The sequence below is a fragment of the Bacteroides sp. AM54-2NS genome (assembly GCF_003602935.1).
Lineage (GTDB): Bacteria > Bacteroidota > Bacteroidia > Bacteroidales > Bacteroidaceae > Bacteroides > Bacteroides xylanisolvens.
This window is the reverse complement of record NZ_QTMZ01000032.1, coordinates 1-57,671: the sequence shown is the minus strand read 5'-3', so window position 1 is coordinate 57,671 and position 57,671 is coordinate 1. Positions and strand designations below refer to the sequence as shown.

Annotated in this window: 26 protein-coding genes and 9 pseudogenes (1 of these 35 running past the window's edge); 16 read left to right on the top strand and 19 right to left on the bottom strand. The window is 45.0% G+C overall.

Annotation, left to right across the window (positions count from 1 at the left end; translation table 11 throughout):
- A pseudogene (locus DXA05_RS18070) lies at positions 1-1,421 on the top strand (two-component regulator propeller domain-containing protein) (it extends 2,589 nt beyond the left edge of the window).
- 440 nt (positions 1,422-1,861) lie between these two features.
- Here DXA05_RS18070 and DXA05_RS18065 read toward each other — a convergent pair.
- From DXA05_RS18065 to DXA05_RS18020, 10 genes and pseudogenes are all read right to left on the bottom strand, one after another.
- Positions 1,862-2,763: pseudogene (locus tag DXA05_RS18065) on the bottom strand (DUF1735 domain-containing protein).
- A 29-nt stretch (positions 2,764-2,792) separates the two neighbouring features.
- Positions 2,793-4,588: pseudogene (locus DXA05_RS18060) on the bottom strand (RagB/SusD family nutrient uptake outer membrane protein).
- A 25-nt stretch (positions 4,589-4,613) separates the two neighbouring features.
- Positions 4,614-7,697, bottom strand: a complete 3,084-nt coding sequence (locus DXA05_RS18055) for a SusC/RagA family TonB-linked outer membrane protein (RefSeq protein ID WP_128859453.1) — start codon at positions 7,695-7,697, stop codon at positions 4,614-4,616.
- A gap of 22 nt (positions 7,698-7,719) precedes the next feature.
- Positions 7,720-9,606 (bottom strand): RagB/SusD family nutrient uptake outer membrane protein, encoded by a 1,887-nt coding sequence (locus tag DXA05_RS18050; protein WP_032855758.1) that lies wholly within the window; start codon positions 9,604-9,606, stop codon positions 7,720-7,722.
- A gap of 20 nt (positions 9,607-9,626) precedes the next feature.
- Positions 9,627-12,814: pseudogene (locus DXA05_RS18045) on the bottom strand (TonB-dependent receptor).
- A 140-nt stretch (positions 12,815-12,954) separates the two neighbouring features.
- A complete protein-coding gene (locus tag DXA05_RS18040; RefSeq protein WP_128859452.1) occupies positions 12,955-13,938 on the bottom strand; it encodes a glycoside hydrolase family 43 protein in 984 nt (327 codons plus the stop codon).
- A gap of 35 nt (positions 13,939-13,973) precedes the next feature.
- A pseudogene (locus tag DXA05_RS28440) lies at positions 13,974-15,604 on the bottom strand (DUF1735 domain-containing protein).
- A 12-nt stretch (positions 15,605-15,616) separates the two neighbouring features.
- The gene (locus DXA05_RS18030) at positions 15,617-16,027 is read right to left on the bottom strand and encodes a hypothetical protein (protein ID WP_074556622.1); all 411 of its coding nucleotides are present in this window, start codon (positions 16,025-16,027) and stop codon (positions 15,617-15,619) included.
- Positions 16,028-16,048: 21 nt separating this feature from the next.
- Positions 16,049-17,706: pseudogene (locus DXA05_RS18025) on the bottom strand (hypothetical protein).
- A 113-nt stretch (positions 17,707-17,819) separates the two neighbouring features.
- The gene (locus DXA05_RS18020; protein ID WP_128859451.1) at positions 17,820-19,346 is read right to left on the bottom strand and encodes a sulfatase-like hydrolase/transferase; all 1,527 of its coding nucleotides are present in this window, start codon (positions 19,344-19,346) and stop codon (positions 17,820-17,822) included.
- Between the two features lie 218 nt (positions 19,347-19,564).
- Between DXA05_RS18020 and DXA05_RS18015 the strand changes: the two genes are divergently transcribed.
- Positions 19,565-20,527 (top strand): polysaccharide lyase, encoded by a 963-nt coding sequence (locus DXA05_RS18015; protein ID WP_225450084.1) that lies wholly within the window; start codon positions 19,565-19,567, stop codon positions 20,525-20,527.
- 64 nt (positions 20,528-20,591) lie between these two features.
- Here the strand turns inward: DXA05_RS18015 and DXA05_RS18010 are convergent, their stop codons facing one another.
- Genes DXA05_RS18010 through DXA05_RS17990 form a run of 5 tightly spaced genes read right to left on the bottom strand, consistent with a single transcriptional unit; the run spans position 20,592 to position 28,927 of the window.
- Positions 20,592-21,368, bottom strand: coding sequence for a hypothetical protein (locus DXA05_RS18010; protein WP_004322903.1), 777 nt, complete (start codon positions 21,366-21,368; stop codon positions 20,592-20,594).
- A 44-nt stretch (positions 21,369-21,412) separates the two neighbouring features.
- Positions 21,413-22,702, bottom strand: a complete 1,290-nt coding sequence (locus DXA05_RS18005) for an IPT/TIG domain-containing protein (RefSeq protein ID WP_004322902.1) — start codon at positions 22,700-22,702, stop codon at positions 21,413-21,415.
- A 20-nt stretch (positions 22,703-22,722) separates the two neighbouring features.
- Positions 22,723-24,165, bottom strand: coding sequence for an IPT/TIG domain-containing protein (locus DXA05_RS18000; RefSeq protein WP_225451417.1), 1,443 nt, complete (start codon positions 24,163-24,165; stop codon positions 22,723-22,725).
- A 42-nt stretch (positions 24,166-24,207) separates the two neighbouring features.
- Positions 24,208-25,752, bottom strand: coding sequence for a RagB/SusD family nutrient uptake outer membrane protein (locus DXA05_RS17995; RefSeq protein ID WP_004322900.1), 1,545 nt, complete (start codon positions 25,750-25,752; stop codon positions 24,208-24,210).
- A gap of 13 nt (positions 25,753-25,765) precedes the next feature.
- Positions 25,766-28,927: a TonB-dependent receptor gene (locus DXA05_RS17990; RefSeq protein WP_270293264.1), complete on the bottom strand. Its 3,162-nt coding sequence runs from the start codon at positions 28,925-28,927 to the stop codon at positions 25,766-25,768.
- A 300-nt stretch (positions 28,928-29,227) separates the two neighbouring features.
- Between DXA05_RS17990 and DXA05_RS27855 the strand changes: the two genes are divergently transcribed.
- The 11 genes and pseudogenes from DXA05_RS27855 to DXA05_RS17940 all read left to right on the top strand — a co-directional run bounded on the left by DXA05_RS27855 (position 29,228) and on the right by DXA05_RS17940 (position 49,842).
- On the top strand, positions 29,228-29,920 hold the full coding sequence (locus tag DXA05_RS27855; RefSeq protein WP_284515605.1) for a two-component regulator propeller domain-containing protein: 693 nt from the start codon (positions 29,228-29,230) through the stop codon (positions 29,918-29,920).
- A complete protein-coding gene (locus DXA05_RS17985; protein ID WP_347812614.1) occupies positions 29,803-33,336 on the top strand; it encodes a response regulator in 3,534 nt (1,177 codons plus the stop codon). Before DXA05_RS27855 ends, DXA05_RS17985 begins: the two co-directional genes overlap by 118 nt.
- Before the next feature lie 172 nt (positions 33,337-33,508).
- A complete protein-coding gene (locus DXA05_RS17980) occupies positions 33,509-35,269 on the top strand; it encodes a pectate lyase (protein ID WP_128859450.1) in 1,761 nt (586 codons plus the stop codon).
- Positions 35,270-35,277: 8 nt separating this feature from the next.
- Positions 35,278-36,711 carry an alpha-L-fucosidase gene (locus tag DXA05_RS17975; protein WP_004322896.1) on the top strand — a complete coding sequence of 478 codons (1,434 nt, stop codon included), beginning with the start codon at positions 35,278-35,280 and terminating at the stop codon, positions 36,709-36,711.
- 31 nt (positions 36,712-36,742) lie between these two features.
- Positions 36,743-39,184, top strand: coding sequence for a glycoside hydrolase family 95 protein (locus DXA05_RS17970; protein ID WP_128859449.1), 2,442 nt, complete (start codon positions 36,743-36,745; stop codon positions 39,182-39,184).
- Between the two features lie 41 nt (positions 39,185-39,225).
- Complete coding sequence (locus tag DXA05_RS17965) at positions 39,226-41,121, top strand: alpha-L-fucosidase (protein ID WP_004322894.1); 1,896 nt, start codon at positions 39,226-39,228, stop codon at positions 41,119-41,121.
- Positions 41,122-41,199: 78 nt separating this feature from the next.
- Positions 41,200-42,477, top strand: a complete 1,278-nt coding sequence (locus tag DXA05_RS17960) for a glycoside hydrolase family 88 protein (protein WP_004322893.1) — start codon at positions 41,200-41,202, stop codon at positions 42,475-42,477.
- Between the two features lie 13 nt (positions 42,478-42,490).
- Positions 42,491-44,970 (top strand): annotated as a pseudogene (locus DXA05_RS17955) (glycoside hydrolase family 2 TIM barrel-domain containing protein).
- A gap of 89 nt (positions 44,971-45,059) precedes the next feature.
- The gene (locus DXA05_RS17950) at positions 45,060-46,466 is read left to right on the top strand and encodes an alpha/beta fold hydrolase (protein ID WP_004322891.1); all 1,407 of its coding nucleotides are present in this window, start codon (positions 45,060-45,062) and stop codon (positions 46,464-46,466) included.
- Positions 46,467-46,657: 191 nt separating this feature from the next.
- Entirely contained in the window at positions 46,658-47,809 is a 1,152-nt protein-coding gene (araJ, locus tag DXA05_RS17945; protein ID WP_004322889.1) for an MFS transporter AraJ, read from the top strand.
- A gap of 437 nt (positions 47,810-48,246) precedes the next feature.
- Positions 48,247-49,842, top strand: a complete 1,596-nt coding sequence (locus DXA05_RS17940) for a two-component regulator propeller domain-containing protein (protein WP_044654148.1) — start codon at positions 48,247-48,249, stop codon at positions 49,840-49,842.
- A 72-nt stretch (positions 49,843-49,914) separates the two neighbouring features.
- On the opposite strand, the gene istB is transcribed toward DXA05_RS17940, so the two are convergent.
- Genes istB through DXA05_RS27840 form a run of 4 tightly spaced genes read right to left on the bottom strand, consistent with a single transcriptional unit; the run spans position 49,915 to position 52,292 of the window.
- Complete coding sequence (istB, locus tag DXA05_RS17935; protein WP_004322674.1) at positions 49,915-50,685, bottom strand: IS21-like element helper ATPase IstB; 771 nt, start codon at positions 50,683-50,685, stop codon at positions 49,915-49,917.
- A gap of 12 nt (positions 50,686-50,697) precedes the next feature.
- Positions 50,698-51,303, bottom strand: coding sequence for a hypothetical protein (locus DXA05_RS27850; RefSeq protein WP_004322673.1), 606 nt, complete (start codon positions 51,301-51,303; stop codon positions 50,698-50,700).
- Positions 51,304-51,579: a hypothetical protein gene (locus tag DXA05_RS27845; RefSeq protein ID WP_284515604.1), complete on the bottom strand. Its 276-nt coding sequence runs from the start codon at positions 51,577-51,579 to the stop codon at positions 51,304-51,306.
- Between the two features lie 5 nt (positions 51,580-51,584).
- Positions 51,585-52,292, bottom strand: coding sequence for a helix-turn-helix domain-containing protein (locus DXA05_RS27840; RefSeq protein ID WP_284515603.1), 708 nt, complete (start codon positions 52,290-52,292; stop codon positions 51,585-51,587).
- Positions 52,293-52,802: 510 nt separating this feature from the next.
- Here DXA05_RS27840 and DXA05_RS17925 point away from each other — a divergent pair.
- The 3 genes and pseudogenes from DXA05_RS17925 to araJ (DXA05_RS17915) all read left to right on the top strand — a co-directional run bounded on the left by DXA05_RS17925 (position 52,803) and on the right by araJ (DXA05_RS17915) (position 57,078).
- Positions 52,803-54,208: pseudogene (locus DXA05_RS17925) on the top strand (alpha/beta fold hydrolase).
- Between the two features lie 147 nt (positions 54,209-54,355).
- Positions 54,356-55,663, top strand: a complete 1,308-nt coding sequence (locus tag DXA05_RS17920) for a Fic family protein (RefSeq protein WP_128859448.1) — start codon at positions 54,356-54,358, stop codon at positions 55,661-55,663.
- A gap of 247 nt (positions 55,664-55,910) precedes the next feature.
- Positions 55,911-57,078, top strand: a pseudogene (gene araJ / locus DXA05_RS17915) (MFS transporter AraJ).
- Positions 57,079-57,671 lie beyond the last annotated feature (593 nt).

Below are 57,671 nucleotides of genomic sequence, written 5' to 3'. Positions count from 1 at the left end.
AACCGGATGAATTATCTGATTAATGAACTATTGACGTTCAGTAAAATCGAGATGAAACAGATGCGTATCAGCGTCCGGAAGGGAGACATCATGCACTTTCTGGAAGAACTGTCGCACATCTTTGACATTGTAGCCGGAGAACGGGAAATTGACTTCATCGTCAATCTGGAAGACACCGAAGAGGAAGTCTGGTTCTCGCCTTCCAAGCTGGAACGGATTCTTTATAACTTGCTCTCAAACGCATTTAAATATACCCAGCCCGGCGGATACGTCAAGTTGAGTGCCAAACTAATAAAAGAAGAGAAAGGAACATTTGTGCAAATCTCCGTCAAAGACAATGGCAGGGGGATTCCTAAAGAAGCTCAAGAACAAATATTTGAAAGTTACTACCAAGTTGAGAAGCGCGACCATCGCGAAGGATTCGGACTGGGATTATCGCTTACGCGTTCGCTCATACACATGCACAAAGGGGAAATCCGGGTAGAAAGCGAAATCAACAAAGGTTCGGATTTTATCGTTACCCTGAATGTATCCGAGGATGCTTACAACCCCGATGAACGCTCGTCCGAGAACATCACGACCGAAGAAATACAGAAATATAACCAGCGAATCAAGGAAACCATCGAACTCATTCCCGAAAAGCTGACCAACAAAGAAAAAGATCCTGCCCGGGAATCTATTATGATTGTGGAGGACAACAAAGAAATGAATGATTACCTCGCCAGTATATTCAGCGAGAAATATGATATTATACGGGCGTATAATGGTGCAGAAGCCTGCAAGAAGATAGCCAAACAGCTGCCCAACCTCATTATATCGGATTTAATGATGCCGGTGATGGACGGCCTGGAATTCACGGAACGTGTCAAACAGGACGTAACGACCAGCATATCCCCGTTATCCTCCTGACTGCAAAGACTGATGAAAACGACCATACGGAAGGTTATCTGCGTGGAGCCGATGCATATATCACCAAACCCTTCAACGCCAAGAATCTGGAACTGCTGGTACAAAATATCCAAAAGAGCCGGAAACAGAGTATTGAACACTTCAAACAGGCAGAAGAACTGAACATCAAGCAAATAACCAACAACCCGCGGGATGAAATATTCATGAAAGAACTGATGGAACTGATTATGGCGAACCTCACCAAGGAAGACTTCGGAGTAACGGAAATCACAGCCCATCTCCGCATCAGCCGCAGCCTGTTGCACATGAAGCTGAAATCACTCACCGGATGCTCCATCACTCAATTCATACGGACGATCAAAATGAAAGAGGCTAAAACTCATTTACTGAATGGTATGAATGTCTCCGAAGCATCATTTGCCGTCGGTATATCAGATCCGAACTACTTTACAAAGTGTTTCAAGAAAGAATTTAATATCACTCCGACAGAGTTTCTCAAACAGTTGAAATAGAAAGCAAAAGTAACTGCTTCAGAAATTCAACCTACCCTTAGACAACGTGTCAACTATTAATAGAAAAGTTCTTTTGCTCCCTTTGCAAAGATCTCTTCCCTTCATAGTAAAGTTGTCTTTGCCCTATTTCAAACTATAAACGCAAGTTCCGTTTATATAATTGCAAGCTTTGTTTTTATAAACGCAACTTGCGTTTATAAAAACAAAGCTTGCAATTATAGTTTGGAATGAAGAAAAAGGAAGTTATCCAACCGGCAAAAAGAAGTTTGGTCTATATCAAAAGGAAGTTAGCTATTAATAGCCAACAGGGCAAGTAGGTATATATTGTAAATCAACTACGCCCAACAGAAAAAGATATCGCCGGTAATTAATCTGCAACATTCACTGATGTAGCTAATTACCGGCGAGCAATAGAAATCTATAATCGACTAATACCTATTCTACCATTCCTGGAAGCGTAAATCAGCTCCGGATTCTGACGACGAATCAGTTCCTCGTCAACCTGATAAGTGACGCCACCTTTCGTGTACTTATAAGAAAGCGTAAACTTTGGCTGCTTTCCTACAAATTCCAACGATTCGGCTGCAGGATCTAATGAGGCGGACGCATCTATGATAGCAACACTTCCTCCGGCTTCGATAGTAACGCTTCCGTCCGGATTGACTGTCAGATTTACCGACTCATTATTTTCCAATGTGTTTCCGAAACCCGGTCTGCGTAATTTGTTTCTACCTAACGAAACAAAGTCGCGGGTCATATTCTGACTCAAATCCTTGTTATTGTATTCAGTCACCTGCTGGGTGGATAAGTTAGTAACTTTCCCTTTCACAAAGTATGTCCCATGATACTGGCTGACGAACTTGACAACTACAATGCTGTAATCCTTCAACTGACCGTTCACGTCGGTACTTACTTCATCCTGATTATGATCGACCAGCCGGAAAGGGATGGCATAATGCTTATCCAAAGCGGCATCGTCATTATAGAAAGCATCGGAGAAAGTCACTTTCACATCTGCTATTGCCAGATTCGGATTGCTAATTGTCATCTTGTTCGGATTAGCCAACTGATAATAGTTTTCCGGCATCAGTGTCAAGCCCGTACCCTCCAGTAAAGACGGATCAATCTCGAACGTAGCCCAATCATCGGTATGCACCTCTCTTTTACCGCCAATAGCCACTCCTACCTTTATCGACATATCTGTATCGGCTACCAGTGTCCGCAAAGGTTTTTGCGAAGCAAAGTACACAGAACTCTCATCGTAGTCCTTTTCATAATCGTCATAACAAGCAGTCATCAGAACGCTTATCAGCCCTATCCATAATATATTTAGTCTTTTCATTGTAAATAAGTATTTATATCAACAGCACGTTATTCCCAACCCTGATTATTCATTAGATTCTTATTCTTTTCCAGCTCTGCATACGGTAATGGCATGAAATAGTTTTTCACTTCATATTTCCGTTGTTCCACTTTCTGTACTTTGAAGCTGAATGTGCCATCTTCATTGCGGGTAACGGCAACACCCTCCACCTCTTCGTTCAACGGTAATACCCAACGACGCATATCAAAATAACGATGATTCTCGAAAGTAAATTCCAAGCGACGTTCGTTCTGAATCAACTTTCTGAACGAGTCCTTACTTTGAGCCATTTCATCCAGATAAAGATCAAAATTGATACCCCCGGCTTGCGAACGGATTGTTTTCAATATTTCGTATGCAGAATACAGGCATCCTTCGGCTTTCACCGTCGGGTTGCCCCAAGCCTCATTGGCAGCTTCGGCAAAGTTAAGAAGAACTTCCGATTTCCGTAACAAAGGATTGTAATGAACCGAGTTTAACGTCTGAATCGGATTCAGCATAGCCGATTTCTTGGAAACGAATTTAGCCAGATAATAACCCGTACGTGTAGCATTCTCACTAAACGAAGGAGAATCTTTTCCACCCTCGGACATATCCAACGGCTGACCGGAATCGCCAAATGTAGCACTATGATAGTAGACATTCAGCGCAAAGCGATTATCCAGTACGGCATAAAGCTGCGTCAGATCGAAATCAGGATCAGACAGATCGACACCGGAACGAACATCGGTTGCCGGATAACCATTCTTCGCATAAAAAGCCTTTACCAGATTATGAGAAGGAGTGGCACGGGCACTTCCGTAGTAGAACGGCGGGAAATGAAGGCCTTCCAACAGGTTATTATTAAAATATCTGCGGAAAGCATAATCGGAACTTTCCGTCTGAACATCGGCAATGGAGGAAGCCGTAACAGGAACATAAGTTCCGAAACCTTCCATGCCAGAATCTTATTGATCTCTTTGGCTACCGCTTCCCATTTTGCTTGGTAAACCGTAGGGTTCAGTATTTCGAATTGTCCCATGCCGGTGATCTTCGTCACGTCATCATCCTGCATGGCAGGGCTTGCGCTATATAAAAGCGCACGACTTTTCAGAACAGCTGCCGCCGCTTTCGTGGCACGACCGATTTGTGTATTACCGAACTCCAAGTCATCTCCCTGATACACGTTCGGCAATAACTCGATGGCATTATTCAAATCGTTGACGATAAAATCGACTGTTGCCTGATAAGTAGGACGAAGAAATTCACCGTTCTGCGCGGCCTCATCCTGCGAAATAAAATGATCTGCCAACGGAATACCCAACGCTTTTCCATTCTTCGCCTTTCCGCCGTACATCTTCAATAGCTCAAAATGCCACCATGCACGCAGGAAATACGATTCACCTTCCAGACGCAGCTTGATTTGCTTGTCCACTTCCGGGTCGGTGCGGTTGTACTGCACTTGGTCGGTTAAGCCGTTTTCGAGGAAAGAGTTTACATAGTTCAGCATGTTGTACGCATTACTCCAGTTTCCGATTGGGTTGTTAAACGCTGTCATCCCACCCATATTTAATTTATAGACAGAAGAGCTGCGCAGATTAGTCACTGCATTATCGGTAGCACAATCCAGAAAGTTATCTTCAAAACAATCCGGACGGTTGGCTATGCCATTATAAGCTTTATATAGTACGCCTTGAGCAAGTTCCGGCACTCTCCAGGTATCAGAGTCTCCGATCTGCCATGTCACCTTTGTATCCAATGTGTCGTCACAAGCACAAAAGAGAAACAGACCTGCTAAAACGCAACTTCCTAATATATGTTTCATATTGCCATCTATTAATTGTTCAAAATTAAAATACAAAAGAGACTCCGCCTGTAAAAGTACGCGTCACCGGGTAGTTTGTCACACCGGCATTCAGCAATTCAGGATCCAAATCTTTCACGGAAGAAAGCACAAACAAATTTGCACCACGAGCGAAAACCTTCATCTTCTTCACGACCGAACTTGGGGAGAACTGATTGAACGTGTAGCTCAATTCAACATTCTTCATACGGAAGAAGCTTGTATTCTTCAACCAGAAAGAAGAATTGCGGAAATTGTTCTCACCGGCAGTGGTTGTCAGGCGCGGATAACTTCCGGTCGGATTGTTTGCCGGATGATAACGATCTAATGCCAGTTTAGAGTATTTACCTTCTCCATTGTTCCAATAATAAGCATTTGTTGCCCAAGTGTGAACGCCCAGTTCGGAATATCCCTGAAGATACAATCCCCAGCCTTTGTAACTTACATTGAAATCGATGCCCAATGTAGTACGTGGGAATGAGTTTCCGAGTTCCTTTACGTCACGACCGTCAATGATCTTATCGCCGTTCAGGTCTTTGTAGGCGATGTCGCCTTCCTGATAATCGGCAAACGTCTGGGGGGCATGTCCGTTGATGGCTACATCTTTGCCAAATAATCCTTCGGCAACCAGTCCCATCATAGCATCGGTAGAACGCCCCACTGTATAACGGTATTCTTCACCATGTTTCACTTGGTTCCATTTCAATACTTTATTCTTAGACCATACGAAATTAGCTCCTACCGAATAAGACCAGTCGTTGATACGGTCGCTCCAAGTGAACATTCCTTCTATACCATGATTCAAGACGGAGCCCATGTTATCCTGGTAGGTAAAGTTGCCAGTATAATCCCCGTAAGAGGCATCAACAGAACCAATGATATCCGTATGTTTCTCACGGAAATAGTTTATTTCGGTATATAAGCGGTTGTTCAGGAACAGGCCTTCCACACCGATGTTCCATTCTGCTGCCTTTTCCCATTTCAGGTTCGGATTGCCTGCACGGACAAAAGTGGAATAGTAAGCCGTAGCACCGTTGTTCGTTGTTCCGAACCGGAAGCTGCCGTCTTGCGACCAGGCACGTTCATACAATAAATGTTCCGTGCTTCTGTCATAGCCCAATATACCGGCACTGGTTTTCAGTTTCAGGAAGTTCACGTATTCATTGTCTTTCAGGAAATCTTCATTGCTTAGAATCCAGGCAAGGCCGCCTGCTGCCGAGAAGAAGTATTTATCTCCCGATTTGAAACGGTTGCTTCCCATCAATGCCATGTCGGCTTCCACAGCATAGCGGCGGTCATACATATAGTTCAAGCGCAATGCGTAGTTTGCATTGATGATGTCCTGGGTCACTCCCTGATTCGTTGTTTTTGAGTACATGTAAGTCAGCCGTGCCGATACATCATGTTTTTGGTTGAATGTATTCTCATAACCGGCAAAAGCATTCCAACCCAATGTCTGTTGCAAGGTAGTCGACTTCCGGCTTTGTGAAGTGGCTACATCTGTTTTCTTCATCTGGGTGTACATAATTTGTTCCTCACCGGCAAAGTCACGATATGTCTTGATGGCATACGTCGGATAGACTTTGCTCAAAGAGAGTTGCAGGTAATCATAGTTGTCGAAAGAAAGGAAAGCACCGGCTTTCAACCCTTTTGTCAGCATATCAAGATCGAATTTCAAACCGATATTGGTCTGGCTGCGTGTATAACGCTCATCCGTATATCCTCCGTACATTGTTTCCGCGTATGCATTCATCGGACGCAGCAGACTTGCGCCAAACAAAGGAATTCCGTCCGAGCTGGCTAGTCCGGTTTCTTCCGGTGACATAGTCAGCGGGTATTCATTCGGACGATGCGTAGACAGGGCCGTAAATACCTGACCACAGTCCAATTGCCCCCATTTACGCATTTCCATACGTCCGGCAACGTCTGCGGATATAGTCAGGAAATCCGTTACATTGAAGTCGAGGTTTCCGCGAAGAGTCAGACGGTGCAGTTGCGGAGTATAGGTAACGTCTTCAAATCCGCTACCTCCTACATATCCGGCAATCAGGGCATAACGCACTCTGTCGGTACCTCCCGTCATATCGAACGATACTTTCCGATAGTTGGCATTTTTGTTCAATAACTGATCGTACAAATCGACGTTCGGATACAATAGGTCATTGGCTCCTTTGGAGTTTTTATATCCTTCCAGTTGTTTCTGATTATAGTAAGGAGTCAATCCGTCATTTGCACGCGCTTCATTGTACAGATTAGCATACTGATAAGAATTCAGAAAATCAGGAGTACGCGTCATCTGTACCACACCTGCTTCGGCGGTTGCGTTATAAATGCGGCGGTTGGCCTTTCCTCTGCGGGTAGTCACCCAAAGTACGCCATTCGCAGCACGCGCCCCATAAAGAATCTTGGCAGTGGCATCTTTCAGCAACTCGATACGTTCGATTTCTTCAGGAATCAAATCCGCTGCCGGACGTTCCACACCATCGATGATAACAATAGCTGTATTCTCCGACATGCCATGCTGGCCACGGATAAATAAATCAGGAGTATTATTACCCAATCCGCTGACTGTGGAGCGAACTTGCAGACCTAACATTTTACCTTGCAGCATATTAGTCAGCGTCAAATCAGGGAAGGTTCCAAACTGTCCGTTCTCCAGTACGCTCGTTGCACCTACTTCATTCCCTTTATATGTCTTGCCACCATCGGCTCTATTCACCAGCGATTCTTCGGTCAGGAACAGAGGCTCTTTCTTCAGGACAATCTTTTCAGGAACGATATTGCTGCCTGTCAGCTTATACACTTTATCTTCATATCCCAAAGCCTCCACCATGACGGTTGCGTCATTCTCGACCTTCGTCTGAAAACGTCCCTTTGCATCTGTATATAGAACGACTGCGCCTTCTCCACAAATGATAGAAACATTCTTCAACGGGCTACCTTTCTCGTCGGTAACAATAGAAACTACTTCCACCAAAGGCTTCTTCGCCGACTTTCTCTTTGATTTATTTTGTGCGAAAGTCAGGCTAGAGCCAACGATAAGGACAAATATGAGCCCTATCAGTCTTATATATCTAATCTTGTTTCTCATATACTTTTCTTTATTTTAGGTATCACCATCCGGGGTTCTGTTGAAGATTATCCAAAGCCGCCACTTCATCCATCGGTAGCGGATACCAATAATTACGCTTGTTAAACGTCCGCACGGCTGTCCTCACCGGAACATACTCGTAAGTAAAGTCGGTCAACTTATAAGTGCAGGCTTTTTCCACTTTCAACTGGTCGGCCGTATAAGAATGATTGATCGGGGTTGCTTTGACACCCATGATCGGATATTCACCCTTAAACAGGTCTTCAGCAATCATCCAACGGCGGATATCATACCAGCGGTGTCCTTCGAACATCAATTCCACACCACGTTCCCGACGATAAGCTTCTCTAAAATCCACTCCATCCGGTAGTTCGCCGATTCCGGCTCTTACACGGATTTTATTCAAAGCCTGACGGGCCGACATCGTACAACCCGTAACGACTGCATCCGGATCACCTGTCGCTTCGTATGAAGCCTCTGCCATATCCAGATAAACTTGTGAAACACGAATGTACACAGCCACCAAACGATATAATTGGAAACCAGCTTCACCAAACAAAGGCACACTTGCTTCCGGCCAAATGAACTTCTTGCACATATATCCGGTCTGTTGAGAGCCTCTCGTAAACTGATTGGTAGAAATGAAGTTCTCGGAGTAACCACCCGAATAAGTAGTCAGATAATAGGGAACACCCTGTAAATTCTTCCCCCATTGCTCACCGGGCACGAGGATATTATTCGTGAAGCGAGGGTCTCTATCCGAATAAGGATTGGTAGTCTTTACCGCATCATAACCGGAACGCGGATCAGTAATCGGATAGTATTTACCGTCGGCTCCCTTACGTTCGTACATATCTACCGCATTTTGTGTCGGAGCATTATAAGGAGTACCTTCGGCACCGGTTTTATTATCGTATGGTTGTGTCAGCCATTGCGCTCTGACGAAAGCAGACCAGTTGCCATGATGCCAACGCAGGAACCATAAATATTCCGGCTGTGCGAATTGATTGGAATTAGGCATTAGCTGAATACTACGATATTCGTCATGATTCATCAGGCGATAATATTCGTGACTTTCAATAGCATTGATCGCCTTTTGCGCACTACGGGCAGCTTCAGCAGCCATCTCTTTTCCATATCCTTTGTTTTCAATAGAATTCAAGTCGTTCTGCATCAAAGGGCTGGCAGCATAAAGCTGTGTCATCGCTTTTAATGCCATGGCGCTTACTCTGTCAGGCCGTCCATGTTCCTCGTCAGGCCAGCTTATAGGTAAATATTCAATGGCTTTATCCAAGTCAGTCTGCATCCAAGCATTGGATTCCTGATAAGTTTTACGGGGAAAGTCAAAGTCGTCCGATGCTCCCCAAAGCTGGTCAAAGATGGGCATTCCGCCATATCGTTTGATAATCTCAAAATAGAAGTAGGCACGCAGGAAATGGGCCTGTCCCAACAGTTTTCTCCTTTGGTCGTCTGTGATGGATTTCACTTGATCTACTCCACTAATTACACGGTTCACGATACGAAGTCCGGTATAAGCACGAGAAATAGCACTTTTGAAATTCTTCCCATCACTTTTACTTCCTATTTCGAAACGTGTACCGGCATTCTCCAGCCAGTTACCTGCATTGACAAACTTCGACGGATCATTATCGCGAACGGATGCATATTCATCCGATAAATTACCTACCGTTACGTATGTATTCGAATAAGAGTTGATACCATGTGTAAAGATTAATATATCATCATTTTGAAAGATGCGGTCCATGAACCCTAACAAACTGCTATAATCTTTATAAACATCATCTTCGGAAAGTCCGTCATCGGGAGAGCGGTCCAGATAGTCCTCACAACTTCCTACAAACAACCCCAATAGAATGATCCATATCCAATTCAACTTATGTCTTCTCATATCAGCAAATTTAAAGTGTCTCATAATCCTAATCTAAAACCAATGTTATAACGTCTCACCACCGGATAAACATTCTGTCCCGAATGTTCGGGGTCACGGCGGGAATCACCTTTCGAGAACGTCAACAAATTGGTACCGTTGACATATACTTGCAGTTTTGTCAGACGTAAAGGCTGCAACCAACGCTTCGGAATCTGATAATTCACTTCCAGGTTCTTCAAGCGAAGATAAGCATGGTTGGTATATGTGTATGTACTAGCCACCGAATTATAACTTCTCTGAACATGAATACTGGGGCGAATCGGACCGCCTTGAATCGGAGCATCGGCTGTCCATGTATTCAACGTATTTGGTTGAGCCTTGATATTACCTTCCGGGAAATCCCATAAATAGGAAGGAATCGCTTCTTTATAAATGTCCATAGCACTGTACCACAACATATTGAATCCGATTCCTTTGTAAGAACCTCCCAATGTAAATCCGAGGGTAGTAGTCGGATAGTTCAGGTTTTTCATCGGAACCATATCCTTGGCATCAATCATGCCGTCACCATTATAATCGATGTAATACAAGTCTCCCGGAATCAATGTATTATGTGTACCATTGGCAATAGTGGACTGCGCCGAGTTATAAATATCATCCAATGACTGGAAGTTTCCTGTTGCCAGGTATTTATTCACATATCCGATTGACTTTCCGGCTTTTTTCAAATATTCGCTCTGATTCTTCGGGTCATCAATAAAGACAACACGGTTCTCACTGGTTGCAAAATTAAACTTCGCGTAATAATTAAACTTTCCAATACGGTCGTTCCAAGCAATATCCAGTTCAAGACCGTGATTTTTAGTCTTACCCAGATTCACCTGCGGAAAAGCAATACCACTATCGGCCCATGACGGAATCGTATTACGTGTCATCAAAATGTTATTACGCTTTTCATCGAACAAGTCCACAGTAAAGTTTAGTTTACCCCACAAACCTATTTCGATACCGATATTCTGCTTAATAGATTCTTCCCAGGTAGCATCGGGGTCGGCCAATTTTCCTTCTTTGTATAAAGGTCCCCAGTTACTGGTCTGATATTTACCAAACTGCGCATTGGCAGATAGTTGCTCAAACTTCTGAATATAGTTGAAACGGGTAGCACCTTTATCATTACCAACTACTCCATACGAATAGCGCACTTTCAGGTTGGTCAGTACACCTTTGGTCAATTTCTTTACCCATGGTTCTTCACTGATACGCCAACCAATAGAGGCAGAGGGGAAGAATCCGAAACGGCGTCCCGGAGCAAATTTTTCCGAACCAGTGTAGGCACCGTTAAATTCAGCAAGATAACGCTCTTTGAAGTTGTAAGTGACACGGCCTACCCAGTCTTCTTCGTAAGCCGGGAAGTTCATCACACCCGAATTAGCAGTATTGGTTGATTCGTTCATCTTACGGTTAAACACAAATAAGGCGCTTACATCGTGATCGCCAAACTGGCGACTATAATTCAATGCTAATTCGTAATAAAGTTTACGTCCGTAAGCCTTGAAACCGTCATAAACACCACCAACAGGCAAATCTCCGGGAGCATTTTCATCCGGATAGCGTTTCTCGGTATAATTATAAGTAATTGTTCCGTCAGCATTATAAATAGGATTCGTGTAATCATACACACGATTAATACGAATATGCGTACGCTGGGCAACCAAATCGTCTTTACCCAAAACCTTACCCGGCATCAACTGGGTGGTCCATGATGAAGAAGTAGTATAAGACAACGATGCTTTCAATGATAGCCCCTTTGTAATAAAGTCTAGTTTCTGATTCAAGATTACATCGTAGAAACCTTGATGCTGTTTGATATTACGACTACCTCCTTCGTTCATCAGACAGGCTATATTCTGATCGGAACTTAACCCGTCCCCCCATATTCCATTGCTATATTTAATCGGAAATTCATTACTTGGAGCCGTGAAAAACGTTTTAAAAAGCGCTCATCCGGAGAATCAACATTCTCATAATAAGACGGTTGGTTCTGATACCCCATCTTACCGGCCACATTGAACGACAGTTTGGTGGTACTTGTTATATTGAAGTCGAAATTACTACGCCAGTTATAACGACGGTAGGAGAAAGAAGGATCGAAATCCTCTTGTTTGGTGGTATTAAAAATATCTCCGTCATGCAAATAACCCAAAGAAACGAAATAACTCATTTTCTTCGTACCACCGCGTACATTAAGATTATAAGCCTGTTCATAACCTACATTCTTTACCAGTTCTTTCCACCAGTCCACTTCAGGAAAGACATCATTATACGGGCCGTAATTTCCGGTAGCATACGCATTCTCCCATGCGGCAATGGTAGATTCGGGAACCATTGCTCCCCAATTACCATCATTGGCCTGTGCTCTGTTATACTGTTTCATAGAGGTCACATAGTCAGACCATTCAGGAGCAGCAGAAGGTTGTTTAAAACCGAAGTTAGCTGTGAATGAGATTTCCGGTTTCTGTTCGAGTCCGCGTTTGGTTGTCAACAAGATAACGCCGTTCGCACCTTTCACACCGTAAACCGCAGTTGCCGAAGCGTCTTTCAGTACAGAAATAGATTCGATTTCGTTCACATCGACATCGTTGAAGTCACGTTCGATACCATCCACTAATACCAGTGGCTCCGCTTCTCCCCAGGTAGACTTACCACGAATCAATAAAGAAGCCTTATCGGCTCCCGGCTTTGAAGTGGAATTGATGGCAACCACACCCGGCATCTGACCTTGCAAGGCTTCGGAAACGGAGTTCACGCTACCTATCTTTAATAAATCATCTCCTTTTGCAGTAGCAATGGAACCGACACTGGATACCTTTTTCTGTACACCGTATCCAACCACTACCACTTCTTCCAGTGTCTCCGTATCTTCTCCTAAAGAGATTACTCCTAAAGTCGTTTTATTCTTTAAATCCAGTTCCAGAGTTTTATAACCCACATAAGAAATGACAAGTATGTCTCCTTTCGATGCCTTCACAGTAAAATTACCGTCAAAATCAGTAATCGTACCGCTTCCCGTACCTTTCACGCGAACACTGACTCCAATCATCGGTTCACCGGATACTGCATCCTTCACTTGTCCCTTCCAATAGATTTGTTGTGCCTGCACGTCCAGCGCACAAAGCAAAAAGCAACAAAGACAGAAGAAAGAAAAATAAAGTCTGTTCCTTTTCATAAACATTATTTTTAACTGTTAACAAATTCTTTATCTCATAGCACAAATTAAGCGGGAAAATCTTCAAATGAAAGGGAAGAATCTCCTTAAAACCCGTACAAATGTGCAAAATAGATTTCTCTACTACATTTCTGAACAAATCACTTCCACATTGGCTTTATGACATGCTCTTTGTCTACGGTGATGTTGTATACGCCGTCATTTCCTTTCTTCAGGATGAGCGGAACAATACGTGTTTTACGAGGGGACACGGTGGAATCTGAACGATGAACGTGGTAAACATAGTAATATTTTCCATCCAGACCTTTAAATACATCTCCATGTCCTGATCCGTTTTCTCCTACGAGACTGCGATGAATGATCGGACTGTTCGGATGCTTTTTCCACGGACCGAAAGGGGAAGAAGCAGTGGCATAACCTACCGAATAGTCGATATTCATAAAATGATTGGCAGAATAGAAGAGGTAATATACCCCGTCCCACTTCATAACAGTCGGTCCTTCCATCACCGGTGCAGACTTATAGTTCGGAGTCTTTTCCCAAGGCTCCGTACAGTCCATACATTGTTTCAATGTTTCCGGTTTGATACTTCCTTTCTTTATGTCAAACTCGGCTACCCAAAGGTAATTACCTTTATTAAAGCGGACATGATATAGGTAGTACTTCCCATCATCATCCTTAAATAGGAAAGAGTCTATATTCTTAGCGGAAGCGTCTATCGGCTTGACTTCCTTCTGCCGGAAAGGTCCGAATACCGATTTTGAGGAAGCAATTACTGTTTGCTCATTAGCGGTATAAGTGAAATAATAAGTTCTTTTATCCTTAAAGTATTGAGGTGCCCAGAAGCCTTTTTCACCGAAAGCTTGGTCTCCCTTTCTCAATATAAGTTGCAAATCTTTTCCATTAGGCACAGTCCAATGCTTCAAGTCGGTCGATTCGAGGATAGCAAAACCCTGCGGTTCCCGATTGCGTGTACCTGTGAGATAATACTTTCCGTTCTCCACAAAGATAGTGGGATCGGCAAAGAATATTTCTTTCCATGAATCCGCCCATGATTGGGTGATAGATACACATATCACCGCTAATATGAAAATTACTTTTTGGATAGTCTTACATTCTTTCATAAACATATTTCTTACGATTTATTTTATAAAACCATTTATTGAGCCAATTCCCAAACCAAACGAGGCTTCTCTCCTGAAAGATCCCAAATAGACTCATCCCATTGAAGAGCCTTTACTGCTGCCATAAGAGTAGGTATGGTAGAAAGTCCGTTATAACGGTCAGCACCATTAACAGTTGCCGAATAATTTGGAACTACCTCATCTACTATTGCAGGTGTATTAGCTGAAAAACGGCACTCCATATTCGGATTGGCATAACAATTATTTGCCTCATTTTTATCGAAACGTCCGCATACTCTTCCTGATTTAGGTGCACCATTCGAATATAAGGAAGAATTCCAAGCCACACAACGTGTCACTGTTACTCCTGTTCCTTTATTGGCAAGTCCCAAAATGCCTCCTACTTGATTTTGAGCAGCAATTTCACATTCAGAGTAACAATGTGAGATGAGCGCTGTTGGGCTCGGCTCTACAAGTCCTGCAATACCAGCTCCGGGATTCGGAGGTGTAACATTAGGATAGGACTTAGCCACTCCTGATGAATAACAATGAGTAACAGTACCCTGAAACATCCTGCTTACAATACCACCAACACATGACTTTGTGACAATATCTCCTACAAAATAACATTGAGTAATAGTAGCGCCTCCTTTTGCTTCTCCACAAATACCACCAGCAGACCATGTAGCATTAATACTCATTTCTGAAGAACATTGATAGATTTTACTTTCCGCTCCTTGAATTCTTCCGCATATACCACCAGCTTGTCCATTCTCCCAAGCAGTCGGTCCTGTTCCTGAAGTCAGATTTATCGTACCAGATACCCGTACATTTTCAACAACTCCTGCCGCTGAAGCATTTCCAACATGTCCGGCAAGAACTCCTGTCAACTTTTGATTGGCTGTAATCTGCGCATTTTCAAAGTTTATATTGGAACACTTACCAACCAACAATCCAAAGAATCCCTGATTAACAGAAGAGGAAGTATTTACTTTCAGATTACGAATCGTATGTCCGCCTCCATCCAATACAAGTTGTTTGGAAACCGAGGTCTCTATCGGTTGCCAGTCTACACCTTGCAAATCAATATCATTCTCTATCTTGCATAGATCGTCTTACCATCTTTGAGTTTCTCTCCGAGAGTTATCAAGTCGCTCGTTGTCGCCACGGTATAAGGGTTGTCGATTTCTCCCTGTTTCTGTTGCAGGAAGAAAGTCATTGTACTTTTCTCTTGATTGACTGCAAGATCGTCGGAAACCAGTTTCAAACCGAGAACGTATTTCTTTGATCCGTCAAGCGTACCTAAATCATGGAAGCGCAAATTTACCATACGCAGGACATCGTCCCCCTTAAAATTAAAATTATTTCCATCCAGATCATAATATTCCACAGGTAAGAGGTGATATTCTTCACCAAACTCTTTGGCATCGACAACAGCCAATTTCGCCTTTGCTTCTTTTTCGCAATGGCTTTTCTCCACCATAATGTTATATTGGTATTCCGGCTCATCCAGATATAAATCATATTTGCCTGTCTGATAAAGCGACAAGGTAATATTGGAATAGGTAACTTCAGCCTTTTCCGGCTGTGTCAGATCCATGACTTCACCACATGATATCAACGAAAACACCATTAATGACGCTACAATAGGAATGTATCTTTTCATAATATCTTTCTTTTAATTATTAAAAACAGGGATTACTATACCGACGTTATCTCCTGACAACCAAACTTTATCTCCGTCTATACGAACTACCTCCATCTCCATCCCTTCTTTGAGGAAAGAAACTCCTTGGAATGAGAATTCAGTCTTTATCTTTTGACCAACAGCCGTGGGCTTCCCGTCAAACTTCACATGAATGTATTTGCTTTGATCCGAATTTTGTAGGCGATAAGTCAACCGTTTAGGATTAATTGCAGCCTGAAGTTGTTCCTGCTCTGTAAAAGTACAAATTCCATCCAAACTATAAAACCCAACTTCGGTATATCCTGTTATATTCTTCTTATCAACCCCGTTTTCGGCATATTCCGTCTCCGCACAAGAGGTGAAAGCCAACAAACATACCAACACTACATATATTACTTTCATAAGCGAATAAATTTAAGATAATTACTTTCTAATAGTTGTCGACAATATTTCTACCGATCCATCCTTATAAGTCACTTCGGCGGTAAGTATTTGTCCGTTCAGGTTCTTATTCACTATATTGATTTCCTGTCCATCCAGCTTTACTTTATAAGATGAGACATCAGCCGGCAAATTTAATAGTTGTACTAACATATATTCATCCACTTGTTGATATTTCAACAAAGGAAACTTTCCTGTTACAGACTTGGTCTTAACATCATCCTTCCACAACACGGCATCATCCGATTTCAGCAATGCTACATGGTAGGCAGTTCCGGGAACAAGATTTTCAACCAATGTATAGTCATTCTCCGAATCAAGCGACCGACGTACTACCTCTGTTCCATTTTCATCTGTTACTGACAATATACCTGTTTTATCGGCTCCATTCCCCCAACGAATGAACAATTCCCGTTGCCCTCCGACAAGGCTGGAAACTGCCAATCCATCCCGGCAGCGATGAAATCGGGATACAGCAATGGATTGGGATTGTAGAATCCGTCTGCATCCAGTCCTAAATAACGGGAAAAATAAATTCCTCCAAGTTCCCACATTTCAGTCTTCGCATCGTAAACAGCTCTCGCTCCACCGGGAACCACACTAAAACGTCCGGTAATGGCATACGTATCATATTTCTTGAACACCTCATAAAAAGTTTTATACCAATTCTTCGGATACCAGGAATAACTCTCAAAAAGGCTCTTGAACTCGGTTGCACTGACCGGTGTACCGGCATTAGCTTTTTCAGCTATCAGATTAAGGTATTCGTAAATTTTCATCCCGGCCGTATAACCATGCTTGGTTCCCCATTCTCCCAGTGCGTCGGCTACATGAGGATTTAAAGCACGTACCATAGAGAATTCCGTGCAAATCAGTTTCTTTGTTACACCATATTTATCGCGGATAATACGGAAATCATCTTCCGCCTGGTTGATTTTCAATGCGTGAACGTGTAAGTCGAGCCCTACAACATTAGGATTGTTATTAACCACAGAGACTACCGCAGGTACCGTTTCGCTCTTCGGCAATTCGGATACACGGTTCAATGCTCCGGCATAAATATCAAATGTCCATCCATTAGCCTGTTTCCAGGCAGTCAGCCGATTGGCAAACTCATTCAGAAATGCCCGATAATCCTCACCGTCCGCATGACAGAGATCGGTATCCAATGCATTCTCCCATTCCGGTTCGTTACCCATGACAAGTATTTCAATATTCTTCGCCATATCATAGGTTTTCAGTAATACTTCAGTTGCCTGAAATATGTACTCCATCTCCTTAGTTCCTACTTTGGGAACCGTGTCGGTATATAATTCAAAAGGTATTTTCAGGCTCAATATAAATTTCACACGGTCGCCCAACGCTTTCTTGGCCTGAATAAATTTCAATGTAGGAATATGTGTCCTGATGGCATTTTCTTTCACACCAACAATCTTCCCGTTTTCATTCTGAAGAAACAGATTGGGGATATTGACAAATCCTCTCACCCAAGTCACTTTCGACTGTTTCAACATCTCTATTTCCGTAATCGGGTAATCTATATTTTCATTATAGTTCGCCCCCAAATCCTGCGCCTTTGTTCCCATCGAACATAAGAACAGCAATACAAACATTAAAAAAGCTTTCATTTTCATATACATACTTCAAGGTTAATTGTCCGACATCGAACAGAACAAAAGTAGAGAAATAAACTCCGGTAGAATAGAACGATTGTTTTATCAACGGGATTTATGTTCAGAATAAACATTTGACCTTATTTTAATGGTTCTTCTTCTACTTCACTGCGATAATAACCGTCCACTTCAGCAAAGAAATTCTGCTTCAGGGAGTCCAGAAGTTCGGGCTGTTGTGCCGCCATATTCTGTTGTTGAGTCCGGTCGGCTTTTACATTGAATAATCCGTATTCACCCAGATTACCTAATTCATTTCCGGTCAGGTTTCGTTCGGAACCTTTATAAGGAGGCATCATAATCCAGTCGCCCGAACGATAAGCCATACGTCCTTGCGCTTCCAACACTACATCCTTGCGGGCAGTCTGCTCTTTTCCGAAGAAAGCATCCAGATAGTTCCGACTATCCAAACCTTCCGGCAAATCGGCATGTATCATCGAACCCAGAGAAGCGAGAATATCTACCTGACAAACCAGTGCATCGGATACGACCGGCTGAATCTTTCCTTTCCAATAAACAAACAGAGGAATATGCGTACCACCGTCGAACAAACTATATTTACCTCCGCGCAGACCTCCTGCAGGAAGGTGATCGCCTGCCAGTTCGGGAGCACCGTCTTTGTAACCGTCATTCAGAACCGGCCCGTTATCGCTGGAGAAGATAATCAGTGTCTTTTCCAACAATCCTTCTTTCTTCAAGTGGGCAAGCAGTTCGCCGACACACCAGTCTGCCTCAACGATGGCATCGCCACGAGGCCCCATCGTTGTTTTGCCCACAAATCGCTGGTGGGGAGCACGAGGTACGTGAGGTTCGTGCAAGCCATAATACAGGAAGAAAGGAGCATTTTTGTGTTCAGTCACAAAGTTCTTTACCTTATCTACAAAATAGTCGGCCATATCCTCGTCTTTCCAACGGGCTTTCTGACCGCCTTTCATATATCCGATACGGGGAATTCCGTTTACTATAGAGTTATTGTGTCCGTGTGCCCACTGCATTTTCAGCATCTCCGGATGAGAAATGGCAGTCGGTTCGCCTTCAAAATTATGCTCGTAACTCACTTCGATGGGATCGGCCGGATCGAGTCCTACTACATCGCCGTTTTCCACGTAAACGGTCGGGACACGGTCATTGGTTGCTGCAATCAGGCAAGAATAGTCGAAACCGATTTCTTTTGCACCCGGTTTCACGGTTTCATTCCAATTGACATTTCCGTCTCCCATTCCCAAATGCCACTTTCCGATAGCTCCCGTCGCATAACCGCATTGCTGCATCATCTTCGGCAAGGTGAACTGATTTTCATTGATAATGAGAGGAGCGTCTCCCGGCAGAATTTTTGCTTCTTTATTTTTCCACGGATACATACCGGTCATCAACGCATAACGACTGGGAGTGGACGTTGCCGAAGTAGCATATCCGTTCGTGAAGCAGACTCCTCCATGAGCCAAGCTATCGATATTCGGAGTATGAATCGTAGTCGAGCCATAAGCACTGACATCGCCAAAGCCCAAATCATCGGCAAGAATCACAATCACATTCGGCTTTTCTTCCACTTGCTGAGAGGTACAGCTGACTAAAGATAATGTTGGAACAAGATAGATTAAGTTTTTCATAATAGTATGCAGTTAATAACGATGCAAATTTAGCCACCACTTGTTTATTTATATAGAACAAATGTTTAATAATGGGGAGTCATGTACATCCTGCAACGATTCCTTGGAAGATTATTACAAATATTTGGGCAAATATAAAAAGCCGGTTTCTACAGAAACACCTACCTTTGGTTATCATTAAATATCCAATTAATAATTCCAAAAAGACACCATCTACAATGAAAAACCTATTAATTTTCACAGTTACTCTCCTGATCCCTTTATGCAGTTGCTCGCAAACAGAAAATACGGACACTGATGAACCGGTGATTCCTCCCCCAAGCAACAATTACGTTCTGCAGGGCAGTATGCAAGGCAGCGCCGAATTAGTAGAAGCCGGCTACACTCAAATACACCAATATATGCGAAAGATTGGTTGGGACTATTCCGAACATCCCAACAGCTCTTCCTTAGACCACAAGGACGGAGTGCACGGAGAAGTTATTTATGATTTGTTTATTCGACAATACATTTTCAAACTCTCCATTCATGCCAATGAAAAAGCACTGGATGGAGACCGTGGCAAATTAATAGACCGCCAACGCAATGAGATGAAAACACAGACCACGCCTTCCTGGTATAAGTTAAACGGCAACTGGGATGAATGGCAACAACTAAAATGGAAGTTCAAGATTCCTAAAGATTTCCGTCCGTCCGGCAGTTTTACTCATTTACATCAACTAAAGGCACAGGAAGGCAACAACGGTTCACCCGTAATTACTATCACTGCACGAAGCAACGGAAACGGGAGTAATCGCCGTATACAAATCATTCATAACGGAGATACCGAAGAAACAACGAAAGGTACTATAATAGACAATCTCCCATTGGAAGATTTCGAAGATGAATGGATTCAGGTAGAAACTGAAATGCACTATACCCACAATGGCTCGTTTAGTATCACTTTAAGCCGACTCAGTGACGGGAAAAGACTTGTTCAACGTTCCTTTGATGACATAGATTTATGGAGGAAGGGAGCAATAAGTATCCGCAATAAATTCGGCATATACCGTAGTTTCGGCAAAACCCTGACGGATGAAAATGACCGTCCAACCAACGGAATCAAAGATGAACATATTCTACTGGCGGATTTCAAGGTATACGAGAAAAACACGAATCCTGATCCGCAACCGCATGATTAAGAAAAAACTGCTAAAATGACTAGATGAAAATGGGGAAGCCCAAACTTCCCTCATCTTCTATTTTCTATTTACCAATTGCAGTCGCCCAGTTATCAGCAAAACGGAAATTACCGACTCTGCCCTTATATCCTCTGCGATATCTGAATGAAATCCCTTTCAACCCATTCTTCAAATCATTCTCTTCACCGTCGGCAACAAGCGTAGCTTTAGGTTCCTTCTTACTCAATTCCGGATTAACAAAAAGGGAAGCCTGATTCTTGTCGTAATCGACTTTCAATATCAAAAGGTGGGTTTTGTCATAATCATAAGTTTCTGTTCCCTCTGTACGCATATTGCGTACAGAGACTCCAAACTTAATCTTATCCTTACCTTCGCGTGCAACAAACACCTTCCCTCTATTGGCTCCTCCCGTATAATTAATATCCAAAGCCACAAAATCGGCAAAGTTGCTACCTCCCAACTTGGAGAAGTTGGCTAGAAAAGCCAGATAATAGGTTCCCTTTCTATATTCCTTATTTACATCCGTAAGAGAATAAACACTAAAACGACTACCTTTGATATCAGCCGGAAAGTTGCCTATATCTATGGATAATCCTCCTTCCGGATACCCTTTATAAGAAAGCGCCTTGCCTACTAACGGACTTCCTACTCCTTCCAGCGGATTAGTGGAAAACGCCCCATTCCAGGAATCGGTACGAATCGGCTCTTTCTTATCACCATAAACAGCTTTTTCCAGTTGGTCACCTGGTTTATAATCTTTCAGGAGATCCTTTTTCAGAACTTGCGCATTTGCCAACAGAGCAAAAGACATGATTGCCACTGATAATACTACTTTTTTCATCACATTATTATTTTAATAATTATATTCATAAAAACTTGAAACGATCATTTCTGATAATACAAATCAAAAGTTATAGTTGCATTCTCATTATTCCAGGCAGAGTCCTGAGTAAAATCCACACCGATTGAAAGAATGCGCATGATACCAATCTTATCCCCCTTATGCGGTGTTTTGAAGGCGATCACGCTTCCAACTTCGAAAATAGACTCGTCTTTTGTTGTCTCATCCTTTTTAAACGTGCGTATATCCCGTCTTTTTATATCCATTCCGGCAAATGCATCCGTAGATAATTCTACCATCTTGCCATCCTTCACTTTATCAATAATAGCTTTCTGTGCTTCATCCGTTTCCGACAATATCAGGAATGTGGTCTTATTGGAGTAATAGTTTGGGAAGAGTCTCTCAACATCTTCAGCTTCAGAAGAAGAAGTCAGTCCTTCCAGTCTTTTTCCCTCACACCAGCAGTTTCTCAAATTCTTTCCAAGCCGTTCGGGACTTTGCAGATTAAAATCCATAGGGCTATTGCAGATGGTAGCAAAGTCTACTTCTCTTTCTCGCTCGGTAGTCAGAATACAAGCAGCTACCACTTCGCCCTTGTCGGCAATCATCATACTTCCGAAAGTAGAATTACGATGTGCTCCCAGTTTAAGATTAGGATAAGACAGCCATGCCATTACCGTTACCTGGCAAGCAGGAGACAATTCTATCTCTTTTTCACCATTCGCATAAACCAGTTTCACAGCTACCGTAGCAGTAGTCTCAAAAACCGGAACTTTGAATATCAGTGTTTCTTTTTCCAGACTTATGACTTCCGCTTCCGTCTCGCCAAACAAAACTTTTTCGATAGATGTCAGTTGCGTACCGGTAATGGTAATCAGCTCTCCCTCCGTTACCGTGGCAGGAAAATCCTCTGAGGTGACCGTCGGATCTTCCGGTACTCCGGGCTCTTCAGGCTCTGCCGGTTCCACCCGGGTATATCTGTAAGTCGTTTGTCTCGAAGCGTTGTAGCCGTAGGTTATCACCAATTCGTCATTATCAAATTCAAACCGGTTGATGAATCCGCGTTCATAGACGAGCAACGAATCTCCCGCCACCCGGTATTTTCCTTGCGGGTAATCGGTCACAAGATTATCATCCACATCGAATGTCTGTATAGTTGATGTATAGTCGCTGCCAAAAATGGCAAGCACTTTCGGATAAGCCCCTACACGTTGCCACGTCCCTTCTACGGAGTTCACTCCCAAGTTACCGCTATCCCATTCGGAATCATCGTTATCACATGCGGCAAATGCCCAAAGTATCAGCGGTAATATAATAAATATACTCTTTTTCATATCTTCCTTTCATTTAGTCATTAATCTTTCTGGAAATAGAAGTTCAAGGTCATCGAACCTTTAGTGTCGGAAACACTTTCCATCTGGACTGCTACAAGTTCCACAAAACCTATTGCCACCAGGTTCTTGCCATCCACATCACTATACACCAAAAGCAAATTGATGCCTCCAATATCAAATCCTTCCAGATTGGTCTTGTTATAGTTGTCATCCAAAAGCTTATAACGGGCTACCTGTTTGGTGCTGCCTGTCAGATTCAATCCGTCAGCTTTCGCCTGCTCGATGCTGATTTTCTCCAAAGTTCCATTTTTAATCTTATCCATATATGCTTTCTCTGCCGGAGTCGTTTCGAGCAGCTTGCGGAATCTCAGATTGAGTCCGTCGGCTTCGAGCGCCTTGCCGTTACATTTGAATTTATGAATATTCAGCTTTTTGGAGAACCCTGCCAACTGCATACCGTCGCTGTTTTGTGTAGCGCACAAATGGATAATCTCTTTATTATCCGCAAACTCACAAGGATTATAATATTTACCGGTTGTTCCGCTAAATAGATTCGCATTCTCACTGCCATGCCCGTAAAGGGTTATGTTTTTCCAGATATATACTTCGGGGACAATGACCTGGCAGTCTTCGGCCGTTTCCAGTTTCGTCTCGTCATAATAATAAAGAGTAATCTTCTTTGTGCCTGTGACCTCGTATTCCGCACTCAGCTGACAGGTCAGTACATCGGTTGCCCGTTTGGTGATTTCCGCTTTATATTCACCCACGAACACACTGTCTACTTGTGTAAGATTCACGCCTTTGATTTCAATCGAAGAGCCGGCGGAAGTCATTCTCGGATAGTCGCTGACCGACGGATAAGCCAGCTCCAGTGAGAAAGGCGTGCCGGAAGTACTCACCTGGCGAATCTCCGTCCCATACTGATAATTCAAAACAATATCCACCGCCTCATCTTTAAAGTAAGGTACTTCCACTTCTATTTCTTCCCGCGTCTGGGTGACAACCGTCGCCTCTTTGGTTCCGAAAAGTACGCCCGTCACAATGTCCAGGTTCTCTCCCGTCAGGCCAACAACGGTATACGGCCGGGACTTATTCACATAACCGGTCAGCTCGGGAATCACATATTCCATCGTAAAGCTTTCTGAGGTCTTTATACTCCCATAAGGAGTAAACACCTCAATAATGCCCGATACAACCTCATTCGTCACTCCGGCAATAACCAGTGAGCGGTTAATCCGATACTTCACGTCCGTCTTCACTCCACCTATCTTGATGGAGTCTACCTCTTGCAGGTTAGCGCCCGTGATACTGATCTCTGTTCCTGCCACTCCGTTCTTCGGACTAAAGTCGGTCACTTCGGGCGGATTCTGGTTCGCCTCAAACATGCTCAATTTCTCATTACAGGCAGTAATGCCCAGCAGTAGGGCAACGGCAGCCATTAATGTATATATATATCGATTCATATTCATTATTTCAAGTTTTTAAATTTACGGCAAAATGGTCTGTCACACACCTGAATATCCCGAATTCTGCGTAGCGTTCGGAGCAGTAATAATCACGTTGTAGGGAATAGGCAACAGTAATTGCCAGTTTTCCAAAAGCGGGTCTTTCACATATACGGGCGTTTTCTCGTTCGCATAGTAATCGGTCAGAGCACCTGTACTCTTATTGCGCATCTGTTCGGTCGTATAGTGTTTCCTCATTACATTTATCAATTGTTCCGTCCGGAGCAAATCGAACAAGCGGTGGTTCTCCAAAGCAAACTCCAGCCGTCTTTCTTTAGCCATCGCTGTCCGGTATTCCGACTTGGTTGTAATGGGCTGCACCTCTTCGACCTTCTTCAGTCCCGCCCGCAGACGGGTTGCGTTGATATAGTCGAGTGCATTTTGCGTGGGTCCGTTAAATTCATTTTCTATCTCACCCAACATTAGCAACACATCGGCAAACCTGAGAATAGGCCAGTCGTTTTCAGCATCATAACGCACCGTTACCGGACTTAGATACTTCGTCACATAAGACACATATTGCGTTGCCCCCTTCTGGTCAATCCAGAACTCCTTCAATATAACATCTTTCCGAGTCTCACCTGCTTCCGAATTATAGGTGCTGATCAAATCCTCCGTCGGACAGTTGTAGCCGTTTCCGCTACCGGTCAAAATCATATTCTCACTATTCACCGGAGCGAAATAATTGGCGAAAGGCGACCCCAGTCCGTTTCCTCCAGACAGATAGCGGGACACAAAAATCATCTCCTTATTCATCTCATTCGAAATACTGAACACATCCGCATACGAGCTTGTCACCAGTCCGTATCCGCTGTTCTTCTCCACATCTTCCAACAAGAGTTTGGCCTGAGTAAGCATCTCCTTGTCCATTCCATTTTTGGAAAGTGTCAGATATACCTTTCCAAGAAGCGTCTTTGCTCCCCATTGGTCTACGCGTCCGATATTACTGCTGTCATATTTAACGGGCAGTTTTCTGGAAGCATAATCCAGATCGTCAATAATCAACCGATAGACGGCATCCACCGTACTCCGCTCATAATTTTTAGCTTCCTCGGCCGTGATTCTTTCAGTCACAAGAAACAACGGTCCATACAGGCGAACCAGATTGAAGTAATGATAGGCACGGATAAAGCGGGCTTCGGCATCATACTGTTCTCTCAACGTCACGTTCGTCACCACCTGCGAATGTCCAAGCACTGTATTGCAATTCGCAATGTTATGATAAGCCTTTTCCCAATACGCATTATTGATCGTATTGGAAGGCTCCACCTTGAAAAGGTCCAGATTGGCAATCTCCAGACTAGTCCCGGTAGTCGATCCCTGTCCTTCATGCCTGGTATTGTCCGAACGGACCTCGGTCAAAAAGAATTCATTGTTCAATGTTCCGTGAATGCCATTGTAACAAGCCATCACGGCGGCGTTGATTTCTTCTGCGTTCCGATAGAAGTTCTCACTGTCCATCTGGTCGTAGGCTGCCCTGTTCAGGAAATCCTCGCAGCCGAACAGCAAAAATAAAGCCGGTAGATAAATTAGTATATTCTTCATGGTTCTCTCTTTTTTAAAAGTTAATATTCAGACCAGCACTGAAGGTGCGTTGAATAGGGAATGCTCCTCTCTGCAAAGCATTTCTGGCCATAGCCGTCCGGTATACTCCGCTTGCATAGCGGGCTTCGGGATTGATACCGCGATAGCCGTCCGACCACAGGTACAGAAGGTTCTGTGCGGAAACATAAACCCGCAATTTGGAAAGTCCTACTTTGCGTGCCGCCTTCCTCGGCAAGTCGTAACCCAGAGTGACATCACGCAGCGCGATAAATCCGGCATCCTCAATCTGATAGTCGGTCAGTGAATGCTGTATTCCGTTGTCGCGGAAAGGCGTTTTTCCATCGCCCGGATATTCGACGCTCAACCATCGGTTGGCCACGTACTTCGTATTCCACATACGGAACTCATTATAATTATTGTCGGTGTTATACACCTTTCCTCCTACCTGACCCTGAAGGGTGAATGCCAAATCGAAGTCGCGATACTTCAACGTATTCGTCATACCCCAGATAAAGTCAGGATAAGGATTGCCGAGAGGCACACGGTCGTTGTCGTCAATCACATCATCACCGTTCGTATTGGCTACACGTAATCCTCCCGGTTTGTCATTGATATGATGCGGATTATTGTCTATTTCTTCCTGACTCTTCCATACGCCGATTGTTTTGAATCCATAGAACTGGATCAGCGGATCACCCACACGGGCAATGTAGTATTCTTTATTTGAGCCCGGCGTGACTTGTTCGGACGGTCCGCCCAAGTCGAGCAGCCTGTTGCGCGTCAGTGACAGGTTGAAAGAAGTGCTCCATTTAAATTGTCGGTTGTTGATATTGTAAGTAGTCAGTTCCATCTCGAAACCACGGTTTCTCAGTTTACCCTCATTTGTCCAGGCTTGTGTATATCCGGCGATGCTGTTAACCGTTTTCTGATAGAGCAGACTTTTCGTGATAGAGTAATAGTAGTCGAAAGTCAGCCCGATGCGATTGTTCAGCAGAGAGATATCCAGACCGAAATTCGCCTGATTGGTTTGTTCCCACTGCAAGGCCCGGTTGCCCAGAGAAGCGGAGTTGTTGGCCAGTCCGGAGACAACCGAACCGTTGCCCTCGCCAAGGATATAACCTGCCGAATCGAGCAGGTCCGTATTAGCATAGCTTTCGATAGCATCCGTACCCGTCACACCGTAGCTCAATCGCAGTTTCAACTGATTCAGCCACTTCGCCCGTTCTTTGATGAATGATTCTTCCGAGATTCTCCATCCTGCCGATACGGAGGGGAACCATCCCCATTTATTATCTTTACCGAATTTGGAGCTTCCATCCGTACGCAAACTCACTGACAACAGATAGCGGTCTTTCAATGCATAATTGACACGGCTGAAATAAGAAACCATCGCATTGTCATTCTTCCATGTGCCGGTACGCAGGGTGGTACCTTCGTACTGGTCTATTCTTCCTGCCGCACTCAAGTAATGAATGTAATCGGTAGGAAAATCGAATCCCAGAATCCCCGTCCTCTTATTCGTATATTTATAGACAGAGGCTCCCAGCAGCCCATCCAACTGATGAATACCTTTGAACTTCTTACTGTAATTCAATGTATTCTCCGACGCCAGGTTGATAGACTTGCTGGAGGTATAATATCCACGATTGGAATCACCTGCACTTTTCGCCCCTACATTCTGATAAGTATCCGTCTCAGTAAAGTTGAAATTGAAACTATTGGAAGAGCGGAAACGCAATTCTTTCAGTAACTTGATATCGATATATCCCTGCAATTGCATACGGTATTGCCCTTTCGGACTAAAAACATTATCGATAATTCCACGGGGATTGTTGTTCGTCGATCCCCACGGGGTAGCTGTCACGGTCTTTTCCAGCCCCGTCTGCGGATCAATAGTTGTATAGGTCTTACCATTAAAATGCGAACCTCTCGTATATTCTCCTACCGGAACACCTGTAATGGCGGATGTCTCTTCGGTATGCTTCACCGGCATCCAGGAAGGGGTTCTCACAAAGTCCGTAAAGTTGGTTGCCGGACGTTCGGATTCGGTATAGGAAGGAGCGATGTTTATACCTACCGTCACGCGCTTGGACAAATCGGCGTCTATTCTCGCTTTTACATTATACCTTTTATAATAGTTCTTCAGCATCATGCCCTCGTCGCTGTTATAAGCACCGGAAATATAATACCGGATACCACTGCTACCACCACTGACGGAGAAGTCTACATTATAATAGTAAGCATTGTCGTTGAAGGCTTCCTGCTGCCAGTCCGTATTATTATTGATAGCTGCATACGCCATCTCTTGTGAAGACAATGATGTACCCAACAAATTATGTTCCCTGATGCGTAAATCCAGATATTCTTTCGTGCTCAGCACGGAATGCAACTTATAGTTCGACTTTACGCCCCACTTGGCTTTCACCGAATATTTAGGTTTGCTGATAACGCCGCCTTTAGTTGTAATCATGATAACACCGTTGGCTGCACGCGAACCGTAGATAGCCGCCGATGCGGCATCTTTCAGTACCTCGATGCTTTCCACATCACTCGGATTGAGCGATTCAAGACCGTCGCTCACCGGGAAGCCGTCGACGATAATCAGTGGATTGCTGCTGGCACTGAATGAAGAAGTACCTCGAATGGATATATCCGGATCGGCTCCCACCTCGGAAGTGGTGTTCAGAATCTGCACACCGGCCACCTTACCCAACAGCGCCTGATCCAGACGAGGGGTAGGAACGTCTTCGATACCGTCCATATTGACTTTTGTCACCGAACCGGACAAATGAGATTTCTGCTGCACACCATAGCCCACCACAACTACTTCGTCCAGTTGCTGCAAATCTTCGTGCATCACTACGCGTACCTCTTTCTTGTTCTTTACCGAAACTGTCTGGGTGGCGAAACCTACATAGGAGAATTTCAATGATGTTTTGTTCTTCGGCAGGCTGATGGAAAACTTACCATCCATATTCGTGATCGTTCCGCCGGAAGACCCTTCCACCATAACCGATACCCCGATGAGAGGCTCGTTATTCTTATCGACTACAACTCCGCCGACAACTGTGTTCTGTTGCGCCTCGTCCAAACCGGGCGAAAAAGCCAAAGCGGGAGTTCCAACTATAAATACCATGAAGAGGGTACTTATCAAAAAGATAGGAATTCTTTTCATATTACAATGTTTTTCATATTTACGTTCGCGGAAAAACAAAAACGATTCTTTCCCGGCCGGAGAAAGTTTTTCGGTTCATTCTTCCAGTTACAAAAATAGTGATAACAAGATAGAAGGCATTTACAGAATCCGTCAAAGAGTTGTAGGGAAGATTCTCCATTTGCAATAATCCTTCCAAAGCTTGTAAAAATAGCCCATAGATGTGTTGATACTATAAAATGAGTTTGTTAAGCCCTGCTTTTGCCCTTTTTTTATTATTTTTGCTAGACGAAAAGCATACACCCCAAATATAGTTCATTTATGAAGAAGCTGATATGTATTTTGCTGGTTTTTATCCTTCCACAAATCATTTTCGCAAATCAACGATACCATTTTTCCAATTTATCAGTCCAAAACGGACTATCACAGCTTCATGTCACTTGTATCTACCAGGACCGGCTGGGATATATGTGGTTCGGCACCCGCAACGGACTGAACAAGTTCAACGGCAATAACTTCGAAACTTTCTGGAATCATGCCGACGACGAATGCAGTATCAGCAACAATACCATCGCCTGCATCACCGAAGATGCGGAAGGCAACCTCTGGTTCGGAACGGAAAACGGACTGAACAAACTCGATAAACGCAGAAACGGGTTCAAACGGTATTACTTCGACCCTGAAGCTAATGCCGCCAACAATAAAATCATATCCCTCTTCACCGATAAGGAAGGCACGTTGTGGGTGGGAACCATCTCCGGCTTATATGTTTTTGATGCAAAGGAGGACATCTTGAAGGAGATCCCTCTGAAAGAACTGGCGAACAACTCCATAAGTACTATCATCGAGAAAGACGACCTTCTCTATATCGCTTCGAGTATGAGCGGACTGGTGATATACGATCCACGGAAGAACCGGGTGGTCCGTTCGTACCGCAAAGATCGAAGACGCTGCCTATCCCCTCCAATTATATTAAAGATGTATATATCGACAAGAAAGATAACATCTGGATAGGAACCTACAAAGACGGAGTTTGCGTCATCAGGCATGACTTATCGGAAGTGATATATTACAATACCGCCAACGGACTGTCCAACAACGATATCCGTTGCATCAAAGAATCTCCTGCAGGAGAAATGTGGATAGGTACTTTCGACGGACTGAATATCGTTAATCCTGTGACGAGCCGCATCGCTTCTTACAAACACGGAGCACAGGGCAGTCTGAGCCATCATTCGGTGTACAGCATACTCTTCGACCGGATGCAAACCATCTGGATCGGAACCTATGCCGGTGGAGTTGATTACTACAATCCTTACGGCCACCTGTTCGACTTTTACAATCCCGCCACCATCCTGAACGCCAATCTGGGCATTCTGGGCCCCGCCGTCGAATATGACGGAACACTCTATATCAGTTCGGAAGGCGGCGGACTGATTGCCTTCGACCTTGCTCAACAATCCTTCCGGCAATATACCCTACCTCACAAGGCTGACGGTTCGGTGAAAAATATCTTCAAGACTGTCTATCTGGACGGTGACCGCATCCTGTGCGGGACGAGCCAAGGTGAAGTATATGAATTCAACTTGAATACCCGTCAATTCTCCCTGTTCTACCAGACTACCGACCGGCGACCGATTTACCATATCAGCCGAAGCCGCGCCGGAGAAGTGATTATCGGTGCTATCAGTGTGACGGAAGGCTTGGTATTCATCTCCGACGACGGACAACGAAGCATACAAACTGAATTTCCCGTCAAAGGGAAAGGCGGTGTCCACTTCTCTCATGTGATTTGTGTATGTGAGGTCGACAACGATATTTTCCTAATCGGTACGAAGAACAACGGACTGTTCTGTTATGACAAGATCAACCACACGCTGCTCTCCTACAACGAGACAAACGGCCTCGCCGCCCAATATATCAGCAGCATACTGAAAGATCATTCCGGAAGGATATGGATCAGCAGCATCGACGGTGGTTTGAGTGAGCTTGTTCTTTCCACCGGACAGTTCACCACCTACAACGAGAAAAACGGATTAATGAACAACCAGATCTGCAAAATCGTAGAAGGGAACGATAACACCCTTTGGCTCAGCACACTGAACGGGATATCCAACCTCGACTTGCGTACCCGCGGCATTACCAATTATAATAAGGAAAGCGGCATACGTGTGCAGGAGTTTTCTCCATGCGCCGGCCTGCACCTATCGGGCAACCGCATCTTCTTTGCCGGAAACAACGGCTTCACACTGTTCAATCCCAACGACATCATCACCAATCCGAATGTCCCGCCCATCATCCTCGACAAACTGCATATCAACAACTGCCTCATACAAGCCGGCGATGAAGGCGACATCCTGAAAGAGAACATCTCCACCCAAAAGAAAATCGTACTGAAATACAATCAGACCAATATCACCATCGAATATTGCGCACTGAATTATATCTTCAACAACAAGAACCAATATGCCTACAAGCTGGAAGGCTTCGACCATGACTGGAATGAAGTAGGCAACCGCCGTACCGCCTATTATACCAATATCCCGTCGGGCACTTACAAATTCGTAGTGAAAGGCTCCAACAATGACGGCATCTGGAACGAAGAAGGCACGACATTGGAAATCGTGGTTCTTCCCCCGCTATGGAAGACCTGGTGGGCTTACCTCTTCTATGCAGTGGTGGCTATTGCTCTTATCGCTTTCATTATCCGCTATTTCACCGAAAAGAAACGTCTGCAAAACAACATCCGTCTCAAACAGATGGAAGCGGAAGTTCACGAAGAATATTATCAGGAACGCAATCGTCTCTTCACCAATTTCTCGCACGAACTGCGGACACCGCTTACGTTGATTATGGCTCCGTTGGAAGAGTTCGTAAAACGCACCGACCTGACGGATGATATTCATTATAAAGTGAAACTGATGCTACGCAACGCCCAGCGCCTGCTCCGCATTGTCAACAATCTGATGGACCTGCAAAAGAACGAAAGCGGAACCATGAAACTGCAAGTCTCCGAGAACGACATGATAAAATTCACGCACGAAGCTGTCTCTTCTTTCCAGGACTTAGCATTATATCGGAACATTCATCTGAAGTTCAAACATTCCATTGACTGCCAACCTGTATGGTTCGACTGGAATTTGTTGGAGAAAGTCTATTTCAACTTCCTCTCCAATGCCTTCAAGAATGTGCCGGACGGGGGAACCGTATCCGTAGAACTGGACGTCAAGCCCTATTCCGAACTTACTTTCTTCCTGCCTGCCAAACTGAATAAATATAAGAATACGGAGATACGATATCTCACCATTTCCATCCAGGACAATGGTGTCGGCATTGCTCCCGATGAATTGGAGAAGATCTTCCAACCATTCTACCAAGTGGCTCAGAACGAACATTCCAAATCGGGAACCGGCATCGGACTAAGCCTCAGCAAGGCAATTATAGAGATGCATCACGGAGTGGTGTGGGCAGAAAACGCAACCGGAGCGAATATGTCCGGTGTAGGCTTATCAAGCTCCGGTGCAGTATTCAAATTTGTACTGCCGGTCGACAAAAGTCTTTTCGCTCCCGAAATGATAATCGAATCGGCCGAAGATAAAGCCGTATCTTTCAGCGTTGAGCTTCCGGACGCCGCTTACGAACCGGACAATTCCTCCAGAAAGCAAGCTACGATTCTGGTAGTGGAGGACAATCGCGACCTGAACAATTATATCTGTTCCTGCCTGGCGGATAGATACAATGTAGTGGGCGTGACAAACGGCGAAGACGCTCTTGCCAAAGCGGTCTATCTGCTTCCCAACCTGATTATCACCGACCTGATGATGCCCAAGATGAATGGTATCGAACTGATCCGTCGGTTGAAGAAGGATATGAATACCAGCCATATCCCGATTATTATGGTGACGGCAAAGACTGGCACGGACGATATCAAAGAAGGCTATGCAGCAGGTGCTGACGAATATATCACAAAACCTTTCGACGCCTCCATCCTGAAAATCAGAGTAGACAACCTGATCCAAAGCCGCGAGAAACTGAAAGAGCTGTATAGCAAAAACTTCTCACTCGAATCACTCGGTGTCGACGTGACTTCCGTCGATGAGAAGTTTATGCAAAAGCTATATGCCACTCTGCAACAGAATATCGCCAATTCGGACTTAAACCTGGATGCCTTCTGCAAAGAACTCGGACTAAGCAAATCGAACCTTTACCGCAAGATTAAGCAAATCACCGGATACTCTCCCAATGAGTTTATCCGTAATTTCCGGTTGGAGACAGCCGCCAAGATGCTAAAAGAAACGGATATGTCGATAACGGAAGTATATTGTGCCGTAGGTTATAATAGCCTGGCTTACTTCTCTAACAGTTTCAAAACACTGTACGGAGTATCTCCGTCGGAGTTTAAGAACAGGTCGGAGGGCGAAAGAGAATAAAACCTTGTAGACACGGTGTTCACGGCAAACGATAGATTTGTAATATTCCGTCATTCATTTGTAAAATGAGGTATTTTCGATGGAAGGGGCGTTTTTATAAGTATTAGACTTACCTTTATAATCAATTTTCCTCAAGATGCGATAACTTTGAAATCGAAAAGCTGGAAATACTATGGACATCAAGAAAGTAACATTCATTATCGCTTCATCACTTGTGCTCTGCTTCATGGCGAGTGCACAAAGTAAGTTGATATCAATCAATGAGAAGGGAAAGCTCTCTTATCATTCGTATACAGACAAAGGAGATTTACTCCCCGATTTCTCTTTCTGCGGTTATAAGGGCGGTGGAGTGGCCATTCCCCATATAAAGGTAACCGCCTCTATCAGTCCTTCGCCCAACAAAGAGGACGATACCCCTTTTATACAGGCCGTAATAGACAAAGTAGCAAAATTGCAACCGGATGAAGATGGATTCAGGGGATGCATCCTGCTCAGAAAAGGCGTATATCATATAGCAAGCCCTATCCGGATTACAGCAAGCGGCATTGTGCTTCGCGGCGAAGGGAATAATAAGGAGAGCGGAACGGTACTCATTGCCACCTCTCCCAGGAAATACAATGTCATAGAGGTCGGCTTTAACGGAAAAGCCAAATACAACACCAACGATGTACAGGAAATTATCGACAAATATGTTCCTTCGGGCACACGTATCCTCCATGTGAAGAATGCGGATAAACATTTTCGTACTGGCGACGACGTAATTGTCCGACGCCCCAGTACGGCAGCGTGGATTCAGACCATCGGCATGGATTCCATCGCCCCCCGCCCCCGCAAAGGAGAAACTACATGGGAGGCTTTCGAACGTTTCCGCCGCGAAGGAAAAGATACGGACATGAACGGAACGATCCAATGGAAACCGGGGAGCAAGGATCTGACGTTCGAACGGAAAATTGTATCAGTGAAAAAAGACGAAATCACACTGAATATCCCGTTGACGAACGCTTTGCAGAAGGAGTTCGGTGGAGGAACCATCTATAAATACAGGTATGACAAACGCTTCACACAATGTGGCGTAGAGAATCTGTACGGCATGTGCATCTATGATGAGTCGGTTAAAAAGAGCTATCGGGGCATAGGCGAATACTGCTGCGACGAGAACCATGCCAATACATTCGTTGCTCTCCGGACGGTCGAGAATGCATGGGTACGCAATGTCAGCGTAGAGCATTTTGACTGTTGTGTGACTACCACTTCTGCCACCAAATATATCACGGGACAAGACCTTTCCGCCATCAACCCCATCTCGCAGATTACCGGAGGAAGACGGTATGCTTACCACATCAACGGCGGACAAATGTGTCTGTTCCAACGTTGCTACTCCAGCCATCACCGTCACGAATTTGTATTGGGGGCCACTACTCCCGGGCCAAACGCTTTTGTAGACGGTTATGGTGAAATGACCTTTGCTTCCAGCGAACCGCATCACCGCTGGTCGGCCGGATGCTTATGGGACAATATAGTATTGAAAGGTCCGAGTGCATCACTCATGGCAGCCAACCGGGGATCGATGGGTTCGGGACACGGATGGGCTGGCGCGCAAATGGTATTCTGGAATTGTGCCGCCCCGCTGATTTTGGTCATGCAGCCGCCTACGGCACAGAACTTTGCCATCGGACTGCAAGCCACAGAAGTAGACAATAGCAAAGAAGCCCGGTCCGGTGCGAAATCGACCTTCAACAGCATCGTCAACACTTCGATGATAGATATGAAATATAAAGACCAACCGATAAACGGAACCGGATGGACCGAGCAGACAGCCGGAACAGTGGTTCCTTCGAGCCTGTATTACTATCAGTTACGTGACCGCCTTGGAAAGTCGGCACTCAAGAAAGTAATGGACGAACCACAGTACAATAAATATTTCAACCGATAAAGATAACCATGAAGAAGATTCTATCAATCATACTCACCCTAACTCTCTCCGCAACCGTTTTTGCGCAACCTCTGCCCAAAAAGCTTGAACATAACGAGAAAATGGCCTGGTGGCGCAATGCCAAATTCGGCATGTTCGTGCACTGGGGACCTTACTGCCTGTACGGCGGCGTATACAACGGATTCAACCAAAGACGAGGCGGTGCGGAATGGATTATGAACCGTTGCAAAATACCTGTACGTGAATATCGTGCGAAAGCCTGCACCTTCAATCCCGTGGACTTCAATGCCGAGGAACTGGTGCTGACTGCCAAAAATGCAGGTATGAAGTATATCATATTCACCACCAAACACCATGACGGATTCGCGATGTTCAAAAGCAATGCCAGCGAATTCAATATCGTAGACTACACCCCGTTCAAACGTGATATCGTAGACGAACTGGCAAAAGCCTGCCGTAAGCACCATATAAAACTGGGATTTTATTATTCCCAGACACAGGACTGGTGCAACCCCGGCGGCGGCACTATCCGCAAAGAAATGAAAGAAGGATGGGCAAACCCTGATTCGGTAGCCATCGACAATTTTACCCAAGAGAATCTGGGAGGTTGGGATTGCCTGCAACGTTCCGCCTCTCTGGATGATTATTTCAGAAAGGTAGCCATCCCGCAAATCAAAGAACTACTGACGAATTATGGTGACGTAGCCGTCATGTGGTGGGATACCCCGCACCGTATCAGCAAAGAGACAGCGGCGGAAATCACTGCCGAACTCGCAAAGTATCCGCAGGTAATTACCAACGACCGGTTGCGCCGTCCCGATTTTCCCGGCGACTATAAGACTCCCGAAGGACGTATCCCCCACGCAAAGGACATCGAACGCGTAGACTGGGAGACGTGTATGAATATCGGCAGCTCCTGGGGATACAAAAGCTGGGAGAAGAACTGGAAAAGTGCGGAAACAATTATCCGTAATCTCAATACCATTGCCGCCCGTGGCGGCAACTACCTGCTCAACGTCGGCCCCGACCCGACAGGTGTTGTGCCTGCTCCCGCACTGGACTGCCTGAGAAAAGTAGGCGAATGGATGCGGGTGAACGGTGAAGCGATTTACGCAACACAGCGCAGCGAAATATTTCCTCCCTGGGGCGAATGTATCCGGAAAGACGAAAAGAAGAACTCCGTATATTATCTCTCCGTCTTTCAATGGCCGGAAGACGGCAAACTGGCATTCGACACGAAATATACAGTGAAGGAAGCAATGCTGCTGGCCGACGGTACGAAACTGAAATTTACTAAAACGCCCGGCGGCATTACGATACAAGTTCCCACGCAGGCTCCTGACAAGATAGCTACGGTTGTCAGACTGGAATTGAAAGAGAAACTGCCCGCAATCCAATTAATATCCAACACCGCGAAAGCATTCGAAATAGCTGACGAATGAGAATCTACGGACGAATAAAAAATAGCAGACGATGAATATGAAGGTACGAAGTATATGGTTTTCAGGATGTATATTCCTTTCCACGACATTAACGTTTGGAAAAGAATACAAGCTTTGGTATAACGCTCCGGCTACCGTATGGGAAGAAGCTCTTCCTATCGGTAACGGACGTATCGGAGCGATGGTATATGGCAACCCGCTACAGGAAGTATATCAACTGAACGAAGAATCGATCTGGTCGGGCTATCCGCAGGACTGGAACAACCCCAAAGCCGCGAACGCGTTGCCACAGGTACGGGAAGCTGTCGACCGCGGAGACTATGCCAAGGCAAGCGAACTCTGGAAAGCCAATGCACAAGGTCCGTATACAGCCCGTTACCTGCCTATGGCAAACCTGATGCTCGACCAACTGACGCGGGGGGAAGCCCGGAATCTGTATCGTGAACTCAACATATCGAACGCACTGTCTACCGTCACCTACGAAGCGGACGGAGTGAAATACCGCCGCACTTCCTTTATCTCCTATCCGGACCAGGTGATGGTCATAAAAATAGCCGCAGACCGTCCCCAGGCGGTATCGCTCCATATTCGCTTGAACAGCCTGCTGCGCTATACCGTGCAGACAAAAGGGGAAAAGACACTGATCCTGAACGGCAAAGCCCCCGCCTATGTTGCCAATCGTGACTACGACCCACATCAGGTGGTATACGATGACAAACGGGGGACACAATTCAAAGTGCAAGTGGAACTGCTGCCGGATGGCGGTCACTGTGAGGCAAACGACTCTGCACTGACCGTTCGCAATGCAAATGAAGTAGTGCTGCTACTCTCTGCCGTCACCGATTTCGGGAATAAGAAAATGACACTCAAAAAATGCAAGCGTCCCTATCAGGAATTACTGCAACGACACACGGATGACCATCAGCAACTCTTCAACCGCCTGCAACTATCACTGGGCACAGAGAATCTGCAAAAAGAAGCACTCCCCACCAACGAACGTTTAAAAAGCTTCGAACAAGACCCCACTGACAACGGATTGACGGAACTCTACTATCAATACGGTCGTTACCTGCTGATTGCCTCTTCCCGCCCGGGCGGGCTGCCCGCCAATCTGCAAGGCATCTGGAACCGGCACGTTCAACCGCCTTGGGGATCGAATTATACGACCAACATTAATACTGAGATGTGGAACCGGCACGTTCAACCGCCTTGGGGATCGAATTATACGACCAACATTAATACTGAGATGAATTACTGGCCGGCGGAAATAACCAATCTTCCGGAATGCTTCCTGCCATTGTCCGATTTCATCGGCCGCCTGGCTGTCAATGGCGCACAAACGGCCAAAGTTAACTATGGCATCAATCGCGGATGGCTGGCCCACCATAACTCGGACGTCTGGGCACAAACCGCTCCGACCGGAGGCTATGATTCCGATCCGAAAGGCGCACCTCGATGGTCGTGCTGGCCAATGGCAGGCGTATGGCTCTGTCAGCATCTATGGGAACACTATGCCTTCGGCGGCGATAAAAAATACTTGTCCAAAACGGCTTATCCCCTGATGAAAGGCGCAGCCGAATTCCTGCTGCAATGGCTGCAAAAAGATCCGGAAACAGGCTACTGGATTACCAACCCATCCACTTCACCCGAGAATCGCTTCCGCTATATCGACAAGGAAGGAAAGAAACAGAACGGAGAGATCAGCCGTTCATCCGGTATGGATCTCGGTCTGGCATGGGACTTACTGACCAACTGCATCGAAGCAAGTACGGTGCTGGATACGGACAAAGCATTTCGCCAGCAGTGCATGGATGTACGCGCCAACCTGCAACCGTTCCGCATCGGTTCAAAAGGACAACTACTCGAATGGGATAAAGAGTTTGAAGAGACAGACCCTAACCATCGCCATGTATCCCATCTGTTCGCCCTGCACCCCGGACGACAGATTATCCCCGAACAGCAGCCGGAACTGGCAGCCGCCTGCCAACGGACACTCGAAATCCGCGGAGACGGCGGCACAGGCTGGGCTATGGCATGGAAAATTAACTTCTGGGCACGTCTGCGCGACGGTAATCATGCTTTCGGGATGCTGAAAAACGGATTGAGATACGTAGATGCCACCCAAGTCAGCGTCCGTGGAGGGGGTACATACGCCAATCTCTTCGATGCCCATCCCCCTTTCCAGATTGACGGAAACTTCGGAGGAACGGCAGGCATTACGGAAATGCTGCTGCAAAGCCATGCGGGATACATACACCTGCTACCTGCCCTGCCGGACAACTGGCAAAGCGGAAGTATCAAAGGCGTCCGCGCCAGAGGCGGATTCACCATCGACATGGAATGGAAAGAAAGCAGGATTACCCGGCTGTCCGTTACTTCCCATTCGGGAGGAACCTGCCGGATACGCGAAGCGACCTCACCCCACGAAGAAGTGATTGAAACGGAAAAGGGAAAGACGTATCAAGTGAAATAAAAAAAGACTGCTTATCAAGTTTAATAAAAGAGAGAACAATCATGAGAAACTATTATCAAACCATAACGATTGCCTGCTGCATGGCAATGAGTGCTTCTCCCCTCGCTATATGGGCGCAGAGTGGCGACGAACAAGGGCTCGAAATCCCCCGCAACCTGCAATTGCAACAAGACAAAGACGAGCTTCGCAAAGCCTACGACGGTTGGTGGACAGCCTCTCAAAAGAATAAGGAGCAACGAATGTCGTGGTATAACGAAGCCAAATTCGGTTGCTTCATCCATTGGGGCCCTTACTCCGTACCCGCGGGTCTTTGGAAAAACAAGATGCAGAGCGGCTATACCGAACACCTGATGCGAAAAGCCCGCATCCCCCTGGAAGAGTACAAAAAAGAACTGATACTTCCTTTCAATCCTACTGAATTTGATGCCGAGGAGTGGATGCGCCATGCATCGGAAGCAGGCATGAGATATTTCGTCATTACTGCCAAGCATCACGACGGATTCGCCATGTATCCATCCGATGCTTATCCCTACGATATTCGCCTTTCCAAATTTCAGAAAGATCCGATGGAAGCATTGAGCAGAGCCGCTAAGAAATATGGCATCAAGTTCGGTTTCTATTATTCGCACGCTTTTGACTGGGAACACCCGGACGCTCCGGGAAACGATTGGGATTATCCCACGAATCCCGGTGGAGATAAACTTGTGGGCGGCAAGAACTGGTGGCTGGAACGTAAAGACTTTCTCGCTAATGCCGAGAAATATGTAAACGAGAAATCCATTCCGCAAATACAGGAACTTATCAGAAAGTACGACCCCGACATCTTATGGTTCGATACTCCGCAGAAGCTTCCGCTCTATCTCAATATCCGCATACTGGAAGCTATCCGCCAAGCGGACCCACAAAACAAAATCGTCGTAAACGGACGACTAGCACGTTTTGGCTCTAATAATATAGGTGATTACCGCAATACGGGCGACCGTTCCGCCTTCTTTTTCCCCACCGAAGGGGCATGGGAATCTATTCCCACTACCAACGAGTCTTATGGATACAGCGTAGTGGATACAGTGCGCAAACCTGTTTCATTCTTTGTACAATTATTACCCAGCGCCACTTCGAAAGGGGGTAATATACTGATGAACGTAGGTCCGATGGGCAATGGCCGATGGGACAAGAGAGACATCGAAGTGTTTCAGGGCATAGGACAGTGGTTGAAGGTGAACGGAGAAAGTATCTATGGAGCACAACGCACCAATCTGCCTATACAGCCGTGGGGCGTAACGACACTGAAAGGAGATACGCTGTATGCACACGTATTTCATTGGCCAGCCGATGGAAAACTGATTATCGGCGGACTCCGTTCCGACATCGGAAAAGGATGGCTCGTTGCCGACAAGAAGGCGGCGATAAGATTCAAGCGCTTAAACGCGGATGATTACGAACTGACCTTGCCCGCCAATGCGCCGGACAGCATGAATTCCGTCATCGCACTGGTACTGAACAACCGGAAAGTGCCGAATCCCATCCGTCTTATCGACCACAAACAGAGCAATACGCTCTATACATTCGATTCCGAACTGCAAGGGCGTGGATTGGGATACGGTGACGGCAAACCGAACCGCAACTACGTTACCAAATGGAAAAATACGAATCAGTGGATGAAATGGAACTTACGGTCAAGCGCACCTGTCGAATATACTGTTTATCTGGACTACAACACGCAGGGAAAGAATGATACGGGAACAGTCGTGGTAGAGATAGCCGGACAGAAACTGGAAGCGAACTACTCCACTTATCCCGAACAGAAAGGGACCAACAGTCTACGTCTGGGAAAAGTGAAGCTGCCGAAAGGTAGTTTTGAATGCAGCCTGAAAGGAAAACAATACCAGGGAAGCCAATACATGACTCCTATTGCCGTACGGCTTGAAAAAGAGTAAGCATGGCAGTAATCTCTGTATCGCAATAACTTCGAAATAGCAAATACATTGAATAACGCTAACAAATAGTATACATATATGAAATTGAAATTATCCACCGTAACCATAAAGTTGAAGCTCCCCATAGCAGCTTTATTGCTCGGAGCCGGCCTCACGGCCTGTACTCCGCAACCGGATTCAAACATAGTGGAAGACAACATGGAGTTTGCACAGCAACAACTCCGATGCGCTTTTGATGAAATAGACTACGCCGTAGCCAACGAATCACCCGAAAGCCGTGCGCAACGCGAAAAGAACGGATGGGGGCCACTCACCAATCCCCGGAATACGGAACCGGACGGGACGCTTCACCTCGTCCCGTCCAAAGACTGGACCAGCGGATTCTTCCCCGGCGAGCTCTGGTTTCTCTATGAGTATACCCAGAATAATTTCTGGAAAAAGAAGGCGCAGCAACATACCGATATCCTGGAACAGGAAAAGATGAACGGCGGCACTCACGACATGGGCTTCAAGATGTATTGCAGCTTTGGAAACGGTTATCGCCTGACGCAAGACGAACGCTACAAAGAAATTCTGTTGCAATCGGCACGCACACTTTCCACCCGGTTCAAACCCAAAGCCGGCATTATCCGCTCTTGGGACCATAACAAGGATAAATGGCAATGCCCGGTCATCATTGATAATATGATGAACCTTGAGTTGCTGTTTTGGGCTACCAAAGAAAGTAAGGATTCCACCTATTATAATATAGCGGTAAGCCACGCACGGACTACGATGAAAAATCATTTCCGTGCAGACTATAGTTGCTATCATGTGATAGACTACGACACCATCACCGGACAAGTACTGAAAAAGAACACACATCAGGGACTTGCGCACGAATCGGCTTGGGCACGCGGTCAGGCATGGGCACTGTATGGCTATACGATGTGTTACAGGGAAACCAAGTTACCGGAATTCCTCGAACAGGCTAAAAAGGTGGAACAATACCTCTTCACCCACAAAAATATGCCCGAAGACCTGATCCCTTACTGGGACTTCGACGCTCCCGGCATTCCCAACGAGCCGCGTGACGCCTCAGCAGCCACAGTGATCGCTTCCGCACTCTACGAACTGTCGCAATATGACCGCAAAAACAGCGAACGCTACAAGAAAAACGCCGACAGGATAGTAGAGAACCTGACGAACAGTTATCGCACTACGCTGAACAAAGACAACGGTTTCCTGCTACTCCACAGCACAGGAACCAAACCTACCAACGTAGAAGTGGACGTACCCATCGTATATGCCGACTATTACTTTATAGAAGCATTACTACGCAAGGATAAACTGGAGAAAACCGGCAAACTTTTCTAAAAACGAGAAAAAAATGAAACGACTGATTTATACGTTATGCCTTATTATAGGCTGCGCCACCCTATCCGAAGCTAAAGTCCTCACCGGGCATAAAACCCGGCTAACCGACAACTGGCTGTATCTGCGGGGAGACATCGGCAATATCTGGGAAGCAGTGCGTCCCGCCGCTCCCGGCAGTTCGGAATGCGTTCCCCTATGGACGCCTGTCACCCTGCCCCATTGCTTCAATGCCACAGATGCCGTAGACCCGGACATGAATTACTACCAGGGCCCCGGGTGGTATAAAACACTGCTCGACATACAAAATCCCTATCCCAACGGACGAATCCTGCTCGACTTTGAAGGAGCGGGACAAAAGACCGAAGTATACATCTACACGACACGGGTCGCTTCCCATATCGGCGGATACGATGAATGGACGGCAGATATCACCGAAGCGGTGCAAGCATTCGTCTCCACTCCCGAATGTGTTCAACGTTTTGGCGGTAAAGTTCCCCTATCCATCCGTTGCGACAACAGCCGGGATGCGGAAATGATTCCTTCCGACTTATCGGATTTCAACGTTTATGGCGGACTATACCGCTACCTCAACCTGGCGTATGTCCCCGAAGTTTCCATAGATCGTGTACAAATAGATGCCGTATTAGACAAAAACCTGAAAAAGGCAACACTTGCCGTTCAAGCTTTTTTCTATAATCCGTCGGATATCAGGAAAACAACTGCGCATATCATCGTCAAATCTCCTTCAGGCAAGATAATACTGAATGAAGAAAAAGAAGTGATGCCGCTTGGAAAAGCTTCCCTGCTGACGGCAAATATTCAGAAGCCGGAATTATGGTCGGACGAGGATCCTGCTCTTTACACCTGCGAAATTACCCTGCACCACAACGGACAGGAGCAGAAAGCCATCGAGCGATTCGGATTCCGCCATTTTGAATTTGTGGAAAAAGGACCATTCCGCCTCAACGGTTCCCGCCTTTTGCTGCGCGGTACACACCGCCACGAAGACCATGCGGGCGTAGGCGCAGCTATGACAGAAGAACAAATGCGGGCGGAAATGACGCTCATGAAAGAAATGGGAGTGAATTTTATCCGGCTGGGACATTACCAACAGTCGGACATTATTCTTTCTCTTTGCGATGAACTGGGCATTCTTGTATGGGAAGAGATTCCCTGGTGCCGCGGCGGTCTGGGTGGCGAGCAGTATCAGGCACAAGCCAAACGAATGTTGACGAACATGATTCATACGCATTATAATCATCCCGCCGTCATCATCTGGGGATTAGGTAATGAAAACGACTGGCCGAACGACTTCCCGGAATTCGACAAGGGAAAGATACGTAGTTTTATGAAGGAACTCCATGAATTGGCGCATCAATCGGACGATAGCCGGGTGACCGCTATCCGCCGTTGCGACTTCTGTAAAGATATCGTAGATGTTTATTCTCCTTCTATCTGGCGGGGTGGTACAGAGGCATCTTCACCGATTATAAAAATGCTTCATTCCATGAGATGCAGCAGGTGAAACATTTCTTCCATGCCGAATGGGGAGGCGACTGCCATGCCCGCCGCCATGCGGAGGACCCGTTCATCAATTTGGATAAGATTGAAGCGGGCAAGGGAGCAGACGAACGCGCGGGAGATGCTTCGCTTTACGGTGGAAACGCACGCGCTTCCAAAGACGGCGACTGGTCGGAAAGTTACATGGTGCGCCTCATCGACTGGCATCTGAAAGAACAGGAAACGATGGATTGGCTGACAGGGGCGGCATATTGGCCGTTCAAGGACTTCTCTACTCCGGTACGTCCGGAGAATCCTGTGCCTTATGTCAATCAAAAAGGAGTAGTGGAAAGAGATCTCACACCGAAGGAGACTTACTATGTATTCCAATCATACTGGGCGAAAAAGCCTATGATACATATCTATGGGCATACATGGCCGATTCGATGGGGCAAACCGGAAGAAATGAAAGAGATATTAGTCTACTCTAACTGTCCGCAAGTGGAGTTGATTGTCAACGGAGTGCCGCAAGGAATAAAGAAGCGTAACAGTCAGGACTATCCGGCGGCAGGTCTACACTGGAACTGCAAGTTACAGGCAGGAGAGAATACAGTCATCGCCCTTTCCAAAGGGAAAGCAGTCGTGGCAGACACGCTCCGGTTTGTATACGAAACCCGCACATGGGGTAAGCCTGCGCAACTGCAAGCGAAAGTCACTCATTGCGGCGGAGAAAGTTCAGGCGATATATCAATGGTGGAAGTCCAGCTGACAGACGCTAAAGGCGTACCCTGTCTGGATGCCGTAAACTATATAGAATTCGGACTGGCAGGAGACGGGCAATTAATCGAGAACCAGGGGACTTCTACCGGTTCACGAAAGGTACAGGCCTACAATGGTCGCGCAGCCATCCGTGTAGATAAAAGGAAAGGAGAATCGGTAGTATCCGTGCGGTGTGATATCCCGGAAGTTAAAACGGTGTTTGTCAGGCTATAAAGTTTAACAAGTATATCTGTTATTTTTAAAAATACACTATCTTTGCGTATACCGTATAGCTAAAAAATATTCCGTTAAATTTCTCTTTTATGAAAACATTGAAAGCTGTCTACCTAGTAACTGTCATTACCGGCTTGTTGACCGGTTTATCCTTGTCATCTTCCGCATCCGCCCAAGATATCTCAGGAACCTGGCACGGAAAACTGACTGTTCCCACCGGTTCGCTGACCCTTGTATTCCATATCAATCAGACAGGAGAAGGCACTTACATAACGACACTCGACAGCCCCGACCAGGGGGCTAACGGAATAAAGACGCAAACCACTTCGTTCAAAGATTCCATATTGACTGTGCAGACACCTGTTATCCACGCTTCTTACAAAGGAAAGCTGAGCAACGACCGTAGTATTAGCGGAACATTCACACAAGGCATTCCTTTGCCGTTGAATCTGGAAAAAGGAGAAGCAAGCCGCTCCAAACGCCCGCAGGAACCTCAGCCGCCTTTCTCTTACAAAAGCGAAGAAGTCACGGTAAGAAACGAACAGGACGGAATCAATCTCGCGGGAACATTCACTCTTCCCGAAAAAGGAACAAAATTTCCGGCGGTAGTCATGGTGACAGGAAGCGGTGCGCAGAACCGGGATGAGGAGATTATGGGACACAAGCCTTTCCTTGTCATCGCCGACTATCTGACGCGAAACGGCATCGCCGTATTGCGCTGCGACGACCGTGGCACAGCCGCCTCACAAGGCAACCATGCAACAGCTACCAACGAAGACTTTGCCAGAGATACGGAAGCTGCCATCCACTATCTGCGCGGCAGAAAAGAAATAAACACGAAAAAGATTGGAATCATCGGACATAGCGCAGGAGGAACCATCGCATTCATTGTGGCAGCCAATGATCCGTCAGTGGCATTTATCGTTTCATTGGCGGGAGCCGCCATCAAAGGAGACAGCCTGATGCTAAGGCAAGTGGAACTGATTTCTAAATCTCAGGGAATGCCGGATGCGCTTTGGCAAGGAACGAAACCGTCGCTGCGAAACAGGTATGCCATACTGCAACAAGCGGACAAGACAACGGATGAGCTCCAAAAGGAACTGTATGCAGACGTTACCAAAACCATGTCGTCCGAACAACTGAAAGACTTGAATACCGTACAGCAGATTTCCGCCCAGATACGTTCGATGACCTCGCCCTGGTATCTTCATTTTATGAGGTACGACCCGGCTAATGCCCTGAAGAATGTGAAATGTCCGGTACTCGCCCTAAACGGAGAAAAGGACATTCAAGTGGACGCGACTATGAACCTTACAGCCATCCAACAAAGAATCAGCGAAAACGGAAACAAAAATGTAACTGTAAAAGCCTATCCGAACCTGAACCATCTGTTGCAGACCTGCGAAAAAGGCACATTGGCCGAATACGGGCAACTGGAAGAAACCATCAGTCCGGAAGTATTGAAAGATATGACCGAGTGGATTCAGAAACAGTAAGGTGATCAGCAATACACTTTTTCGGACAACATTGCCTGGTAGTACATCCATCCCCTTGATTACATACATTGCATAAATTGACTTAAATCAAAATCTTTCCTACCGAACTCACCTTGGCCGATTTTGTTTTACCTTTGCACCCGCAAAAAAGAAGAAGGTAAAAAAGTAACAGGTATCAGGTATAGTTTGGTATGAAGAAAAGTCTGATTGCATTGGCGTTCGGCACCCTGGGATTGGGTATTGCCGAGTTTGTGATGATGGGAATTTTGCCCGACGTGGCAAAAGATTTAGGAATCAGTATCCCCGTTGCGGGACATTTCATTTCCGCCTATGCGTTGGGCGTCTGTGTGGGTGCACCCGTACTGACATTAGCCCGCAAATATCCTTTGAAACATATTCTGCTGGTACTGGTCACCCTGATTATGATAGGTAATATCTGTGCCGCTTTGTCACCCAACTACTGGGTATTGCTTGCCGCACGTTTCATCTCCGGACTTCCTCATGGAGCCTACTTCGGTGTCGGCTCTATTGTTGCCGAGCGACTGGCTGATAAAGGAAAAGGTTCGGAAGCTGTTTCGATTATGATTGCCGGAATGACCATCGCCAACCTCTTCGGCGTCCCATTGGGAACTTCCCTCAGCACTATGCTTTCCTGGCGTGCCACTTTCCTGTTGGTAGGCATTTGGGGAATCGTAATCATGTATTACATCTGGCGCTGGGTTCCCCACGTAGAAGGGTTGAAAGACACCGGCTTCAAGGGGCAATTCCGCTTCCTCAAAACTCCGGCCCCGTGGCTGATTCTGGGTGCCACAGCATTAAGCAACGGTGGTGTATTCTGCTGGTATAGCTATATCAATCCGATGCTGACAAACGTTTCCGGTTTCTCTGCCGAAAGCATTACTCCTCTGATGATTCTTGCCGGATTCGGTATGGTCATGGGGAATCTTATCAGCGGACGTCTCTCCGACCGTTACACACCGGGAAAGGTAGGAACTGTCGCACAAGCGCTCATCTGTATTATGCTACTCCTCCTATTCTTCCTTTCACCTTATAAATGGGCAGCCGCTCTACTGATGTGCCTTTGTACGGCAGGATTATTTGCCGTATCCAGTCCGGAACAAGTATTAATTATCCGTGTGGCAAAAGGCGGAGAGATGCTGGGAGCTGCCAGCGTGCAGGTTGCATTCAACCTGGGAAATGCCATCGGCGCATATGCAGGAGGACTGGCTATCAGCGAAGGCTATCGTTATCCTGCGCTTACAGGGGTTCCTTTCGCACTGATCGGATTTATTTTATTCCTGATTTTCTATAAGAAATATCAGTTCAATCCCAATTATCTTTAAGAGTTTTTGAGGGAGAGATATAAAGTTTCATCCTATAATAAATAGCAATATCTTTTAAAATTATTATCCTTGTGAAGTATATTAGCTGGGTTGAGTATAAAAAGTACTTCGATGACTTTGAGTTTTCACTGCACTCTATTAGAAATTCCACTGCACTGAACTAGAATTTTCTATGCACTCGGGTAGTTGTCCCCTTGCAAGGGACCATTGTCATCTTACAAGAGGACTAATGTCACCTTACAACAGGACATTTGTCACTTTACAAGATGACAACTACAGAATTACGGACGGAAAATCTTTAAAGATACAAAAATAATTAGAGAAAAGCAAGTAGGCGGAACTTTATTGATTATAGAAAGAAAATAATCTCCAAATTACAGTTATCGTATATATAATGTTTATATTTGTCCGAAATAGCTATTGCATCTTTGTCCGCTATGAAAACAAAAAGCATTTTATACGCCATCATGAGCCTTCTCCTGTCAACCTTTTGGGCAGAGAGTGCCGCCAAAAACCCTTATTACTATTTCCGTACGCTGGACATCAAGGACGGACTTTCACATAATACGGTGAACACCATCCTGCAAGACCGGCAAGGATTCATGTGGTTTGGCACGAAAGACGGGCTGAACCAATATGACGGTCTCGTATTCCGTACTTTTCAGAAAGAGAACTCTTCTTTGGGCAACAACTTTATCACTGCCCTACACGAGGATGCCGAAGGAAATATATGGGTAGGGACTGATACGGGCGTCTACATCTATAACCCCCGATTAGAGAAATTCACCCCGTTCGACATTCCCATCGAAGGTACCGGTGAGACCATCAGCCGTACCATAACGTGGATAGATTCCGACCCGCAAAAAGACGTATGGATTTCGTCCGATTCCCAAGGGCTTTTCCACTACGACATAAAGAAGAACAGCTTGAAGGAGTATTCCGCAAAAATAGGAAAAGGAGCGCTTAACATCACCCGCTTCTGGTTCGGAGACAACGAATTGTGGGTGAACCGCTACGAGGACAACCTGTATCATTCGGAAGACGCCGCCCGCTTCACCGTTTTCCGGGATGCCGAAGGCGAAGAGCCTTTCAAAGGAGCTATCATCACCACCTGTGTCAAAGGACTGCACAATTGCATCTATATAGGTTCGTCCAACGGCCTGGCAGAAATCAACCTGACCACCCGCAAGGTGCGCCGCCTGTTAAACGACTACGTACGCAACATCTGCCTGCGTTCGGATACGGAGCTATGGGTAGGTACGGAACAAGGCATCTACATCTACAACTTGGAAACCGACAAATATATCCACCTCACCACCTCGGAGTCCGACGACCGCTACGCATTATCCGACAACGCCATCTACACCATCTTCAAAGACCGTGAAGGCGGAATGTGGATAGGCTCATACTTCGGTGGCGTCAACTATTATCCTCACCAATATACTTACTTCGAAAAGTATTATCCCCGGGACGACATGCGATACTTGGGACACCGCATCCGTGAATTCTGCGGAAGCAATGACGGGACGATATGGTTCGGCACAGAAGACAAGGGACTTTTCCATTTCAATCCCGCCGACGGTACAGTCACGCCTTTCCACCACCCTGCCCTGTACCACAACATTCACGGATTATGTATCGACGGTGATTACCTGTGGGCAGGTACTTTTGCCGGCGGACTGAACCGTATCCATCTTCGCACCCGGGAAGTACGGCACTACGAAAAGGGCGAAGCATCCAATACCCTCAATGCCGACAACATATTCTCAATCTATAAAAGTAGCACCGGCGAATTATGGATAGGCACGACCTCGGGGCTGATGCGTTACAACCGAAAGACGGATGACTTCACACGCATCCCCGAAATGAACAAAATCTTTGTGTACAATATACTGGAAGACTGCCACGGCAAACTGTGGCTGGCTACCTATTCCGACGGCGTGTTCTGCTACGACCTGCCACAAGACAAATGGAAACAGTACACCCGAAACCCCGATAATCCGAACTCTCTACCCTATAACAAGTGTATATAATAATCGAAAAGTATACCAGATAATAATTGAAAAGTAGTCCACTAGTTTCGTTATGCAAAGGATATAATTCTTTTATTTTTGTGATACATATCTCCTCATGTTTTGTGTTTCTTTAACTCTATATGATTGTCCGCTCATGTTCACCAGATGTGCTTTATGGGTTAGTCTGTCTACCATTGCAGCGACTAGAACTTTATCTTTTACAATTTCTCCCCATCTGTCAAAAGATAGATTTGTGGTAATGATTGTCGCTTTTTTCCCGGCTCTGAGTGATAGGTGGTTAAACAATAGTTCTCCTCCTTCCTTATCACAACTTACATATCCAAATTCATCACAAATGACCATATCATACTTTTCAAACCTGAGTTCGAGTTGTCTTAGACTCTTCTGTGACCTACATTCCCTTATTTGTGTTAGCAGATGCGGTACAGATGTAAAAAAGACCGTATATCCTTCCATGCACGCCTTGATCCCCAATGCGGTGGCTATATGTGTCTTTCCTGTTCCCGGATTTCCATATAACACCACGTTTCTTCCTTCTTTAACAAATTCAAGTGTTTCCAGTTCAGGTATGACCATCTGTGCGTCTTTAGGCAAATCCTCTCTTATGAGCTCCTGCAAATACTTCATCTGCGGGAATCCGGCTATCCTTACCCGTTGTTTTCTTCGTTTCTCTACCCTTATTTCCATTTCCTTTTCCAGTATGCGTGCAATCAATGTCCTGCATCCCCAGTTCTCCTGCGTTGCCAATGTGATAAAGTCCTCCAGTTCGTTCTGTAGAACATTTATTTTAAGTTCTCTGGCATAGTCTGTAATCATTTCTTTTTCTGACAAGTAGTCCATAACAATATTTTTTTAGTTTAAAGAATCTATTTGAGTTAAAGCCTGTGTGCTGTCCATCATCCTGGTCAGGTCCACAAGGATCCCCATTGCCGCATCCTCTATCTGCCGTGATTGCTGTCGGTGCTCCGGAGCAGGCACATTTTCCCCATTTCCATCCTGCGGCTCATTATTAGCGTGCATAAAGGCTTTAATCTGGTCTGCCGATACCTTGTGTACTCCACGCAGTCTCAAAGCCTCATAGGAACGTATGATATCCTTGTCTGTAAATCCATTCTCTGCGGCATACTGTATTAACAGAACAAAGTCCCTTCCATTATCCTGGAAATGTATCTGGAAGAGTTCCTGTATCTTAGCGGGCATCTGCATGAGTGCCAACGATCCTTGTACCGCCCCCGGCTTGCGCAGCAGGGTGCGAGCGTAATGCTCCAACTGTATTTTCCAGTCTGCCACGCCATACACACGTTCATGCGCTGCCACCTTCACCTGCCCATGGAAGATAACAACCTTCTCGCTGTATATCTTGACAGAAACCGTTTTCCCCACTAATGTGTCGGGAACGGAGTAATGGATGTTCTTCATACAGATAGTAGACCACTTATCAACTTTATAATCCTCCATTTAAAAGCATCCCATCTCGTTTATATGTGGCTGCAAGGCTGCCAGATCAGCCGCGAGCGACTCTACCTTGTCCAAGGTGGAGATACTTCCGGCTTGTGTGTTAAGTCCTTCACATACCTCTTGCAGGTGTTTGCCGGCTTCTTCTACCGAGTCGAAATCCATCTTCATACAGAACGCCTTGCGCCTGACATACTCCACGCTACGTTCCACATGTCCTTTTTCCCATCCGGCACGTGCGTTGCAAAAGCGGAAATCAAACCGGTAAAAGGCGCACATACGGCTCAAAGCTCCGTGGGAGTCTTATCTGTCCCTACGAAGTCCTTGACCGCCACACGCATATTGTCATATACCATGACATAGGGAACTCCCTTGACCTGGCGGAAGAAATTACGGTGTGATTCCATAAAGGCCAGCGTATTCTGATGACGGAACAGATAGGCATAACGCCCATTGCTGTGACTAAAAGTAAACACAGCCAGAAAGAAACGCTGAAGCTTACCATGTATGCGGAGTTTTACCTCTCCCCAGTCGAACTCGCAGTTCTCTCCCGGGATATAGTACTGCCGGATAAAAGCCTCTTCCCGTTTACGGGACTTTTGAGTATCAATCCCCGTGATATACTTGCATACGCTCGGATAGCTGACTGAGAATCCTCGTGAAAGAAGAAGATTGTGAATATCCTTCTTTAACATACATTGCTTCTTTAGACCACTGGCACGTTTGCTGGCATTTTTAGCTAAGCAATCATCTATAATGGATTGTACCTGTCCTGTGATTACTCTACGGCTACGTTTAGAGCTATCATACCGGGGCGCAGTAGTCAAAATTGTCTCTAAACTTACTGAAGGAGTATCAGAAGACAATGTACTCTCATACTCCTGGATTACCTTATGTACCGTTTTACGGCTGATGTCCAGTTCGCGGGCAATGGCACGTTTGCTGAGCCCACGACTTCTATACAAATGAATTATGGTTTGTTTATCCACCATGGTTATCATGTTTATACTTCCTTATTGGTTGAACCACAAAGGAAGTGGTTATATTAATAAATCTTAATATAGAGCATGTAATTACGATAGGGAAATAGTAAAAAACAGACTCCATTTACTAACCTAGTGGTATACTTTTCAATTATTATGGTGGACTACTTTTGGGTTATTATTTACATTAGTATATTCTCAAAACAGCGAAAATAGAGAATCACGTAATTACAAATGCATGGCATTTTCCGGCTTTTCTTTACCAAACTGCGATTTATGTCCTTCTCCGATGATTAAATATTCCTTTTTTAAGAATCATCGTTTTTTAAGGGAGGCTATATAGTTTGGAATAGAGGTTGTGCTTAACAATAAAAACTGTAATAGTATACAGGAACAGCCAAATAAGATATTACCGGATTCTGACAAGATTAGGTAATGTCTTATTTTTATAATGGGGAAAATTGTTACCTTTGTATATATCTTATATTTACAATTAAGATTAAACCTAATTTTTCGCTTATGAAAATAGTTAAGGCTAGCTGCATCGTTATATTCATTACCGGACTATTAGCCGGAGTGTTCTTCTCATCCTCTGTTTCCGCCCAAGATATTTCGGGAACCTGGCACGGAAAACTTTCCATTCCCACCGGTTCATTGACTATTGTATTCCACATCAGTCAAACGGAACAAGGCGCTTATGTGACCACACTGGACAGTCCCGACCAGGGAGCCAACGGTATCAAGACACAGACTACTTCTTTCAATGATTCTACTTTAATTATCCAGATACCTGTGATTCATGCTTCGTACAAAGGAAAACTGAACAGTGATAACACAATCAACGGAACATTTACGCAAGGGATGCCCCTTCCGTTGAATTTGAAAAAGGGAGAAGCCAGCCGCCCCAAACGTCCACAGGAGCCTCAACCGCCTTTCCCTTACAGAAGTGAAGAAGTCACCGTGAGGAATGAACGGGATGGAATTAACCTTGCCGGAACATTGACTCTTCCCGAAAAAGGAACTAAATTTCCGGCAGTGGTAATGGTGACGGGAAGCGGTGCGCAGAACAGGGATGAGGAAATCATGGGACACAAACCTTTCTTTGTCATCGCCGATTATCTGACCCGAAACGGAATTGCTGTGCTAGATGTGATGACAGGGGTACTGCCGCTTCACAAGGTACTCACGCAACAGCTACCAATGAGGATTTTGCCACAGATACGGAAGCAATGGTGAATTATCTGCGCAGCAGAAAAGAAATAAATGCAAAGAAAATCGGAATTATCGGACATAGTGCAGGCGGAATCATTGCATTCATCGTTGCCAAAAAGGACCCATCCATTGCATTTGTCGTTTCATTGGCAGGAGCCGGCGTGAGAGGCGACAGTCTGATGCTGAAGCAGGTAGAGTTAATCTCTAAATCCCAGGGAATGCCGGATGCCGTCTGGCAAGGGATGAAGCCTTCGATACGGAACAGATATGCCATACTGCAACAAACAGACAAAACTCCCGAAGAGTTGCAGAAAGAACTGTATGCAGACGTTACAAAAACAATGTCTCCCGAACAATTGAAAGACCTGAATACCATCCAGCAACTATCCGCACAAATCAGTTCGATGACTTCTCCATGGTATCTTCATTTTATGAGATATGACCCAGGCCAGGATTTGAAGAAACTAAAATGTCCGGTTCTGGCTCTGAACGGGAAAAAGGATATTCAAGTGGATGCCGTTATGAATTTGACCGCTATCCAGAAAAGAATCACCGGAAATGGAAACAAAAATGTAACAGTCAAAGCCTATCCGAACTTAAATCATCTGTTTCAGACTTGTGAAAAAGGGACATTGACCGAATACGGGCAACTGGAAGAAACAATCAATCCGGAAGTCCTGAAAGATATCATTGAATGGATAAGAAAACAATAAGCCTATTAATTATATACTTTGCAAGTGCACATTTCTCTATATCACATTCTTTTCTTTCCAATTCTTGCAAATATTTGAAGAATTTGCAAGAATTAGCAAGAAAAGAATTATATTTGTAGACCCAATATAATATAAACAGATGGTATTATGATTGAATTCCCTCCTCAAATAAGTCAGGAAGAATATTTAAAAGTTCTTCTCACTGATCCGCTTGAAAAACTCAAGGCAATCATAGAAAAAAACAATGATAAATATAGTTATTGGTCTGATGTAAAATACCAAAAGGCTCCTGAAGGCATATCGAGTAAAGAATTATGGTGCTACATAAAAGCATCACGGAGAGCAAAACGAATCATTGTATGGAAAAAATATGGCATATCCATCAGTATAACCAACGCCATGCAGCGGATGTGTCACGAGTTTGATATGAACTTTGGCGGCTCTTGGGGAAGTAATTCAATCATTCCGGCAGAAAACAAAGAACAGTATCTAATTAGCTCATTAATGGAAGAAGCAATATCCTCCAGCCAAATGGAGGGAGCGGCAACTACTAGAAAAGTAGCTAAGGAGATGTTAAGAAAAAGCCTTTCTCCACAGGACAAATCGCAACAAATGATTTTCAATAATTATCAAACAATACGTTTTATAACCCAAAATATACATACCCCACTATCATCCGAACTATTACAGCAGATTCATGTCTTAATGACTGAAAAAACATTAGAAAATCCAGCAGATGCAGGAGCATACAGAACGAATGACGAAGTAGTAGTGGAAGATGCTATTACGCATGAAGTAGTACACACTCCCCCCTCATACAAAGATATCCCTTCATTTATTGAAGATTTATGCATATTCTTCAATGAAAGTGATTCTAAAGTATTTATTCACCCAATAATCAGAGGCATTATCATCCATTTTATGATTGCTTATATGCACCCGTTTGTAGATGGAAACGGACGTACAGCAAGAGCTCTATTCTATTGGTATATGCTAAAAAGTGGTTATTGGTTAACTGAATATTTATCTATCTCAAGGGTAATCGCCAAATCAAAAAAGTCCTATGAAAATGCTTATTTATACACAGAAGCTGATGAAAAAGACATGGGATACTTTATAGCTTACAACCTAAGAGTGCTAGAGCTTGCTTTTAAAGAACTACAAACTTATATCAAACGTAAATTAGATCAAAAACATCAGGCTTCTGTATTCTATAAATTAGATAATATTAACGAACGGCAAGCAGATATTCTTAGGCTTATTAATGATAATCCTAAAATATCATTCACCGTGAAAGAGCTACAAAACAGGTTCTCTATTACTCATACTACCGCCAAAAATGATATTGACGGTCTTGTGGAAAGAAAACTGGTTGATGAAATATCACTTAATAAAGTAAAGAAAGGATATGTAAAAGGAGAACTTTTTGATAAAACAGTTAAGTCTATCACATAATCTTTCCAATTCTTGCAAATATTTGAAGAATTTGCAAGAATTGGAAAGAAAGTAAATGGCTACAATTTGCATATACTACATAAACCCTTCATCACAAGTTTATACCGGCATTGTCTAAATTGATTTAAATCAAAATCTATCTCATCGAACTCACCCTGGAAGATTTTGTTTTACCTTTGCAGCCGAAAAAATAAGCGGCAAATAAAAGTAAGGTAAAAAGGTTACAGGTATTAAGGTTAAGTTTGGTATGAAGAAAAGTCTTATCGCTTTGGCGTTCGGCACCTTGGGATTAGGTATTGCCGAATTTGTGATGATGGGAATTTTGCCCGATGTGGCAAAAGATTTGGGTATTAGCATTCCTACGGCAGGACATTTCATTTCTGCCTATGCATTAGGCGTCTGTGTGGGTGCACCTGTATTGACATTGGCTCGCAAATATCCACTAAAACATATTCTGCTAGTATTAGTTACCTTAATTATGATAGGTAATATCTGTGCAGCTATGGCTCCCAATTACTGGGTGTTGCTCGCTGCCCGCTTTATTTCCGGTTTACCTCATGGTGCTACTTCGGAGTAGGCTCTATTGTTGCCGAGAAACTAGCCGACAAAGGTAAAGGTTCGGAAGCTGTCTCCATCATGATTGCAGGAATGACCATTGCCAATCTGTTTGGTGTACCTTTGGGTACTTCCTTAAGTACCATGCTTTCCTGGCGTGCCACTTTCCTGCTGGTTGGTATCTGGGGAATTGTTATCCTATATTATATCTGGCGATGGGTTCCGCATGTAGAGGGTCTGAAGGATACCGGCTTTAAAGGACAATTCCGCTTTCTTAAAACTCCGGCTCCGTGGCTGATTCTCGGTGCTACGGCACTAGGTAATGGCGGTGTATTCTGCTGGTATAGCTACATCAATCCGATGCTTACCAATGTGTCCGGCTTCTCCGCAGAAAGCATTACGCCTTTAATGATCCTTGCCGGCTTCGGTATGGTAGTGGGAAACCTGATTAGCGGACGTCTCTCCGACCGCTACACCCCCGGAAAAGTAGGAACTGCCGCACAAGCACTTATCTGTATTATGTTATTGCTCATCTTCTTCCTTTCTCCCTATAAATGGGCAGCAGCCCTGTTGATGTGCCTTTGTACAGCAGGACTGTTCGCTGTATCCAGTCCGGAGCAGATATTAATTATCCGCGTATCAAAGGGAGGAGAAATGCTGGGAGCAGCCTGCGTGCAGGTTGCATTCAATCTCGGAAATGCCATCGGTGCTTATGCAGGCGGACTGGCTGTTAGCGGTGGCTACCGTTATCCGGCTCTGGCGGGTGTACCATTCGCCTGATCGGATTTACTTTATTCCTGATTTTTTATAAGAAATACCAAGCCAGAATTACAGAGGATGATATAATTGAAAACGATTGAAACTTTTCACTAAGCCCAAAAATCGAAAGCGGGCATTCGATTCTTTATCACATAAAAGAATCACCCTAATATAAATTTATTTTCAGCCGGCTTATAACAAAGCAAAACAGTTGACGCAATAGATATCGGAAGAAATGAACCAGCCCTATTTCTTTTTCTTTCGATACCGCAAAGGTATTATATCACAAGGGATTGAAATGACGTACTTTGTCCCAGATTAGCTTACTTTGTCTTACTTTCATCTAGAATGATTTTACTTATGCACCGGACGATTTATCGTATATTTGGGATACGATAAGTATCTCAATGAGCCATGAGTCTCTTGATGACAAGTTCTGATTAGCTATAATGAAAATAAAATTAGCTATAATGAAATCGGGATTAGCTATAATGAAATTGAGATTAGCTATAATGAAAATAAAAGCAGCTATAGTGGGATTCTGTGCTATACATAGCATAGGAAGATAAACTGGCTGTGAGTTTTCTTTTTAATAGTGTACACGTGCGCAGACGCGAAAGAATATTCTTTTTATATGAAAAAAGCGTGTAATTGAGGTGGAGGGGGACCACCTCAATTACGCGCTTTTTCTATA

Excerpts from the sequence above, each read along its gene's own strand:
- DXA05_RS18055 (WP_128859453.1), bottom strand. The coding sequence starts at position 7,697 with ATGAGAAACAAGATTAGATATATAAGACTGATAGGGCTCATATTTGTC.
- DXA05_RS18050 (WP_032855758.1), bottom strand. The coding sequence starts at position 9,606 with ATGAGAAGACATAAGTTGAATTGGATATGGATCATTCTATTGGGGTTG.
- DXA05_RS18040 (WP_128859452.1), bottom strand. The coding sequence starts at position 13,938 with ATGAAAGAATGTAAGACTATCCAAAAAGTAATTTTCATATTAGCGGTG.
- DXA05_RS18030 (WP_074556622.1), bottom strand. The coding sequence starts at position 16,027 with ATGAAAGTAATATATGTAGTGTTGGTATGTTTGTTGGCTTTCACCTCT.
- DXA05_RS18020 (WP_128859451.1), bottom strand. The coding sequence starts at position 19,346 with ATGAAAAACTTAATCTATCTTGTTCCAACATTATCTTTAGTCAGCTGT.
- DXA05_RS18015 (WP_225450084.1), top strand. The coding sequence starts at position 19,565 with ATGAAAAACCTATTAATTTTCACAGTTACTCTCCTGATCCCTTTATGC.
- DXA05_RS18010 (WP_004322903.1), bottom strand. The coding sequence starts at position 21,368 with ATGAAAAAAGTAGTATTATCAGTGGCAATCATGTCTTTTGCTCTGTTG.
- DXA05_RS18005 (WP_004322902.1), bottom strand. The coding sequence starts at position 22,702 with ATGAAAAAGAGTATATTTATTATATTACCGCTGATACTTTGGGCATTT.
- DXA05_RS18000 (WP_225451417.1), bottom strand. The coding sequence starts at position 24,165 with ATGAATCGATATATATATACATTAATGGCTGCCGTTGCCCTACTGCTG.
- DXA05_RS17995 (WP_004322900.1), bottom strand. The coding sequence starts at position 25,752 with ATGAAGAATATACTAATTTATCTACCGGCTTTATTTTTGCTGTTCGGC.
- DXA05_RS17990 (WP_270293264.1), bottom strand. The coding sequence starts at position 28,927 with ATGAAAAGAATTCCTATCTTTTTGATAAGTACCCTCTTCATGGTATTT.
- DXA05_RS27855 (WP_284515605.1), top strand. The coding sequence starts at position 29,228 with ATGAAGAAGCTGATATGTATTTTGCTGGTTTTTATCCTTCCACAAATC.
- DXA05_RS17980 (WP_128859450.1), top strand. The coding sequence starts at position 33,509 with ATGGACATCAAGAAAGTAACATTCATTATCGCTTCATCACTTGTGCTC.
- DXA05_RS17975 (WP_004322896.1), top strand. The coding sequence starts at position 35,278 with ATGAAGAAGATTCTATCAATCATACTCACCCTAACTCTCTCCGCAACC.
- DXA05_RS17970 (WP_128859449.1), top strand. The coding sequence starts at position 36,743 with ATGAATATGAAGGTACGAAGTATATGGTTTTCAGGATGTATATTCCTT.
- DXA05_RS17965 (WP_004322894.1), top strand. The coding sequence starts at position 39,226 with ATGAGAAACTATTATCAAACCATAACGATTGCCTGCTGCATGGCAATG.
- DXA05_RS17960 (WP_004322893.1), top strand. The coding sequence starts at position 41,200 with ATGAAATTGAAATTATCCACCGTAACCATAAAGTTGAAGCTCCCCATA.
- DXA05_RS17950 (WP_004322891.1), top strand. The coding sequence starts at position 45,060 with ATGAAAACATTGAAAGCTGTCTACCTAGTAACTGTCATTACCGGCTTG.
- araJ (WP_004322889.1), top strand. The coding sequence starts at position 46,658 with ATGAAGAAAAGTCTGATTGCATTGGCGTTCGGCACCCTGGGATTGGGT.
- DXA05_RS17940 (WP_044654148.1), top strand. The coding sequence starts at position 48,247 with ATGAAAACAAAAAGCATTTTATACGCCATCATGAGCCTTCTCCTGTCA.
- istB (WP_004322674.1), bottom strand. The coding sequence starts at position 50,685 with ATGGACTACTTGTCAGAAAAAGAAATGATTACAGACTATGCCAGAGAA.
- DXA05_RS27850 (WP_004322673.1), bottom strand. The coding sequence starts at position 51,303 with ATGGAGGATTATAAAGTTGATAAGTGGTCTACTATCTGTATGAAGAAC.
- DXA05_RS27845 (WP_284515604.1), bottom strand. The coding sequence starts at position 51,579 with ATGTGCGCCTTTTACCGGTTTGATTTCCGCTTTTGCAACGCACGTGCC.
- DXA05_RS27840 (WP_284515603.1), bottom strand. The coding sequence starts at position 52,292 with ATGGTGGATAAACAAACCATAATTCATTTGTATAGAAGTCGTGGGCTC.
- DXA05_RS17920 (WP_128859448.1), top strand. The coding sequence starts at position 54,356 with ATGATTGAATTCCCTCCTCAAATAAGTCAGGAAGAATATTTAAAAGTT.